Genomic DNA, 57,671 nt, shown 5'->3' with positions numbered 1-57,671 from the left:
CTTTTGGCGGTGAGGGTGTGCCGGCGGCGCCGGTGCAGCTGGGCGGGTGTGTGCATGCGGCGTGGGGCGGGGCGAACAAGTATGTCCGGGACTGTGTGAATGATGCTGATGACAAGAACGTCGAGGTGCCCAAGGCCAGTGCGTCGCCGTCGTATGTGTTCCGGGTGAACCGGGACCTGGTGGTGCTCAATGATGTGAACTCGGGCAATGTGTGGCTGGTGAACCAGAACATGCAGCTGGTCAACAACTGGGACGACGTCATCCCGCCGCAACAGACATCCGATGATGCGGACAAGGACTCGGCGGATGAGGTGCAGCAGACCGTCCTGCCCGACCGGACCAAACCGAACAACCCGCCGAATGCGAAACCGGATACCTTCGGCATCCGCGCAGGGAAAACCACCATTCTGCCCGTGCTGGACAACGACACCGACCCGGACGGCGACGTCCTCACCGTCCGTAACCCCGACGCCATCCGTTCCGGAATCCTCTCGCCCATCTACGGTTCAACCGGCTTCCAGGTCAACGTCCCTGCGGACAGAACCGGTTCGGAAAGCTTCAAATACACGGTCGACGACGGAAGGGGCCTCTCCGCGGCCACGGACGTCACCCTCAACATCGTTCCGCCCGGTGAAAACTCCGCCCCGCAGCAAAAGCCGAACCGGAACACCACGCTGGTGGTGCAGGCAGGCAAGGCTGTCACGCAGAACATCCTTACGGACTGGATCGACCCCGACGGCGACGACCTGTACGTTGTCCAGGCCGCCAGCAGCGACTCCCGCGACCAGGTGAAGGTCCGTCCCGACGGCCTGCTCAGCTTCCAGGACGGCGGAACGGAGCCGGGCCGCAAGATCCTGTCGGTGATGATGGGCGACGGCCGGGCCACCACCGAGGGCAAAATCACGGTCGACGTCCGGGCCCCCGGCGCGTTGCCGCCCCTAGCGAACGCCGATCACGTCGTCGCCGTTGCCGGCGTGGACACCGTGATAGCTCCGGTCAAGAACGACACCGACCCGCAGGGCGGCGCGCTGCGCCTCGCCCAGGTCGCGCCCGACGGCAACTCCACCGCAACCATCGGCGCTGACCAGCAGACGTTCACCTTCAATGCCATGGCGCAGGGGACGCATTACGTCACCTACATGGTGACCAACGGTCCGGCCAGCGCCCAGCAACTTGTCCGTGTCGACGTCGTGGCCGGCGGCGGGGACGGTGCACCGGTGGCTGTGCGCGACACCGCACTGCTGCCCAGCAGCGGCAGCGTCCTGGTCGATGTCCTCGGCAACGACTCCGACCCCTCCGGCGGGGTACTGGTGGTGCAGTCCGTGACCGCAGCGGACGGGCTGCCCGTGAGCGTGGCAGTGCTAGACCATTCGGTGGTCAGGATCACCGACAACAGGGCCGAGGGGCAGCTGAGCGTCAACTACTCGATTTCGAACGGGAAGACTTCAGCCACCGGCGAGATTGCCATCCTGCTGGTCCCCGCCCCGTCGAAACTGCAGGCCCCGCAGGCCAAGCCGGACGAGGCAGTGGTCCGGACGGCCGACGTGGTCACCATCCCCGTGCTGGACAATGACGCCAATCCCGACGGCGGAAAGCTCACGCTCGAAGCCGAAGTGGCGCAGGCACCCGACGCCGGGGCCGGCCGGATCTTCACGGCCGGCGACAGCCTGCGTTTCATTGCCGGTGACGTTGCCAGGACCGTCTACGCGATCTACAAGGTCACCAACGAGTCCGGGCAGTCCGACTCCCAACAGGTGACCATCCACATCCGGGCCCGCGACGATGAGCGGAACACTCGCCCGGAGCCGAAGAACCTCACTGCACGCGTTGTGGCCGGGATGGCTGTGCGGGTGCCGGTGCCGCTGGACGGCATCGACGCCGACGGCGACTCCGTGCAACTGATCGGCGTGGACAAGGCGCCCGAAATGGGGACCGCCATCGTCCGGGACGGTTATCTGGAGTTCACGGCCAGCGCCAACGCGGCCGGCACGGACACCTTCACCTACCGCGTCCGTGACCGGATCGGGGCCGAAAACACGGCAACCGTCATCGTCGGGGTCGCGCCGCCGGAAGCCAACAACCAGAAACCGATCGCGGTGGACGACTCGGTCGACGTCCGGCCCGGCCGCCAAATCGCCGTCGATGCCCTGGTCAACGACTCGGACCCGGACGGTGACCCCATAAGCCTGGCCTTAAACGGGTTCGAAGCACGTCCTGAACTCAAAGCCGAGGCCGCTGACGGCGGCAAGGTGATGCTGACCGTACCCGGGACCACCGGGAATGAAAGCGTCGGCTACAAGATCCAGGACACCAGGAAGACGCAGGCAAGCGCGGTGATCCGCGTCCGGGTGAGTCCCGACGCGGCGCTGAAGGCCCCCGCCGCCAAGGATGACGTTGTCACAGCTGCCGAGACGCTGGGCAAGGCTGCCGTCGATGTGCCGGTCCTGAAAAACGATTCCGACCCGGATGGAGTGGCCGCCGATCTCGCCATCAGCCTTCCCGACGGCAACCCCAACGCGCGCGTCGGCACGGACGGCAACGTCGTGGTGACCCTCGTCCCGGCCGACCAGTTGGTGCCCTATACGGTGACCGACGTCGACGGGCAAAGCGCGACGGCGGTCATCTGGGTCCCGGGACAAGGAGACCAGTACCCGAGCCTTGCCAGGACGGACACCGTGGAGGTCATGGCCGGCAAGGAAATCAGCCTGGACCTGAAGGAATTCGTCCGTGTCCGGGAAGGCCGGACGCCGCGGATCACCCAGGCGGACAGGGTCAAGGTTCAAGGCGCCGATACGCAGAACATCATCGCGGGCGAGGGCAATGCGCTGCGCTACGCGGCCCTGAAGGACTACGTAGGCCCGGGCTCCGTAACTTTCGAAGTGACGGACGGCTCCGGTCCGGATGATCCGCAGGGCCTGAAATCCACGCTTACCATCAGCACCCGGGTGATCCCGGATCCCAACGCCAACCACCCGCCAACGTTCAGCGGCACCGACTTCGATGTGCCCAAGGGCGAAACGGCAAGCCTGGACCTGGGGAACCTCGCCAAAGACGTCGACGACGGGGACAAGGACAAGCTCAAATTCGAGTTCGACGGGACCATGCCGGAGGGCTTCAACGCCAGTTTGGAAGGCGCGTACCTCAAAGTCTCTGCAGACTCCGCCCTCACACCCGGACGCAAGGGCGCGATTCCGTTGAAGGTGACGGACGGCCGCTCGGAGCCGGTCAAGGCGACTGTGACAGCCGCCGTCGTCGCGTCCAACCGTCCGCTGCCGGTAGCCAACGAAGACGTGGTCGAAAAGTCCAACGCAGGCAAGACCGAAACCATCAACGTGCTGGCCAACGACTCCAACCCGTTCAGCGACACCCCGCTGAAGATCGTTTCGGCAACCGTGGAAACCGGATCGGCTGCCGGAGCGCCGGCCGTTGCCAGGGACTCCATCAGTGTCACACCCGCCAACGGCTTCAAGGGCGTGATGGTAGTCCGCTATACGGTGCTCGATAAAACCGAGGATCCGAGCCGGCAGGCCAGCGGCCGGGTGCTTATCACCGTGCGGGACAACCCGGATGCTCCGTCCGCCCCCAGCGCCACCGACGTGCGCAGCCGGACAGCCGTCCTGAAGTGGGCTCCTCCTTCCGACAACGGAGCTCCCATCACCAAGTACACCGTCCGTTCGGCCGGCTTCACCCAGGACTGCCCGACCACCACCTGCACCCTCACCGGGCTGACGAACGACGTGAAGTACGTCTTCACCGTGACTGCCACCAATGAGGTGAACGAGTCGGCGCCCTCTCCGGCGTCGAACGAAATCAGGCCCGACGAAAAGCCGTCCCCGCCCGAGGCGCCCGCCGTCAAGGCCGGCGACCAGAACATGGCGATCACCTGGACCCCGGCAAAAACCGAAGGCTCCGCCGTCAAGAGCTACAACCTGGAGATCTCACCGCCGCCGGCCAGCGGCATCGCCGTGAAGAACGGCGCGACCGGCCTCAGCTACACGTGGCCCGGCCTGACCAACGGCGTACGGTACAAAGTCCGTGCCCAGGCCGTCAACGAACTGGGGCCGTCCGACTGGGGGATCTACTCCGCCGAGGACAACCCCGCCGGCATCCCGGCGGCCCCGGCGGCGCCGAAGACGGCGGTGGCCTCCGCCGTCGGCACCTCCAACCAGCTGAAGGTCAACTGGACCGAGCCCGATACCAACGGTGACGCGATCAAGAACTACTACGTCACCATGAGCGGCGGCGACGGAAACACCCAGACCCAGGTGGTGCCCGGGACGGTGCGGACAGCCAACTTCACAGCGAACAACTCAGAGGCGTCGTACACATTCACCGTTCAGGCGGAAAACAAGGCGGGCAAGGGGCCCGTCAGCCAGCCGTCAGCGCCCCGGCGCGCCACCGGCAAGCTGGACCAGGTCTCGGGTGTCAGCGCCGTGGCGGCCAATACCGGTGGAGCAGGTCGGCAGGTCACCATCAATTTCCGCGAACTTAGTGCCGCCGAACGCAACGGTTCGGCGTACAGCGAAGTCAGCTACACATACAACGCCAGCACAGGACAAAGCGGCCCCATCAAACCCGGGCAAACGGTCGGCGGATTCACCAACGGGGCGGCGACCACCGTCACGGTAATCGCGCACTCGACGGTGGCGCCGAGCTCCGACGGCAGCGCCGGGGCATCGGCCACGCCCTACGGTTCACCCGGCACGCCGTCGGCGTCCGGCACCAACGGCGGCATGAACCAGCGGTCGCTGACCTTGAATTGGAGTTCGCCGTCCACCGCTACCAACGATGTCGCCTCCACCCGGATCAGCATCGACGGGAATCCCAACTGGGAAACTGTTGCGCCGTCCGGAAGCCGTGTGATCAATACCGGCGGCTTCGAGGAAAGCCACAGCATCAGGGTCCAGACATTCAACTCACTGGGCCAGGGCGGCCCGGTCGCGGAAGCCAGTGCGAGGTCCGGCCAGCGGGGCGAATGGACCACCAGGCTCAGCTCTGCCGACCCGGACTTCGTCCGGTTATGCACCTATACCCTCGGCGGCGCGAACTACCGGCCGGCGCCCTACTTCGACTGCGACGGCGTCAACGCCCACCGGGAACCATGGGCCTATGTGGCAGACGCCGACCGTATGGTGGTGCGTTGCTACATCGTGCAGAGCGACTACTGGACCCCTAACCCCATTCGCACGTGGTACCGGCTGGAAGCGGGCTCAACACGCAACGTGGGCCGCTATGTGGTGGCGGGATCCACAACGCTTGGGGAACCAGGCAACGCGGGCGTGCCTCCGTGCTGAGACTCGTGACGGAAGGAGCCGCCGGTCAGCCGGGTGGGGACCGCTCCCCATCGCGGTTGCGCGGATGGTTGGGTAGGCTATCGCGGGAAACAGAGAGCCCGGTACCGGGCCTTTGGACAAGCTGCTCTGGGGGCGGCTGTGAGTTTTGAGGGATTTGAAAACTGGTGACAACTCTGTTCGGCAAGCTGGGTCTCAGGGAGCGCCGCAGGAAGTTGGTCTCGGGCACTGTTTTTGCGGTGGCTGGTGCTGCGTTGGTGGCTGGTGCGGTGATTTATCCGGGGTTCAAGACCACTGAGGTGGAGTTGAACGACGGTGGTGTGTGGGTGGTCAGTAAGTCCAGGAACGCGGTGGGCCGGCTGAATTATCCGTCGCGGGTGCTTGATGGTGCGGTGACTCCTGCCAGCACGACCTTCGATATCCTGCAGAATTCCGGGAACGTGTTTGTTGATGACGAGACGGGTTCGACGTTGAACCAGGTTTCGCCTGCGAGCATGCAGCTGGGCGGGGACAAGCAGTTGCCGGGTGCGGCGGAGGTGAGCTTTGGTTCGGAGGTTATTTCCGTCACGGATGCGGCCAAGGGCAAGGTGTGGGCGTTGTCGCCGTCGACGGTGAACGGGTTTGATGAGGAGGCCAGCGAGCCTGCCCTGGTCGGCTCGGAGGGGCTGGTTTCCGCGGTGGGTACGGACAACCGGATTTACAGTGCGGACCCGAAGTCGGGTCAGGTGACGGTGACGTCGGTTGATGCGAACGGTGAAGTGACGGCGTCGGAGTCCGGGACGTGGGACGGGTTGAGGGGTGCCGGGGATCTGCAGCTTGCTGTGGTGGGGGATAAGCCGGTGGTGTTGGATGCGGGGCGGGGGAAGTTGTTCCTGCCGGGCGGGCGTGAGCTGGCGTTGGCTGATGCGCAGGATGCGAGGCTGCAGCAGTCCGGTGCGGCGAGTGAGGCCGTCGCGGTGGCGACGCGGAAGGCGTTGTTGAAGCAGCCGTTGGACGGGTCAACGGCGAAGACGGTGACTTTTGGCGGGGAGGGTGTGCCGGCGGAGCCGGTGCAGCTGGGCGGGTGTGTGCATGCGGCGTGGGCCGGGGCGAACAAGTATGTCCGGGACTGTGTGAATGATGCTGATGACAAGAACGTCGAGGTGCCCAAGGCCAGTGCGTCGCCGTCGTATGTGTTCCGGGTGAACCGGGACCTGGTGGTGCTCAATGATGTGAACTCGGGCAATGTGTGGCTGGTGAACCAGAACATGCAGCTGGTCAACAACTGGGACGACGTCATCCCGCCCAAGAACCAGTCCAACGACCAGGACCAGGAGTCGGCGGACAACAACACGATCAACATCCTGCCGGACCGCACCAAGCCCAACCGGCCGCCGGAAACCAAGCCCGACGCCGTCGGCGTCCGGCCCGGGCGCACCACTGTCCTGAGCATCCTGGATAACGACTCCGATCCCGACGGCGATGTCCTCACGGCGTCCGTCGGCGGTTCCGGGCCTGCCGCGGGCACGCTGCAGAACATTTACGGCGGCACTGCCTTCCAGATCACCGTGCCGGCCGACGCCAAGCCGGGTTCCGAAACGTTCGGCTACAACGCCGCCGACGGCCGCGGGCTCTCCGCCGGCGGGCAGATCTCCCTGAACGTTGTTGGTCCGGACGAAAACAAACCGCCGGTCTTCAAGCGCGGCGACCCCACCGCCATGCTGGTGGAGCAGGGCAAAACCGTCAGCCAGAACATCCTCACGGACTGGACCGACCCCGACGGCGACGACCTGGTGCTCATGGATGCCAAGGCCGACAACGAGCAGGACCAGGTCAAGGTCCGCCGCGACGGGTTGCTCACGTACCAGGATTCCGGCGCCGCGCCGGGCAAGAAAACCGTGACCGTCTCGGTGTGGGACGGCCGCGACACCACTACTGGCCAGGTGGTGGTGAACGTCCAACCGCCGGGCGCCCTGGCGCCGGTGGTGAACGCCGACCACGTCACTGCCGTCGTCGGCCAGGACCTGGTGATCGCCCCGTTGAAGAACGACGTGGACCCCAACGGCGGCGCCCTGCGGCTCGCCCAGGTGGAAGCCTCCGGTCCGGCCGAGCTCGGCCCCGTCACCGACGGCGGGACCTTCACCTTCCGCAGCGAGACCGCCGGCCCCGTCTACCTCACCTACATCGCAAGCAACGGCCCGCAAAGCAGCCAGGGGCTCATCCGGGTGGATGTGGAATCCGGCAAAGACACGGGGGACCCGGTGGCGGTCCACGACGTTGCCCTCATGCCGACCGGCGGAAGCGTCCTCCTGGACCCGCTGGCAAACGACTCCGATCCCTCCGGGGGAGTGCTCGTCCTGCAGTCGGTGAAACTTCCGGAAAACGCTACGGCATCCGTCAGCGTGATCGACCACAGTGTCCTGCGGATCACCGACGTCTTTGGCACTAAGGAGCCCTTTACGTTCGAATACACGATGTCCAACGGCAGGAAATCCGCCACTGGCAGTGTCTCCGTGGTGCCGGTGCCGGCCCCCGCCGTCGTCGAAGCGCCCCAGCCCAAACCGGACGAAGTCAACGTCCGGGTAAACGACGTGGTGACCATTCCCGTCCTGGCCAACGACACCCACCCGCAGGGCGAAAAGCTGAGCCTGGATCCGGTGCTGCCGCAGGCAGTCGCAGATGCCGACGGCAAGAGCTTCGTCTCGGAGGACACCCTCCGCTTCATTGCCGGCCCGCAGCCCAAGACGGTCCGTGCCATCTACAACGCGGTGGACCCGCAGGGCCAGAAGAGCGCCGCTGCCGTCACCATCCATATCCTTCCGTTGGAAGGCGCCGAAAATTCCCGGCCCCAGCCGAAAAACCTGACGGCCAGGGTAGTGGCAGCGGGAACAGTGCGGATTCCGGTTGAACTCGAAGGCATCGATCCCGACGGCGACTCGGTCCAGTTGACCGGAATCGACAGTACCCCCGGCATGGGCACCGCCGTTGTCGGCAGCAACTTCATCGACTTCACTGCCGCCGGCGACGGCGCCGGCACGGACACCTTCCGGTACCAGGTGGTGGACCGGCAGGGCGCCGTCAATACCGGCACAGTCACCGTGGGCATCGCGCCCCGTGGCGACGCAAACCAGAAACCCACCCCGGTTGACGATGACGTGCAGGTCCGCCCGGGACGCCAGATCGCGGTGGATGCCACCGGCAATGACACCGACCCCGACGGCGACCCCATCGGCGTTCCCAGTGACGGCATCGAGGCACCGGCAGAGCTCCAGGCAACGGTGAGCAAGGCAAGCGGCCGCCTCATCCTGCAGGCACCAGTGCGGGAAGGTACGGTGAACGTCCGCTACACAGTCGCCGATGACCGTGGCGCCACAACGCAGGCCGCCATCCGGGTCAACGTCAAGGCAGACGTTCCGCTCCGGGCCCCCATTGCCCGGGACGACCGCGTGACGTCGGCCCAGACGCTGGGCAAGACCGCCGTCGACGTTCCCGTCCTCAAGAACGACGAGGACCCCGACGGCGTAGGGGAGAACCTCAAGATCGCCACGGACACCGCCACCGCCCGCCCGGGGACGGACGGGAACATGATCGTGGAGCTGACGGAGCAGCCCCAGCTCATCCCGTACAGCGTGGAGGACGTGGACGGCCAGAAATCGACGGCCATCATCTGGGTGCCCGGCCTCGGCCAGCAGGTTCCGACGCTTGCCAGGGACGAAGTGCTGGAAGTCACGGCCGGACAGTCGTTGACGGTTGACCTGAAGGAATGGGTGAAAGTCCGTGACGGGCGTTCACCCCGCCTCACCCAGACCGACCGGATCAAACTGATAGGTTCCGACGGCGGCGACCCCGTGGCCGGAAACGGCACCGCCATCAAATACACCGCAGGCCAGGACTACGTGGGACCGGGCTCCATCAGCTTCGAAGTCACCGACGGCTCCGGCCCGGATGACGCCCAGGGGCTGAAATCAACCCTCAGCATCCGGACCAAGGTGCTGCCGGACCCCAACCGGAACAACCCGCCCACCATCCTGGGGAGCTCCGTTGAGGTTCCTAAAGGCGAGTCGGCCGACACAGATCTGGGCCGGCTGACGTCGGACCCCGACCGGGACGACGTCGACAACATGAAGTATGAACTGGTGGGCGACAGCCCTGCCGGTTTCAGCGCCCGCATTGACGGCAGGACTTTGAAAACCTCGGTGGACGGCGCAACGGCCACCGGCACCTCGGGAGCCGTGCAGGTCAAAGCGAAGGACCCGCGGGGACTCGAAGCCACCGCGACCTTCCAGTTGGCCGTTACCGCGTCCAACCGGCCCAAGCCGGTAGCCAGCGACGATGTGGAGGACAACGCCGCCGCGGGCAAGACGGTGCCCCTCAACGTGCTCGCCAACGACTCCAACCCCTTCCCGGAAACGCCGCTGAAAATTATCTCGGCCGGCGTGGAAACCGGACTCGGAAATGCGGAAGTAGCCGGCGAGACCGTGAACGTGACCCCGGCCGAAGGCTTCACCGGCACCATGGTTGTTTCGTACACCGTAGAGGACAAGACGGGTGAAGCCTCGCGGAATGCCACGGCACGTATCCGTCTCACGGTTAAGGATGAACCGGCCGCTCCGGCCACGCCGCAGGCTCAGAGCGTCGGTGACCGGACTGCCCTGCTGAATTGGACTGCGCCGGCTGACCGGGGATCGCCCATCACCACGTACACGGTCTACGGCGAGGGCGGTTACAAGCAAGACTGCCCGGCCAACTCCTGCACCTTGAACAATCTGGTCAACAACACGAAGTACCACTTCCAGGTGACCGCCACCAACGAGTTTGGGGAATCGGATAAATCACCCGCCTCTGCTGAGGTCCGTCCCGACGTCAAACCGGACACCCCGGCAGCCCCGGCGCTCAAGTTCGGCGACAAGCAGCTGACCGTCACGTGGGCGGCACCGGCCAGCAAGGGCTCCGCGGTGAAGTCCTATGACCTGGAGATATCCCCGGCCCCCGCCGGGCAGAACGCCCAGATCCAGAACCTGACCTCGCTGAGCTACGTCTGGAAGGGGCTCCAGAACGGCGTTGCCTACAAAATCCGTGTCCTGGCCCGGAACGACGCCAAGGAACCGTCCGAGTGGAGCACATACTCTGCAGCCGAAACTCCTGCCGGTGTTCCGGTGACCCCGGCCGCACCAACGGCTTCGCAGGCAGGCTCGGTGGGAACGCAGAGCCAGCTCAAGGTCAATTGGGCGGCGCCGAACAACAACGGAGACGCCATCTCCGCGTACACGCTGACGACGCTGCGCGGCGGGGCCGCCGTGGCCACCCAGCAGGTGTCCGGCACCTCCCAAAACGTCACGGTGGACAACTCCGAGTCGGATTACACCTTCACCGTGTCTGCGACCAACAAGGCCGGCACATCCGGAACGAGTGCGCAGTCTGCGGCAGTGCGGGCCGCTGGCAAGCCGGACATGGTGGGGACGCCGTCCGCCAGCCTCGTCGATACCAACGGCGACGGCGGGAAGATCGATGTGAGGTTTCCTGTGCTGACCGCTGCCCAGCGCAACGGATCGACAGCGGGCGAGATTACCTACAAGTACCGGCTGACTTCGGGCAGCGGCAGCGGAAACATTCCTGCCGGCGGAGGGGTTGTTCCCGCACCCAATGGCAGCGACACAGCCGTTGTGGTCTGGGCCGTCTCCTCCCGCAGTTCAACCGCCGGCGATGCCAGCCCGGCCTCCAACGTCGTGAACCCGTACGGAATCGCTTTCGCCCCGACCGTGACGGGCAGTAACAGCAGCGGTGTCGGCGACAAGACTGTTTCCTGGACCTGGACCCAGCCAAGCGGAAACGGACGTCCCGCTTCGGGCTACCAATACAGCCTTGACAACGGGCCTTGGACCAACACCGACGCGCGGTCCTTCTCGAAGAGCGTGGGCTTCAGTGAGACCCATCGACTTGAAGTCCGCGCCATCAGCGCCAACCAGCCGGGACGCATCGGCAGCGACACATCCCGGAGCGGGGCAGAACCGCCACCTCCCGGACCGCGGCTGTGGAACGTCACCGTCAGGGTCAACAGCTGCCTCGAGGAGGCGAAAGGCAGCGGAGACCATTGGGCCGGCGGAAACTGCTCGTCCTACATGATGCCGCAGGGCTCCAACCTCGGCCTCGAATGCTACCGGGACGGCTGGGGATCAAACCGCTGGTTCTACATCTACGAAAAGGACGGCAGCCGTTGGACCAACCGGTACCGGTTCATCCGGGCCGACACCATCACTGGATCGACTGCCGGCATGGGCTCGTGCCCATCCAGCTACTGAAATCCCAATTAGACTAATCGCCGGACGAAGCGCGCCCTTCAACGGGATCGCCCGGCACGCCACGTGAAAAGGACCAATTATGACCATGACAACTGAGCAGGCCGCCTGGTTTGCAGGGACGTTCGAGAAGCTCGTCGCCAACGTAGGCCAGGCGGTGCTGGGCAAGTCCCATGTCATCCGCCTGGCCTTCACCGCCATGCTCGCCGAGGGGCACGTGCTCTTCGAGGATGCACCCGGCACGGGAAAAACCTCCCTCGCCCGCGCCATGGCGTCGACGGTGCGGGGGTCCAATAACCGCATCCAGTTCACCCCGGACCTCCTGCCCTCGGACGTCACCGGCGTGACCATCTACGACCAGAAGACCCAGAAATTCGAGTTCCACAAGGGACCCATCTTCAACAACATCGTGCTGGCGGATGAGATCAACCGGGCCTCGCCCAAGACGCAGTCCGCGCTCCTGGAAGTCATGGAGGAATCACGGGTCACCGTGGACGGCACCACGTACGAGGCCGGCCGTCCGTTCATGGTGATGGCCACCCAGAACCCGATCGAACAGGCGGGCACCTACCGCCTGCCGGAAGCACAGCTGGACCGGTTCCTGATCAAGACCTCCATCGGCTACCCGGACCATGCGTCCACGGTCCAGCTGCTGGGCGGCACCAACCTCAAGGACCGCTCCAAGGAACTCTCAGCGGTCATCACCACCCAGGCCGTGGCGGACATGGCCGACCTCGCCGCCACCACGCACGTGGATACTGCCGTACTCGAATACATTTCGCGCCTGTGCGAGGAAACCCGCAACGCCCCCGAGACCAGGCTTGGCGTCTCCGTCCGCGGCGCCCTGGCCATGGTTCGGGCCGCGAAGGTTTGGGCCGCCGGCCAGGGCCGCAACTTTGTCCTGCCGGATGATGTGAAGGACCTGGCCAGCGTGGTCTGGACCCACCGCCTGGTGATGGATCCGGAAGCGGAATTCTCCGGTGCCACCGCCGAGGCCGTACTGTCCCGGGTCCTGAGCGAAGTTGCTGCTCCGCAGCAGCGCGCCGGCGTCTAAGCGGCGCCCCATTCCGGAAATCCACCGCACGAACAAAGGCACAGATATGTCCAGCAGCACTCCGTTGACCCGGCTTGCTGAACGCCTGAAAAGGCCGTTTTCAGGTGGCGGAAAGGGCTCGGTGCTGCACCCTGCCGCCCTGTGGTCCGAAGCCGTGAGCACGGCCGGACTTGCCTTGGCACCCGCAGGGTCCGCAGTCCGCGGGCTCTGGCTGAAGTACGCGTGGCCGGTGCTGTCGGTGGTCAGCGTCCTGGGTTGGTCCGTCCTGGCTGCGTCCATCCTGCTGTGGAGCGTGGGTGCCCCGTACGGCTGGCAGGAAGCGAAGGCAGCCGCGGTGGCTGCCTTCGTCCTGTTCGTCCTCGCGATCGGATTCATCCTCGGCCGCTCCTCCTATGGTGTGATGCTGGACCTCGCCAGGACCAGGGTTGCCGTGGGGGACAGTGCGGTCGGAAGCATCGCGGTGTCCAACACTTCCACGCGTCCCCTCCTGCCCGCCGCCCTTGAGCTTCCCGTCGGAGCAGCAACTGCCGTCTTCCACCTGCCGCGGATGAAACCGCAGCAGGTCCACGAGGACCTCTTCACCATCCCCACCGCACGCCGCGCCGTCATCGTGGTGGGTCCCGTGCGGTCCGTCCGCGCCGATCCCTTGCACCTGCTGCGCCGGCAGGTGCTGTGGACTGAGCCGGAGGACCTCTACGTGCACCCGCGGACCGTTGCCTTGGCCGGGTCCGCCGCAGGCTTCATCCGTGACCTGGAAGGCATGCCCACCACCGAGCTGTCCAGCGCCGACGTTTCGTTCCACGCCCTGCGCGACTATGTGCCCGGCGACGACCGCCGCCACATCCACTGGAAGACCACCGCGCGGACCAACAAGCTCATGGTGCGGCAGTTCGAAGAGACCCGCCGCGCCCATCTGGCCATCTCGCTGTCCATCAACACGGACGAGTACGGCTCGGAGCAGGAATTCGAAATGGCTATCTCCGCCGCCGCCTCCATCGGGCGCCAGGCCATCCGCGAGCAGCGTGAACTCGACGTCCTCACCCAGAACGGTCCCCTCCGGTGCGAGACAGGCCGGAACATGCTTGATGACATGACCCGGATTGTGGGTGCACCGTTGCGGAAGACCGCCGTCGACCTTGCCCGGACGCTGGCCGACACCGTCCCGAACGCTTCGGTGGTCTTCTTCGTTGTGGGCAGCCGGGTCACCCCCGCCCAGCTTCGCTCGGCTGCAGCTTCCGTGGCTCCGGGCGTCCGCAGCCTTGCCGTCCGCCTCCAGACCGGGGCGGCACCCGCGCGCGCCAACATCGCGGACCTGACAGTCCTGACCCTGAGTGACCTGTCCGATCTCGCCGTCGTCCTCAGAAAGGCCGCTGCATGAGCTCCGCGCAAGCTTTCCGCCCGCGCCGGCAGCCCGCGTCTTCGCATCCGTCCGCCTTCGGGGACGGCCAGCCCGCTTGGCAATTCGCGCTCGACGCCGGTGCCCTGGTGGTGCTGCTGGGGCTGGGCGTCCTCGGGTTCAGCCGCAGCTTCGGCGGTGACCCCCATTATCTGATCGCCGGCTTCGGCGGCATCCTGCTCGGCCTCGGCATTGCCGCGGCCAACGCCCACCTTCGGCTCGGTGCGCTCATCACCGCCGCCGCGACGCTGGGCTGCTACCTGGTCCTGGGCACCCTGTTCGCCGTACCGGACGCCGCCATTGCCGGGTTTGTACCCACGCCCGAGTCCCTGCGTACCCTCCTGCTGGGTGTGGTCTTCGCCTGGAAGGACATGCTGACCGTCGGCGTGCCCGTGGGAACCGCAGGCGGGATGCTCATTGTCCCGTTCCTGAGCGCCCTCATTACCGCCCTGGCTGCAGGGCTGATGACGTGGCGGCTGAAAAGCCCCTACTGGCCGCTCCTGCCTGTCCTGGTGCTCTTCGTCACCGGCATCGCCTTCAGCACCAACGCAGGATTCCTCAACGTGGAGCGCGGGATCTCCCTGACAGTGGTGGGGGTGGCCTGGGCCACCTTCCGAAGGGACGCGCACCAGCGCATCGACACCCGCAAAATCTCCGTCAACCGCCCCGATGCCGGCGCCGCCACCGCCCGGCGCGCCAAGGTCCGCCGGCTTGCATCAGCGGCAGGAGTCATCGCTGCCTGTGTTGCAATCACGGCGGTGGCATCGCCGCTGGTGACCGCCAGCGATGACAGGACGGTCCTGCGAAACACGATTGTTCCGCCCTTCGATCCGAAGGACTACATCACGCCGCTGGCGAGCTTCCGCAACTTCGTCAAGGACAAGAAGGACGACAACCTGTTTGTGGTGAAGGGCCTTCCCCGCGACGGACGCGTCCGCCTGGCCGCACTGGACGCCTTCAACGGCACCAACTACAACATGGACCCGGACAGTTCGGGCAACTTCAGCAAGGTGGGGGATGCCAAGTCCCTCAACACGCTGGCCGAGTCTGACGGGATAGTTCCGAGTACCGAATACACCCTCGACATCACCATCGAGGACTACCAGGGGTACTTCCTGCCCGGTGGCCGCCGTACCACCGGAATCAGCTTCACCGGGGACTCTTCGGGAGCTGCATCCGGGCTCTACTTCAACTCCGGCACCGACACCGCAGTCACCACCAAGGGTCTCGGCAAAGGCGACGCATACAGTGTGCAGGTCTCCGATCCCGCCAAGCTCGAACACGGGCAGCTGACCCAGTACGACTTCGCCAAGATGGCGCTTCCGGACGCCACCGAGGTGCCGCCCGTGGTCGGATCGCAGGCAAACGACCTGTCCGCCGACGCTCCGACGGCCATCGACCGGGTCCGGCAGATCGAGGCACATTTCCAGAAGAAGGGGGCCTTCAGCAACGGCCTCATCGACGAAGGACAGCTGCCCAGCGTGTCAGGGCACGGCTCCGCACGCATCCGGAGCCTCCTGACGGCCAAGCAGATGCTCGGCGACGACGAACAGTACGCGGTGGCGATGTCGCTGATGCTCCGGCACCTGGGAATCCCGTCCCGGGTGGTGATGGGCTTCTACCCGGATCCCAAGAGCCCGGAAAACGGTGCCGGCGAAGTCAAGATCACGGGCAAGGACGTCCACGCCTGGGTGGAGGTGGCCTTCGACCGCGTCGGCTGGGTGTCCTTCGACCCCACTCCGCCCAAGGACAACGTCCCGATTCCGCCGGACCCCGAAAACAAGTCCAAGCCCAAGCCTCAGGTCCTGCAGCCACCGCCCCCGCCGCAGGAGCCGGCCGACCTGCCGCCGGATTCTTCCCCGGATGCCTTGGATGCGGACCAGAAGAAGAACAACCCGTGGCTGTTCTGGGGACCCATTCTCACCGCGATCGGAATTGCCCTGATCCCCGTCGGAATCCTGGCACTGCCGCTGCTGCTCATCGCCCTGCTCAAGAGCCGACGCCGGCAAGCGCGGTTCTCCGCCGGCCACCCGGCCCAGCGTGTCGGCGGCGGCTGGAACGAAGTGGTCAGCCTCGCCACGGACATGGGCGCCGCCGTGGACACCCGGGCCACACGCCGGGAGTCCGCCGTCGTCCTCGGTGAGGCATTCCCCGGGACCGCCGGCACCACCACCCTGCTGGCGCACCGCGCCGATGCCTCCATCTTCGGCGCCGGCCAGCCCAGCGAAGCGGAGGTCCGGGAGTATTGGACCATTGTGGACGGGTCGCTGAAGGAAATGACCGCCACTGTCGGTTTCTGGAAACGGCAGGCCGCCCGGTTCTCGCCGCGTTCACTCCTCTCTGACGGCAGGACCGCACTCACGCTCAGGGGACTCAAGCTTGTCAACACGGCAACTGCGGAGCCCGCAGGTAGGGTGGATAGCGGCCCGGACCCGGCACCGGCAGATCCTGCCGTATCCGGCCCGGACAACGAACAAACCGTGCTCAGGCGCACTTTGAGAGAGAACCGCAACGAACCATGACGCACGACGCCGAGCGCTGCCAGCGCTGCCAGCAGCTGATCCGTCCAGGAGCAACGTTTTGCCCGGCCTGCGGTGCGCCGCTAAGCAACAGGGCGGCCCACAATGTCCGGAACATCGACCACTCGCAACGGGAGTCGATGGAGCGGGCCGGACAATACGGCGGCCCGATTCCCGGTAGGATCCCCGTAGCGCAGGCCGCCGTGCCGGGTGTCCCCGGACACGGGGCCCCCGTGCAGGGGACGGTACCTGGCACCCCGGTGCAGGGGGTGCCGGTGCAAGGCGCGCAAGTACAAGGGGGAGGTACCGGAATGGGTGGCAAGCTGGACCTGGTTCCCGCGGCGGCCGGACGGCGCCTCGGCGCCGCCGTGCTCGACTGGGTGGGACCGGCCGCGGTGCTCGTGGTGATGTTCACCATCGGCTTCCTTAGCATCACCCGGACCCAGAGCGGCGGCTTCATCATCTACGACACGGGGACGCTTGTGCTGCTGGGCAGCATCGCCCTCGGCATCACCGTGGTGTACATGCTGGTGCTGCTCGGAATCGAGGCCCGCTCCGGAAACACCCTTGGCAACAGGCTCATGGGTATCCGCAGCACGGATCAGGACGGCTACGCGCCCGGCACCGGTGCACTTTTCCTGCGCGGTCTCATCACCGGGGCCGGCATCCTCCTGGCCGTGGTGGCGGCGGTCATTCTGGTAGTTTTCAAATGGTTCGCACTCGCCCTGTGGATCCTCGGGCCCCTGGTCCTGCTCGGTATCGCGTGGTCGTTCGTGGTGGTTGTGTCCAACTCCTGGGACAGGAACGGCAAACTCAAGGGCTGGCACGACGCCGCGGCCAAGACCCTGATGTTCGATATCAATGCCGGCCGCAACCCCGTGACCACCGGTGGAATCCGGGGCCCGTACAGCTTTGCGCCGCTGGACCTACCTCCTGTGCAGCAAGTTTCCTCACCGATTGCGGGGGCAGCCGGCAGGCAGGGCCAGGCGGTGCCCGCACCATCCACGGCACCGCAGCAATCGACGGCACCCCAGCAATCATTGGCATCGCAGCCCGGCGTCAACCAGCCTGTCGCCATTCCGCAGCCGCAGCTCTACCCGAACCAGTGGCAGCCCCCGGCAGTTCCCCAGCCATGGTCTGCGACCCCGGCACCGGCGGCGGCCCCTGCTGTGCCGGCGCCTGCCGCGCCTCAGCCCCGGCCCGAGCCCGGTCCGGTCCAGACCCGGCCTCTTCCTGACCCGGCCCCGGCCTCCCCGGCCCTCCACCCCGACGACGACTACGACCGGACCCAGATGCGCGGTGAGACCGTCCCCGCCCCGGTGGCCGTGCTCCGGATCAGGCTCGACGACGGCCGTGATTTCCAGCTTGACCGGTCGGTCCTCATCGGCCGGAACCCGAGCAGTCTTCCGGGCGAGAACGTCGCACAGCTCCTGGCTGTCGCCGACCCCGGCCGGTCCATCTCCAAGACCCACCTGCACCTGCTCGAAGACAACGGCGGTGTCTGGGTTACCGACCGCAACTCAACGAACGGCAGTGCCGTCACCACTCCGGACGGCATCCGGACTGACCTGCAGGCCGGGGAACCAGCCTATGTACGCCCAGGGTCCACCGTGCATTACGGTGACCGAACCTTCCACCTAGGACAGGCATGAACTCCCAGTCGCCAGCTTCCACTTCCCACACCGGCCGGGAGCCCGGACTCCAACTGAGCTGCGGATACGGAACGGACCGGGGCCTGCGCCGGGAACTCAACGAGGATTCCTTCATCGCCTCCGACCCCGTCTTCGCCGTCGCGGACGGCATGGGCGGCCACGAAGCGGGCGAGATCGCCAGCGGAATCTGCGTCCGGACGCTTGCCGGCATGCCGCAGCTGGCCACCGGCGAGCGGACGGCGACGGCCGCCGTCGTACAGCAGTACCTGGTCAGCGCCGATGAACGGATCCGCACCGCCACTGCATCCCGGGCCGGAACCACCCTTTCCGGAGTGGTGGTGGTGGAGCAGATGGGTGTTCCGTACTGGCTGGTCATGAACATCGGCGACTCCAGGACGTACCGGCTCAGCCAAGGTGAATTCACCCAGGTCAGCGTGGACCATTCGGAAGTCCAGGAACTGGTTGACGCCGGCGAGATCACCAAGGATGAGGCAGCGGTCCATCCCCGCAGGCACGTGGTGACCCGCGCACTGGGCACCGGCGACGAGACCGAGGCGGACTACTGGCTGCTACCCATTGAGGAGGGCGACCGGATCATGGTGTGTTCCGACGGGCTGAACGCCGAGCTGACGGATGAGCACATGTTCCGCATCCTCAGCACCGTCGGCCACCCGCAGGACGCCGTCGACGCCCTGATCCAGGCGGCATTGCGCAGCGGCGGACGCGACAACGTCACGGTGATCGTCGTGGATGCGAAGAATGTCATTAACGACGTCGGCACGGACACCGCTCCCCGTCCCGCCGTGGAGGTCGAAGACGAGGACACCCTGCCCCGGAGCCAAGTAGTGGACAGCACCGACGTGGTGGACAGCAGCGAGGTGGACACCGAGGAACTTCCAGAGGCTCCGGGGCTGGTGCAGCCTGCTGATGCGCCAGTCTCCGCGGAGAAGTCCGCCGGAACCGCCGATGCTGCCAGCGACGACGAGGACCGGCACGATGGCCGCAAGTAGCTACACGCCGGGAACCTGGTTCGGCGTCGTCCGGTCAGGAACCGTCGTGCTGCTGACGCCTGCCACGCCGCCCTCGCTGGTGCGGTCCCTGTGGGAGTTGCTCGGCGGCGAACCGGAGGTCCATGAAGTCCTGCACGCTGTCACCAGCGCCTCCTCCGGCTCGCTGGCGCAGATACCGTGGTTCGGCATCGTTGACTTCAGGGAATCCCTGCGGGTGTTCCTGCGCGGTGACATTGAGCTGACGGCCCACCTTGCCGCAGGCCCCGTGGAGCTGAACGGCAGCGACGTCACCACGTGGACCGAACGCAGGCTCAGCGAACCGGAGTGGTACACGGTTTCGGTTCCCGCCGGCGCGCCCGGCGGCCCAGGTACAGCCGAACTCCCGCCCGGGGCCGGGTTGCCGCTGGGGGAGGGCGTGGTGCTGCTGCAGAGCCTTACCGTCGGACGCGCAACCGGTGTCCTGGAACCGATGCCGGCGGTACTCCGGGAAGCTGCCGGGCAGGAACCCGTGCAGGAACCCGTGCGGGAACCCGATGCTGTTCCGGTAACCGAACAAGCACCAGAGCCGGCAACCGAACCTGCAACCAAACCTGTCCGTGAGGTGCGGACTGAATTTGGCGTGTCCGCTGAAACCGTCATGGAAGTCCACGACGACGAGCTCGAGTACACAGCCGACGGCACCGCCGGATTTCCTGAGGATGACGCTGCAGAGGAGCCGGATGCGGTTCCCGCGCCGGACGCTCCCGGGCCGGAGCAGGAGCTTGTCCCCGCCAATGAGCTGACAAGTAGTTACGACCACCTGTGGGACAAGACCGTGATGCGACGCATTGAGGACGCCGCAGTCCGGGACGAGCCTGAAGAGGAACAGCAGGCCGCGCCCCGGGAAGCGCCGGAGGTTAACGACGCCGGAGAGGGCAACCAACCGGCCGCAGCCGAGCCGGATCAGCCGCCCGCAGCGGCACCTTCCGGCGTTCCGGCAACGCCGTTCGTTCCGGCCCAGGCCGGTCCCTCCTCCAAGGGCGGATTGATCGATTCCGTCCCCTGGAACACCGGCGGCGACAAGCCCGCCCGTCCGTCCGGGCCGCCGTCGTTCGTTCCGGCGTCCTTCGTTCCTCCTGCGCCGGGTCCTCCCGCGCCGGTTCCTCCTGCGCCGGGTGATGTTTCCGGGCAGCGCAGTCAGTCATCGGCGCCTCCGGTGCTCGAAGGTGACCACGACGGCGAGACGATCATGAAAAGCGACCTCGCCGGGCTCAGCGCCGGGCGGCAGGTGCAAACCCCGGCCGGCGACCGCGACCCGGCCACCGGACCTATGGTCCTGGCCCGCGTCTGCCCACAGGGCCATGCGAACCCGCCGACCCATTCGCAGTGCGCCGGCTGCGGCCTGTCGCTGGCGTCCGATGCGGTGCAGGTGCGCCGGCCGCGGCTCGGACGCGTCCGCGTGTCCACCGGGGAGCTGATCGACCTGGACCAGTCACTGGTGATAGGCCGCCAGCCGTCGGTGTCCAGGGTCCAGGGCGGCGGCATGCCCAGGCTGGTCCAGGTCGCCAGCCCCAGCGGCGACATTTCCCGGTCCCATGTCGAGGTCCGCCTTGAAGGCTGGCACGTGATGCTCTGTGACCTCAAGGCCACCAACGGGACTGTCCTGGTCCGGGAGGGACAGCCGCCCCGGCGCCTGGCCCAGAACGAGATGGCCATCCTTCTTGACGGTGATATCGCTGAACTCGGCGACGACGTGTCGTTGCGGTTCGAGGAGATTCTATGAGTTCCAAGCGGCCTGTAGCACCGCCGCCGGTTATACCCGGGTTCACCTATGTCAGCCTGCTCGGATCGGGCGGGTTCTCCGACGTCTATCTGTACGAACAGGACAGGCCGCGGCGCAAGGTGGCCGTCAAAGTGCTCCTCTCCGACCTGAAGACCGAAGGGGCCCGGCGCCGCTTCGAATCCGAAGCGAACCTGATGGCACAGCTGTCTTCCCACCCCTACATCGTCACCATCTTTGAAGCCGAAGTGACCGAGGACGGCCATTCCTACCTGGCCATGGAGTACTGTTCGCGGCCCAGCCTGGACGTCCGCTACCGCCGGCAGCGTTTCAGCGTGGACGAAGTGCTGGCCGTAGGGATCCAGGTGGCGTCCGCCGTCGAGACCGCCCACCGCGCCGGCATTGCCCACCGGGACATCAAACCGGCCAACATCCTGGTGACTGACTACAACCGTCCGGCACTGACTGACTTTGGCATCTCCGGAACCCTTGGCAGCGACACCGACGAGGACGCCGGGATGTCCATTCCCTGGTCCCCGCCGGAGCAGTTCCGGGATGGCCCGGTGGATGGCGTGATGGTGGATGTCTGGGCCCTCGGCGCCACGTTGTACACCCTCCTGGCCGGGCGGTCGCCGTTCGTCCTGCCCGGGTCGGACAATTCCCAGCGCGAACTGATTGCCCGGATTACCAGCTCGCCGGTTCCCCGGTTGGGGCGCGCCGACGTCCCCGAATCGCTGGAACTGGCGCTCTCGACGGCGATGGCCAAGTCGGCCGCCTCACGGTACTCCTCAGCCCATGCCTTCGCGCTGGCACTGCAGCGGATCCAGGCTGAACTGAATCTGTCCGTCACCCCGTTCGAAGTCCTCGAGGACACCCACACCGAAGACAGCCACCCGGACGACGGCTTCGAGGAGACCCGGGTCCGGAGCATCGCCTCCGTGGATCCCGATCAGACCGGGCACGGCCCGACCTTCCCGGCCAGGACACGACCCTCGGCACCAGCCGGTTTTATCCAGTCCGGGTTTACCCACTCGGGTTCTACCCAGTCCGGACCTGCGCCGACCGGATTTACGACGGCGATGCCCGCCGCGCCGCCGTCGGGGCCGGTTCCCGGGCCGGTCGCCCCTGCGCCTGAACGGCAGTTCCCTGACCGGCAGTACGATGACTGGTCGCAGGGCACCATGCTGCGGGGGAGCGTTGCGGCGGAGCCGCAGCGCGGGGCCCCGGACGCGGACATCGCCGCCACGGTCAACAGGCCTCAGGCAGTACAGGAGGAAACGGCCGCGGCTCCTGTTGACCACAGCAAACGCAATCTTTGGCTGGCCGTGGCCGGCGGTGCCGTCCTGATCGTCGCCGTGATCCTGGGGCTGGTACTGGGTGCGTCCCGGCCGGAGCCGGTCGTGAAGCCGAGCGAGCAGGTTTCCAAGGCACCGGCCGACGCCCTGGATGCCGGCACAGTGCCCGACGTCAGCGACATCGTGGGAACCAAGGGACCGGACGGAAAGTTCCGGTTCACGTGGACCAACCCGCAGCCCAAACCCGGTGACACTTACAAATGGCGCGTCTTCGATAACGGCACGTTCCAAGCCACGGACAAGCCGGAGGCGGAACCGATCTTCCAGCCAGGCGACGTCTACTGCGTCCAGGTGATGATCGTCCGCAGCGACGGTTTGTCGTCGCCGCTGAACCTCGACGATTCCGTCGGCTGCTTCAACGAGAAATCCTGATGAGAATTGCCCTGAGGAGGCACAGAATATGGGGGATTTAGCAGTAGATTTCTGTGGCGAGTGGTATGAGCCGTCGGATGAGGACGTCTTCAGCATCGGACGCGAAGGCGACCTGGAAGTCGACGACAACCCTTACCTGCACCGGCGCTTCCTTCAGATCGCCCGGTACGACGGCATCTGGTGGCTCAGCAATGTGGGCAGCATGCTCTCCGCCACGGTTGCGGACGGCACCGGCGGAATGCAGGCCTGGCTTTCACCGGGAGCCCGGATACCCCTCGTCTTCAGCCACACCAACGTGATCTTCACGGCCGGCCCCACCACTTACGAGTTTGCCGTCCATCTCAAGACGCCGTCCTTCCGGCAGGAGGCCCTGGACGACGAAAGCGGCGGGGACACCACCATCGGACCCGTCGTATTCACCGATTCCCAGAAGGCGCTCATTGTTGCCCTGGCCGAGCCGATGCTGCGACGCGACGGCACGGGTTTCAGCGCCATCCCGTCGTCGGCTGCCGCCGCCAAGACCCTCGGCTGGGCGCTGACCCGGTTCAACAGAAAGCTGGACAACGTGTGCGACAAACTTGACCGCGTCGGCGTGGCGGGGCTGCGCGGCGGCGGCGGAAAGCTGGCCACCAACCGGCGCGCCCGTCTGGTTGAACACGCCGTGACCTCACACCTGGTGACAGCGGATGACCTGTACCTGATCGACAAAATGAGGGGAGTCGACGAAGGGTGAAAATCCGACTGACACTGCGCCGGGACCCGGCCGAAGCGAAGGACCTCGCAGTAACGGTTGACGGCCTGGCTACCGTTGCCGACATTGCCACTCAGCTGTGGGCGGCCGATCCTGAACGGCGGGGCACGCAGCTGCCGGAAAACCTGTCGCTGTGCATTGATGAGGCGTTCGTCGCCGGCGGAATGCGCGGCAACGTCCTCAACCGGGCCGACAACCTGCTGGAATCGGGGCTCAGGCCGGGGTCCATTGTGTCGTTGACACAGGTCAGCGAGCAGTTTGCCGCACCGGGGGCTAACCGCGGACCCGCCGCGGCGACCCTCCGTGTCCTGTCCGGTCCCGACGTCGGGCAGGAGTTTTCGCTGCCATCGGGCACGAGCTACATCGGCCGGGACCGGGACGTCGACATCAGGCTCTCGGACCCCATGACGTCGAAGCGGCACGCCCGCATCACGGTGGGCGAAACCGTGGAAATAGCGGACACCAACTCCGCCAACGGGCTGATCATGGACGGGTTGCCCGTTATCCGAGCCACGCTGAACTCCTCCGACACCGTGACCCTGGGCGACACCACCGTTGCCGTGGTGACGCTCGGCCACCACGGGGGCGCGCCGACGTCGCCGCTGGTGGACTTCAACCGCTCACCGCGGGTGGTGCCGCGGTTCGCCCCGCCCAAGCGGGTCCTTCCGGCCGGTCCCAAGCGCCAGGAGCACCAGCCGTTCCCGTACATCATGCTGGTCACGCCGCTCCTGATGGGCGCCGTACTGTTTGCCGTCACCGGCAATCTGCTCTCCGTCCTGTTCATGATGATGATGCCGCTGTTCATCATCGGGCACTACGTTGACCACAAAATGCAGGGCAAGCGGGAACGCAAGGAACAGCTCAAACAGTTCCGCGAGGCCATGGCCGCCTTCCGCGCGGACATCACCGAGCTGCAGAAGGTGGAGCGGTCCGTGCGGCTCCAGGAAGCTCCGTCCGTCAGTGACACCGTGGATTCCATCTACAAGCTGGGACCGCTGCTCTGGACGCACCGGCCCGAGCACAAGGGGTTCCTGGGCCTGCGCTTCGGGCTGGGGACGGCGCCGTCGCGCATCAGGTTCGAGGAGCCGGCCAACAACGAAACCGAAGCCGAGTACATGCAGGAAATCCAGGCCTGCCTCAAGCAGTTCCAGGACATCGAAGGCGTGCCCATCGTGTCCCAGCTCCGCACCGCCGGCGCCTTCGGGCTTGCCGGCGCCCGCGGCCTCGTGGATGATGTGGCGCGCGGCGTGGTGCTGCAGACCGTCGGGCTGCATTCCCCGGCCGAAGTCGTGGTCACGGCGATCACGTCCGCCCAGTCCCGGGAACGGTGGAACTGGCTCCAATGGCTGCCACACGTCGGCTCGGGTCACAGCCCGCTCAGCGGTGACCATCTCGCGGCCGGCCCGGCCGGCGGAACCTCGCTGCTGGCCAGGCTGGAAGACCTCATCGACCAGCGGGAAGCCGGCGCGCAGGGGCCCCGCCCGGTTCCGCGGCCCGGCATCGACAACGAGAACAGTGACGTCCCGGGACCCGTCCTGCCGGCCGTCCTGGTCATTGTCGAAGACGACGCTCCCGTTGACCGCGGCCGGCTGACACGACTCGTGGAACGCGGCCCCGATTCGGGGATCCACGTTATGTGGGTGGCCACCAGTGTCCAGTCCCTCCCCGCCGCGTGCCGCGACTTCATGGTGGTCGACGGCGACCATGGAACCACCACCGGGCAGGTCCGGCTGGGGCGCCACACCTACCCGGTCAGCTGCGAAAGTCTCGACGCCGAACTCGCCTCCCAGCTCGCCCGCATGCTGTCCCCGGTCATCGACGTGGGCAAGCCCGTGGACGATGACTCCGACCTGCCCCGGGCAGTGTCCTACGTGAGCCTCATCGGCAAGGACTTCATGGACAACCCCCACGCAGTGGCGGACCGCTGGAAGGAGAACAACTCGGTCCACTCCACGGCCGTTGCCAACCGCAAGGACAACGGCACACTCCGGGCACTGGTGGGATCCAAAGGCATCGAACCGCTGTACCTCGACCTGAAGAACGAGGGCCCGCACGCGCTGGTGGGCGGCACCACCGGCGCCGGCAAGTCCGAATTCCTGCAGTCCTGGGTCATGGGCATGGCAGCCGCCTACAGCCCCGACCGGGTGAGCTTCCTGTTCGTGGACTACAAGGGCGGCGCGGCCTTCGCGGACTGCCTGCACCTGCCCCACACCGTGGGCCTGGTGACCGACCTCTCGCAGCACCTGGTGCGCCGGGCACTGACATCGCTGCGGGCTGAACTCCACTACCGGGAACACCTGCTCAACCGGAAGAAGGCCAAGGACCTCCTGGGCCTCCAGCGCGAGGCGGACCCCGAGGCTCCGCCCTACCTGATCATCATCGTGGACGAATTCGCGGCCCTGGCCACGGAAGTTCCCGAGTTCGTGGACGGGGTGGTGGATGTGGCCGCCCGCGGCCGGTCCCTGGGACTCCACCTGATCCTGGCTACGCAGCGGCCGGCGGGCGTCATCAAGGAAAGCCTGCGCGCCAACACCAACCTGCGGGTGGCTCTCCGGATGGCCGACGAGGACGACGCCACCGACATCCTCGGCGTGCCCACCGCTGCGTATTTCGACCCCTCCATCCCGGGGCGCGGCGCCGCGAAGACCGGCCCCGGCCGCATCCAGGGCTTCCAGACCGGCTACGCCGGCGGCTGGACCACCGAAAAGCCGCAGGCCCCGCAGATCGACATCGTGGAGATGGCCTTCGGCTCGGGGCCCAGCTGGGCTGCACCGGCGCCGGAGAAACCGGTGCGGGAAGAACCTGCGGGCCCCAATGACATCGCCCGGATGACCGCCAACATCATCAAGGCCGCGGAGGTCTTGTCCATCGCCCCGCCACGGAAGCCGTGGCTCAACGAGCTGGCCAAGACCTACGACTTCTCCAAGCTCCCCAACCCCAGGACAGACGAACGCCTGCTCCTCGGTGTGGCCGACGACCCGGCGCACCAGGACCAGCCCACCGTGTTCTACGAGCCGGACAAAGACGGCAACATGGCCATCTACGGAACCGGCGGCTCGGGCAAGTCGGCCGCGCTGCGCGGCATTGCCATTGCCGCTGCCGTCACCCCGCGCGGGGGACCGGTCCACGTCTACGGGATCGACTGCGGGTCCTCGGGACTAAAGATGCTCGACGGACTGCCGCACGTGGGCGAGATCATCAACGGCGACGACGTCGAACGCGTCGGCAGGCTGCTGCGGTGGCTGCGCGACGTCGCCGATGACCGCGCCGCCCGCTTCGCCGATGTCCGGGCCTCCACCATCGTGGAGTACCGGAAGCTCGCCAACGACCCGGACGAGAAGCGGATCTTCATCCTGGTGGACGGCATGTCCGCCTTCCGCGAGGCCTACGAATACAGCCGCCTGTCCGCGCTGTGGGACATCTTCCTGCAACTGGCCACGGACGGCCGGCCGCTGGGCATCCACCTGGTGGTCACCGGCGACCGGCCCAACTCGGTGCCGGCCTCGCTGCTGGCATCGATCCAGCGGCGCCTGGTGCTGCGCCTCTCCTCCGAAGACGACTACATCTCGCTGGACGTGCCCAAGGACGTCCTGAGCCAGGCCTCACCTCCTGGCCGCGGCCTGCTGGTAGTACACGAGGTCCAGCTTGCCGTGCTGGGCGGCGATTCGAACCTGGCGCTGCAGGCCCGCGAGGTGAACAAGCTCAGTGAGGCCATGCTGCGCCAAGGCGTGCAGAAGGCGCCCCAGATCGAACGCCTGCCCGAGCAGGTCGACCTGGACATCCTCCCCGCAGGAAGCCCGGACCTGCCGGTCATCGGCGTGGACGATGAGACGCTGCAGCCTGCCGAAATCCTGGCCAAGGGTCCGCTGCTCGTTGCGGGCCCGCCGGGCGCCGGCCGCACGGTGGCCCTGGTCACCATGGCCTACGCCCTGCGCCGGTCCAACCCCGGCACCGAGCTCATCTACATCGGCTCCCGCCGGTCCGCCGTCGCCTCCCTGAAGGTATGGAACCGGACCCTTGTTGGCGCCGACGACGTCGAGGAAGCCATCGACGGGCTGGTGGACCACTCCGCGGAGAACCCCGGCAGGCTTGCCATCTTCATCGAGGGCCTCACCGAGTTCACGGACACCGGGGCCGAGTCCGGGATCGAGCGGCTTGTCACCACCTCCATCAAGGCCGACCAGTGGGTGGTGGGGGAGTCCGAGACCTCCACCTGGTCCTCCGCCTGGTCCCTGTCGCAGCCGTTCAAGTCCGGCCGTCGCGGCCTGCTGATCAACCCCGGGGACATCGAAGGCGACAGCCTCCTCAGCACGTCGCTCGGCAAGGTCAGCTCCGATTTCATTCCGGGCCGGGGTTACATCGTGGGCCGGGGCAAGGTCCGCAAGCTGCAGATCGCGCTGCCGCCGGAAAACCGCAGCCAGACTGAACCGGACCTGGGCCGCGTGGGGGCGGCACGATGAGCGTCGGGAGCCGGACAATGTCGGAGATCTAAGGCAGGATAGGTCTGTGAGCACAGGGAACACGGCAGCAGACACCGAAACGCAAGGCGCAAGCACTTCCGAGGCAAGCACTTCCGGGGAGAGCGATTCCCGGGAGAAAGTGCCCTCCGGGGCTGTGCGCGAGGAATACGAAAACCTGGTGGAAGAGGTCCGCAAACACCGCGTCGCGTACTACCAGGAAGACGCCCCGATCATTTCGGACGCGGAGTTCGACGAACTCTTCCGCCGGCTCGAAACGATCGAAGCCATGCACCCGGAGCTGGTGTCCAACGATTCGCCCACCCAGGAAGTGGGCGGCGAAGTGTCCGCCGCGTTTGCCGCCGTCGAACACCTCCAGCGGATGTACAGCCTTGAGGACGTCTTCTCGCTCGAGGAACTCGAGGCCTGGATCGCCAAGGCGGAAGCCAGCATCGCGAAAGTCGGCAACGGAGCGGCCGGGCCGGCGTGGCTCACCGAATTGAAGATTGACGGCCTGGCCGTGAGCCTGCTCTACCGCGACGGCAAACTGGTCCGGGCGGCCACCCGCGGGGACGGCTACACCGGCGAGGACATCACGCACAACGTCCTGACCATCAAGGAAATCCCGCAGCAGCTGACCGGCGGGAACTTCCCGGCCGAGATGGAGGTCCGCGGCGAAGTCTTCATTCCCTCCCAGGCCTTCGCCGAATTCAATGAAGCCCTGATCGAGGCCGGGAAGGCACCGCTGGCCAACCCGCGGAATGCCGCGGCCGGCTCGCTTCGGCAGAAGGACCCGGCGGAGACCGCCAAGCGCCCGCTGCGCATGTACGTGCACGGCATCGGTACCCGCGAAGGGCTGGACACGGTGAGCCAGTCGGACACGTATCGCCAGCTCGCGGAGTGGGGCCTGCCCACCAGCCCGTACTTTGAGGTCCTCGGCAGCCTGAAGGAAGTCCTCGATTTCATCAAGCGCTACGGCGACAAGCGGCACAGCCTCACGCATGAGATCGACGGCATTGTGGTCAAGGTGGACGACTTCGCCACCCAGCGGGCACTCGGGTACACCTCGAGGGTACCTCGCTGGGCCGTCGCCTATAAGTACCCGCCGGAGGAGGTCCACACCAAGCTCCTGGACATCGCCGTCAACGTGGGACGCACCGGCCGGGTCACCCCCTTCGGAGTGATGGAACCGGTCAAGGTTGCGGGCTCAACCGTGGAAATGGCCACCCTGCACAACCAGGAAGTCGTCAAGGCCAAGGGCGTAAAGATCGGCGACATCGTGGTGCTGCGCAAGGCGGGCGACGTCATCCCGGAGATCGTCGGGCCCGTACTTGCCCTTCGTGACCAGCAGGATCCGCCCGTGCGGGACTTTGTCATGCCCACGGACTGCCCATCTTGCGGAACACCGCTTGCCCCGGCAAAGGAGGGCGACGTCGACATCCGCTGCCCGAATGCGCGGTCCTGCCCGGCCCAGCTGCGTGAACGTGTCTTCCACGTGGCCGGCCGCGGCGCCTTCGACATCGAAGCGCTCGGCTGGGAAGCCGCAATCGCCCTGACCCAGCCGGCGGAGCCGGAAACGCCGCCGCTGACCAGCGAGGCCACGCTCTTCCGGCTCACGCGCGAAGACCTTGCCAATGTCCGGATCCGCCGGGAGAAGCGGTCAAAAGGCGTGCCCACCGGCGAATACGAACTCGTGCCGTACTTCTACAGTAAGGGCACGGCCAAGACGCCCTCCAAGCCGACGGCCACCACGGAAAAACTCTTCAGCGAACTGGAAAAGGCCAAGACCCAGCCGCTGTGGCGCGTCCTTGTGGCGCTGTCCATCCGGCATGTCGGGCCGCGGGCCTCGCGGGCCCTGGCCACAGCCTTCGGCTCGATGGACGCCATCCGCCGGGCCTCCGAGGAGGAACTCGCCCACGTCGACGGCGTGGGCCCGGTGATCGCGGCGGCGCTGACGGAATGGTTTGCCGAGGACTGGCACCGCGAAATCGTGGACACGTGGGCAGAGGACGGCGTGCGGATGGAGGATGAGCAGGACGCTTCCACACCGCGGACCCTGGAAGGGCTGTCCATCGTGGTCACGGGAAGCCTTGAAGGATTCAGCCGGGACGAAGCCAAGGAAGCCATCCTCATCCGCGGCGGCAAGGCGGCAGGTTCGGTTTCCAAGAACACCAGCTATGTCGTAGCGGGCGAGAATGCCGGGACCAAGCTGGACAAGGCCGAGCAGCTGGGCCTCCCGGTGCTGGACGAGGACGGATTCCGCGCGCTGCTGGCCCACGGCCCCGCAGCCTTTGCGGACGAAGCCGCCGGCAGCGGCGGCAAGCCTGGGCCGGACGAGCGCGAACCCGGCGACGCCGGACCGGGCGATCCCGAACCCGACGACGCCGAACTGCAGGAAGCCGGACTCCACGACGCCGAACTCCATGACGCCGGACACCACGGGGAAGAGTCAGCGAAATGAGCAGCACGACGGCTGAGCTGCTCGAGGTGGCCAAAGCGGCTGCCGCTGCCGGGGCCGCGGTTCTCGCGGCCCGGGACGCCGCCCAGCTGGACGTCAGCAACAAGGGCGCCGCAGGGGACTGGGTGACCGCTTTCGACGTCGCCGCTGAAAACGCCGTACGGGAGGTCATCACCCGGGCACGCCCGGAGGACACCGTCACCGGTGAGGAACACGGCACCGTCCGCGGCGGGAATCCCAGCGGCTACCGCTGGTCCATTGATCCGCTGGACGGCACCACCAACTTCATCCGCAACATCGTCTACTACGGCACCTCAGTGGCAGTGGCCGGTCCCGACGGCGCCTGGCTCGCCGGCGTCGTGAACGCCCCGGCCCTGGGCCGCGTCTACTACGCCTCGCGCGGAGGCGGCGCCTGGCTGGAGGAACGGGGCCAGCGGACCCAGCTCACCGGTCCCGTCGCCGGGCGGAAAGGCCAGATCCTGGCCACCGGGTTCAGCTACGATCCGGGGGTCCGCGCGGAGCAGGCCGAGGCCCTCGGCGGCTTTATGGACGGATTCGCCGATGTTCGGCGGCTCGGGTCCGCTGCCTTGGACCTGTGCCTCGTGGCGGACGGCACGCATGACGCCTTCGGGGAACGCGGACTCAACGAGCACGATTTTTCCGCCGGCGCCCTGATCGCCGAGGAGGCCGGCTGCTGGGTCCGCCGTCCCCGGCTGACCAGCCCCCTCGACGGCGGGCCCTCCGATGAGGAGCGCCTTGCCGCCTGGACCTGTGCCGGGACCCTGGAGCTGTCCGGGAAGTTTCCGCTGTAGGGATTTACGCCCCGGCGGCGGCCAGCCTGGCGGCGGTGTAGCGGTTGACCGGGCGTTCCAGCCCGTAGTGCCCGCGCAGGGTGCTGGCCGTGTACTCCCTCCGGAACAGGCCGCGCTGCGGCAGGACTGGCACCACGTGGTCCACGAAGGCCTCGAGCCCTGAGGGGAGCACGGCCGGCATGATGTTGAAGCCGTCGGCTGCGCCGTTTTCGAACCAGTGCTGGATGGCATCAGCCACCTGCTCGGGTGTGCCGGAAAAGGTGCGGTGCCCGCGGCCCCCGCCAAGGCGTCCGATCAGCTGCCGCACCGTGAGCTCTTCGCGGCGGGCAAGTTCCACAATCAGGGTGTACCGGCTCTTCGCACCCTGGACGGAGTCCTCGTCCGGGAGCTCTGCGGGCAGCTGCCGGTCCAGCGGAAGGTCCTCCGGGCTGACTCCCAGGGTCTTCGCCAGTTCGAGCCGCGCATATTCGGGCCGGATGAGCTCATCCAGTTCGCGTTCCAGCTTCTTGGCCTCGGCTTCCGTGCCGGCCAGCACCGGAACAATGCCGGGCAGGATCTTGATGCCCTCGGGGTTGCGTCCGGCCGCCGCGGTGCGGGCCTTCAGGTCGGTGTAGAAAGCCTGGGCGTCCTCGAGCGTCTGCTGTGCGGTGAACACAGCCTCGGCGTACTGCACCGCGAGGCCCTTGCCGTCTTTGGAGGATCCGGCCTGGACGATCAGCGGATAGCCCTGCGGCGACCGCGGCACGTTCAGCGGACCCCGCACGCGGAAATGCTTTCCCGCGTGGTCGATGGGCCGGACTTTGTCCGCGTCCGCCCACACGCCGGCCTCCTTGTCGGCAACAACGGCGTCGTCGTCCCAGCTGTCCCACAGCTTGCCGGCAACGTCCAGGAACTCAGCCGCCCGTTCGTACCGGGTGGCGTGCGCAGGCTGGTCATCGACGCCGAAGTTCCGTGCGGCGTCGGGCCCTGCGGTGGTCACGACGTTCCAGCCGGCACGGCCGCCGCTGACGAAATCGACCGAAGCGAAGCGGCGGGCAAGGTTGAACGGATCGTTGTAGGTGGTGGAGGCCGTGGCAATCAAGCCGATCTTCTCGGTGGCTGCGGCGATAGCGGTCAACAGGACCGTGGGTTCGAGCTTCCCGGCGGGCCGGCGCCCCACGTCGCCGAAAACCACGGGGGAGTCGGCGAAGAAGATGGAATCGAACGTTCCGCGCTCGGCAATCCGGGCCAGGTTGCGGTAGTGGCCAATGTCCGTGCTGGCAAAGGGGTTGCTTTCAGGCAGCCGCCAGGAGGCTTCGTGGTGGCCGGTGCTCATGAGGAAGGCATTGAGGTGCAGTGTGCGCTGGGCGGGGGCCATGGTGGTGGTCCTGTCTGTCGGGGCGGCGTCGGGTGGTGCAAATCAACCACAGGCTCCCCGCTGCCTGCCAGCGCTGCCGACCACTGGAGAAACGGCCGGAAATACAGGGCAATGCCCGGAATACGGGGAAATACGGGGCAACGCCCAGGACACGCAGCTCAACAGGAAGCAACGTGGACAGGACCGGCGGGCACTCCTCCCGGTAATAGTTCCCGGTGATAGTTCAGTCACGGAAACGGCCCTTTCGGGGACGGCCGGAGGGGCCAGCGACTACCATTGATAAGTGCATTCGCAGATCCTCATTCGGCCCGCCGTAGCGGCAGATTTCGACGCCGTGGCCCGCATTACGCGGGACGCCTACCTTGCCGCGGGCTACTTCGCGAGTGCCGACCACCCCTACATGCTGCAGATCCAGGACGTGGCCACCCGGGCCAGCCAGGCCACCATCTGGGTTGCCGAGCGGGCCGGACGCGTCGTGGCATCGGTGACGCTCGCCGTCGCCGGTGAACCGTTCGCCGACATCGCACTGGCCGACGAACTCGAATTCCGCATGCTGGTGGTGGATCCGGCGGTGCAGCGCAGCGGCGCCGGCAAGGCCCTGGTTGAGGCGATCATCGGCCACGCGAAGGCGCTCGACGGCATCAAGGCCGTGGCCCTGACAACAGGCGGCACCTGGGAAAGCGCCCACGGGCTGTACCGCAAGACCGGCTTCCAGCGTGTTCCCGAGCGGGACTGGTTTGTGCCGGATACTGACATAAAGCTGCTGGTTTACCGGCTCGACGTCTAGCCGCCCTAGAGTGGTGCCGACTCAAGGCATCATCGAAAGGCACACCATGCGCAAGACATTCGGTTCCGGCTCCAGCTGGGAGCAGACCCTCGGCTATTCCCGTGCAGTGCAGGTGGACAATACCCTGTACATCTCCGCCACTGCCGCCAGCGGGGACAACGGAATCGTGGGTGAGGACTTCTACACCCAGACCAAGTACATCCTGGAAAAGCTGGGCGCAGTCCTGGCCGACGCCGGGTTCGAATACGACGACGTGGTCCAGTCCAAGCTGTACCTGACGGACATCAGCAAGTGGGAAGACGCCGGCCGGGCCCACGGAGAAGTGTTCGGCGACATCCGCCCCACCCTGTCCCTGGTCCACGTGCTGCCGTTCCTCGACCCGAAGATGCTTGTGGAGATCGAACTCGTGGCCCAGAAGAGCGCCAGCTAGCAGAGCAGAGCGCCGGCCGACGGAGCGCGAACGGACACTTGGGGCCCCCGGCGTGAGGGCCTCAAGTGTCCGTTCGCGCCGGGGGATGGGCCTCAAGTGTCCGTTCGCGCTTAAGAAGCCGGCAGGCCGTAGCGGTGTTCCGGGCGGCCCGTCGTTCCGTAGCGGAGCTGGATGTCGACGGCGCCGTCGTCCGCCAGCGAGGACAGGTACCGCTGGGCGGTTGCGCGGGAAACGCCAACCCGCGCCGCCACTTCAGCCGCCGAATACTGTTCCCCGGGCTCCAGGGACTCGAGCACGGCCGCTTCCGTGGCGGAGCGCGGCTTGGCCGACACCGAGGCGTCGCCGGGGATCAAGGAGCGTTTCGCCCGCTCCACCGTGTCCTGGTCGAGCGCCCCGGGCTGGGCGAGGATCCGCCGGTACCGGGCATAGGACCGGAGCTGCTGGGACAGCGACTCGGCGGTGAACGGCTTCAACAGATAGCCCAGGGCGCCGCGGCGGAACGCCACCCGCAGCGAGACCGCGTCCGACGCCGCACTCAGGATCATCGTGTCCACGTCCAGCTGGCGGAGCAGGTCGAGTCCCGAGGCGTCCGGCAGGTACACGTCCAGCAGCACCAGGTCCGGACGCAGGCTGTGGATGGCCTGGAGCGCCAGCGCCGCCGAACCGGCCGGGGGCAGCGCCAAAAATCCCGCCACCGAGTCCACGTAGGCCGCGTGCAGTTTGGCCACGTGGAAGTCGTCGTCCACGATCAGCACCCTGTAATCCTCAGCCATCACTGTCCTTCCTGATGAGCCCGTCGTCGCTGACGGGCGCGCCGTTCTTAACAGACCCGTTCTTAACAGAATCGGCAGTGGTCCGCGGCAACGTTGCCATGAACACCGCCCCGGGCCCCCCGGGCGACCCGGGGTCCAGGACCCGGACGTCGCCGCCGCGGCGCCGGGCCAGCTGCCGCGACAGGGCCAGGCCCAGACCCTGCCCGCCGCCGGCACGGGCCGGCCGTGCCGCCGTCGTGAATCCCTCCGCGAAAACCGCCTCCGGCCCGCTTTCAGCCGTTTCGGCCGGGAGCCCGTCGCCGGAATCCGCGACGACGATGTGCAGCGTGCCGCCGTCGGGTCCCGGTTCGTCCAGCAGTTCCACTTCCACCCAGCGGTCCGCAGCAGAGCCGGCGACGGCGGCATTGACGGCGTTGTCGATGAGGTTTCCGAGCACTGTGGTGACGTCCTGCGGCTCGGTGACCTGGCCGCGCACCAGGGTTTCCGGACCGATCCGAAGCGCCACGCCGCGCTCGTCGGCCTCAACGCCCTTGGCTCCCACGAACGCCTGCAGGTACGGGTCCTGGAGCAGCTCGGCCTGGTCCACCGGGAACTTCAGCGGACCCGTGGCGGCGAGGCGGGCCAGGTAGTCACGCGCCTGTTGGTGCTGGCCGATGCTCATGAAGCCGGCAATGGTGTGCAGCTGGTTGGCGAATTCATGGCGCTGGGCCCGCAGGGCGGTCGACATGGTTCCCACGGCGTCCAGCTGGCGGGTCAGGTGCTGCAGCTCGGTGCGGTCGCGGAGCATCACCACCCAGCCCAGGTCCTCCTGCCGGTGAAGGGCCTTCCGGGCGCTGGCCACCAGCACCCGCGCGCCGGCAATGATTTCGACAGCGTCCGCCTCGGCCGCATCCGGCCGGGTCAGGGCCTTCAGCTGCCCCGGTACCGGAGCCTTCTCCCACGGCGTCCCGGCGAGGTCCGGCAGGCCAAGGAGCCGCTGGGCAGCGGCGTTGAACACGCTGATCCGGCCGTCCGCCGCGACGCCGATCACGCCGTCGTCCACGCCCTGGAGGACCGCCACCTGGTCGTGGACCAGCGTGCTGATTTCTTCCGGTTCCAGGCCCAGCGTCAGCCGCTGCAGCCGGCGTCGGAGCAGGAAGGAGGCCAGGATTCCGGCCACCAGCGAACCTGCCGCGGTCAGTGCGATGGGCACGATGTCCCGGGCCAGGCTCTGGACGATGCTCTCGGTGGAGTACCCCACGCTGACCTCGCCCACTATGGCCGCCGAATCGGGGGCGAACACGGGCACCTTGGCACCTGCAGAAGGGCCCAGCGTTCCGGTGTTCCGGGTGGTCACCTCCTTGCCCGACAAGGCCTCGGAGGGGTCGGTGCTGACCTTTTCACCGAGCCGCTCGGCGTCCGGGTGGGCCAGCCGGAGGCCTGTTTCATCCGTGATCACCACAAACAGTGCGCCGGTGCGGGTCCGCGCACCCTCGGCCACCGCCATCAGCGGGCCGGCAAGCAGCACGTCCCGCGGGGGAGTGCCTTCCTGCCGGCTGATGGCCTGGACCTCCCCGCGGACTGCGGGATCGGAGGCCACCGTGCGGGCGAGGGTGAGTGCCTGGTTTTCCGCTTCCCGGCCAAGCCGCTCGTAGGTCAGCCAGGCGTGGACTGCGCCGCTGAGCAGAACAACGAGCAAAACCACTCCGAGCTGGAGCAGCAGGGTCTGGGTGGAGAACCGCAGGGACTGCCTCGGTGCCGGACGCTTCATTGCCCTCCTGACGGGTCGTGGCCGCTATGACGGGCTTTCCCATGGTGTCGGCAGCGACGAACCAGGGGGAAATCAACCCGGTGAGCTAAATGAGCAAAATGCTCCCAATAAGCAGTATGCCAATCAATTGAGCCAAAGGCACTGCCGTGACCCGGGCCACTCTAACGTCTGTAGTGCGCATCACACCGTAGTGGTGCCATTGACTGACAAAGGAGCCGGCCGTGCTGGTATTACTTGGATTCGCCATGATCGCGGTATTCATGGTGCTGATCATGACGAAGAAGTTGACGCCCGTGCTGGCGCTGATCATTGTTCCCACCGTCTTCGGGCTGTTCGCCGGGGCGGGACTGGGCATCGGGGACATGGTCCTGGACTCCATGAAGTCCATGACCTCCACCGCAGCCCTGCTGATGTTCGCCATCATCTACTTCGGCCTGATGATCGACGTCGGGCTGTTCGACCCGCTGGTGCGGTTCATCCTCCGCAAGCTGGGCAACGACCCCGCCAAGGTGGTGCTCGGCACCGCCCTGCTGGCTGCCGCGGTGTCCCTCGACGGCGACGGTTCCACCACGTTCATCCTCACCACGGCGGCCATGCTGCCGATCTACCTCCGGCTGAAGATGAGCCCCGTGGTCCTCACCTGCGTGGCCGGCCTGGCCAACGGCACCATGAACATCGTGCCTTGGGGCGGCCCCACCGCCCGCGCCGCCAGCGCCCTGAAGATCGACGTCAACGAGGTCTTCGTTCCCATGATCCCGTCACTGATCGCCGGCCTCGCCGTCGTGCTGGTCTTCGCCTGGGTGCTCGGCCTGCAGGAGCGCAACCGCCTCCGCGCCACCCAGCCGGAGATCTGGGGAACGCCGTCTACGGCAGAGCCCTTTACCGCTGAAGCGTTCGACGGCGGCACTCCCGCCGGCAGCGGCCGCACCGGCCGCGGTGGTTCGGGCCGCGGTACCGCACCTGTTCCCGCAACGGGCGGCCCCGCCGTTGGCGGTGAAGGCTCCTCCGTCGCCGTGCTGGAACGCACCGAAACGCTGGTGGATGACAGCGACACCGCCATGGCCGACACGGCACTGGACCCCAACCGCGAGACGCTCCGTCCCAAGCTGCAGTGGTTCAACCTGGGCCTCACGGTCGCCGTCATGGGCATGCTCATCGCCGACCTCGTGCCCCTTCCCTACGTCTTTATGGTCGGCTCGGCCATCGCCCTGCTGGTGAACTTCCCCCACGTCAAGGACCAGGGCAAGCAGCTGGTGGCGCACGCCCCGTCGATCGTCGCCGTGGTGAGCATGGTCATGGCCGCTGCAGTCCTGACCGGCGTCCTGACCGGCACCGGCATGGTCGAGGCCATGTCTGCGTGGCTGGTGCAGATCATCCCGTCCAGCATGGGACCGCTCATGGCAGTCATCACCGGTGTCCTTAGCATCCCCATGACGTTCTTCATGAGCAACGACGCCTTCTACTTCGGTGTCCTGCCCGTCCTGAGCGAGACGGCCGCCCACTACGGGATCAGCTCCGCCGAGATGGCCCGTGCCTCCATCACCGGACAGCCGTTCCACATGCAGAGCCCGCTGGTTCCCGCCATCCTGCTGCTGGTGTCCCTAGCCAAGGTGGACCTGGGCGACCACCACAAGAAAGTGCTGTGGCGCAGCGCCGTCGTCGCGCTCGTCATGCTCGCAGTAGGAATGCTGACGGGAGCCATCGGCATCGGTTAGGGTAAAGCTGCCTGCGGCTCCTGCTCCTGGCAGCTCCGGCTGCCTGGAGCAAAGCTGCGGGTCGGTGCTGCCCGTCTGACGCCCGCTGGGGGTCGTCAGGCGGGCACACTGTTGCAACGTAGACTATTGGGGAAACCAAAACTACATTGCAGGGGAGATCCATGGCTGCGATCAACCGCGACGACGTCGCGCATCTCGCGCGTCTCGCGCACATCGAGATGAGTGCTGAAGAGCTGGACCGGATGGCCGGCGAACTGGCCGTCATCGTCGATTCAGTGAAGTCCGTAAGTGAAGCCGCCGGTGATGACGTCCCGGCCACGTCCCACCCGATTCCGCTGACCAACGTGTTCCGCGAAGACGTAGTGGGCCACACCTTCACGGCCGAGCAGTCCCTGAGCGGCGCCCCCGATGCATACGAAGGCCGCTTCAAGGTTCCGGCCATCCTGGACGAGGACTGATAAATGACTGAACTGAACAGCACCGACTCTGCCGCCCTCATCCGACTCTCCGCAGCCGAGCTCGCCCGGAAGCTCGCGGCCGGCGAGGTCACCTCCGTCGAGATCACGCAGGCTTACCTGGACCGCATTACCGCGGTGGACGGCGGCCCCCGCGGAGTGAACGCCTTCCTGCACGTCAACACCGAAGAGGCGCTCGCCGTCGCCGCCGAGGTGGACGCCATCCGCGCCGCCGGCGGCACCGCCGCAGCGGAACTCCACGAACTCGCCGGCGTCCCCATCGCCGTCAAGGACCTCATCGTCACCGTCGGCCAGCCGACGACGGCCGGCTCCAAGATCCTCGAAGGCTGGCACAGCCCGTACGACGCCACGGTCGTCAAGCGCCTGCGCGACGCCAAGATGCCGATCCTGGGCAAGACCAACCTGGACGAATTCGCCATGGGTTCCTCCACCGAGCACTCGGCCTACGGCCCCACCCGCAACCCGTGGGACCTTGAGCGGATCCCCGGCGGCTCCGGCGGCGGTTCGGCTGCCGCCGTCGCCGCCTTCGAAGCACCCCTTGCCCTGGGCACGGACACCGGCGGATCCATCCGCCAGCCGGGCGCCGTCACCGGCACCGTGGGCGTCAAGCCCACCTACGGCAGCGTTTCCCGCTACGGCGCCATCGCCATGGCCTCCTCGCTGGACCAGATCGGCCCGGTCTCCCGCACCGTGCTGGACTCGGCCCTCCTGCACCAGGTCATCGGCGGCCACGACCCCCACGACTCCACGTCCCTGCCGGACGCCTTGGAGGACCTCGTCGCGGCCGCGCGGCTGGGCAACGTTGACGGCATGAAGATCGGCATCATAAAAGAGCTCCACGGCGAGGGCTACCAGGCCGGCGTCGAGAACCGCTTCAACGAATCCCTGGAGCTGCTCAAGCAGGCCGGCGCGGAAATCGTTGAGGTGTCCTGCCCCAACTTCAAATACGCCCTGGGCGCCTACTACCTGATCATGCCGTCGGAGGCTTCCTCCAACCTGGCCAAGTTCGACGGCGTCCGCTACGGGCTGCGCGTGCTGCCCGAACAGGGCCCGCTCACGATCGAACGCGTCATGGGCGCCACCCGCGCCGCCGGCTTCGGCGACGAAGTGAAGCGCCGCATCATCCTGGGCACTTACGCGCTCAGCGCCGGATACTATGACGCCTACTACGGTTCGGCGCAGAAGGTCCGCACCCTGATCCAGCGTGACTTCGAAGCAGCGTTCGCCCGGGCCGACGTGCTGATTTCCCCCACGGCCCCCACTACCGCCTTCAAGCTGGGCGAGAAGCTGAACGACCCCCTGGCCATGTACCTGAACGACGTCGCCACCATCCCCGCCAACATGGCCGGCGTTCCGGGCCTGTCCCTGCCGGGCGGCCTGGCCGACGAGGACGGACTCCCGGTCGGCATCCAGCTCCTGGCCCCGGCCCGCCAGGATGCGCGCCTGTACCGCGTGGGCGCCGTGCTTGAGCAGCTGCTCGAGGCGCAGTGGGGCGGCCCGCTGCTGGACCGTGCTCCTTCGCTGACCGATTCTTTGCCGGCAGTTGCTGCGGCCGGTGCCCCGTCGAACCACGGAGGTTCACACTAATGATTGACGCAACCCTGAGCTTCGAAGAGGCCATGGAGAAGTACGATCCCGTTCTGGGGTTCGAGGTCCACGTGGAGCTCAACACCAAGACCAAGATGTTCTCCTCCGCCCCGAACGTCTTCGGCGACGAGCCGAACACGAACGTCAACGAGGTGGACCTTGGCATGCCGGGCGTCCTGCCCGTGGTGAACAGGACCGCGATCGAGTCCTCGATCAAGATCGGCCTCGCGCTGAACTGCAAGATCGCCGAGACCTGCCGCTTCGCCCGGAAGAACTACTTCTACCCGGACACCCCGAAGAACTTCCAGACCTCCCAGTACGACGAACCCATCGCGTACGACGGCCACCTGGACATCGAACTGTCGGACGGCACCGTGTTCCGCGTTGAAATCGAGCGCGCCCACATGGAAGAGGACGCCGGAAAGCTGACCCACATGGGCGGCGCCGCCGGACGCATCCAAGGCGCCGACTACTCGCTGGTGGACTACAACCGCTCCGGCGTTCCGCTCGTCGAAATCGTCACCAAGCCGATCCAGGGCGCCGGCAGCCGAGCCCCGGAACTGGCCAAGGCCTATGTGGCCGCGGTGCGTGAGATCGTGAAGAACCTCGGCGTCTCGGACGCGAAGATGGAACGCGGCAACGTGCGCTGCGACGCCAACGTTTCGCTGCGCCCGCACGGCCGCGAACGCTTCGGCATCCGCTCGGAAACGAAGAACGTGAACTCGCTGCGCGCCGTCGAACACGCCGTCCGCTACGAGATCCAGCGCCACGCCGCCGTCCTGGACTCCGGTGAGCCGGTCATCCAGGAAACGCGCCACTGGCACGAGGACACCCGCTCGACGACGTCGGGCCGCGCCAAGTCCGACGCCGACGACTACCGCTACTTCCCGGAGCCGGACCTCGTGCCGATCGTCGCGTCCCGCGAATGGGTCGAGGAACTGCGCGCCACCCTGCCCGAGCCGCCGGCCGAGCGCCGCAAGCGCCTGCAGGCCGACTGGGGCTACTCGGACCTCGAATTCCGCGACGTGGTCAACGCCGGCGTCATGGACGAGATCGAGGAAACCATCGCCGCCGGCGCCACGGCCACGGTGGCCCGCAAATGGTGGATGGGCGAGATCGTCGGCCGCGCCAAGAACGCCGACGTCGACCCCGGCCAGCTGGGCGTCAAGGCCGAAACCATCGTGGAACTGAACAAGATGGTCGAAGCCGGCAAGATCAACAACAAGATGGCCGCCGAAGTGCTCGATGGCGTCCTCACCGGCGAAGGCACCCCGGCCGAGATCGTGGAGAAGCGCGGCCTGGCCGTGGTCTCCGACGACGGCCCCCTCCTGGAAGCCATCGACGCCGCCCTCGCCGCCCAGCCCGGCGTCGCGGACAAGATCCGCGGCGGCAAGGTCCAGGCCATCGGCGCGATCGTCGGCGGAGTCATGAAGGCCACCCGCGGCCAGGCCGACGCCAACCGCGTCCGTGAGCTGATCCTGGAGAAACTCGGCGTCCAGGCCTGAGTCCGTGTTTTAACCCAACCGGGTCGCAGCAGGTGTCGTTCATGACGGCATCAACTGCGGCCCGGTTGCGTTTAACGGGAAACGAGTCCGGCCATGATGTCCTCCAAAGCCTCGCAGACCATCCGTACCGAGGTTCGCTTGAGGTTTTCCGGACGGGCCAGGATGTCGATGCGGCGGCGTGTGCTGATGCCCTGCAGCGGCCGCAGCACAATGTCCGGGTTGAGCACCGGCCGGGCCGTATGCCGCGGCAGCAGCCCGATCACGCTGCCGGTTGCCACCAGCCCCGCCACCGTGGAGTAGTCGTTGATGCGGTGGACAATATTCAGTTCCCTGCTGGACACGGCCGCAACGGCGGACAGCACATCCGCGGGGGAGTAGCCGGCATGGCTGGTCACCCACGGTTCGCCGACGACGTCGTGCGCCGTCAGTGTTTCCTTGCCCGCCAGGCGGTGCCCTGCGGACAGGGCCACGTCCAGCGGCTCATGGGCGAGCGGAATGACGGCCACGCGCTCCTCCGGCCAGCGCGGGCTGTGGTCCATGCGGTGGGCCAGCACCAGGTCGTAGCGTGCCGTCAGCGCGGGAAAGTCCTGCTGCGCCACGTCCTCGTCCGACAGCAGGACCCGCGGCTTGTCCGGCGAATCCAGCAGCCGCGCGAGCGGCGCGAACAGCGCCTGGCCGGCGCTGTGGAAGCCGCTGACCGTCACCGGAGCCACCGTGGAGCCGTGGTACACGCCGATGGCCATCCGGGCATCCGCCATCGCGCTGACGACGGCGGCCCCCGCGTCCGCCAGCGCCTGTCCCGCTTCGGTCAGCACCAGGTTCCGGCCCTCCTTCCGCGTGAGCGGCACCTCCACGCTCCGCTGCAGCGCGGCCAGTTGCTGTGAGACCGCCGAGGGCGTAACGACGAGTGTTTCGGCAACCGCTTTGACGCTGCCCAGGGCGCCCAGTTCGCGGAGCATTTCGAGCTGATGGACTTCCATGCCCTGATTCTATTGCTTAGATAAACCTAAATCGTCGATTGAGATAACCTCGGTTGTGCTTACGCTTCTTTGTGGTTCTAATGAAGGGAGACGGCCCGGCAACACCCTCGCCGGGTCCCCGAATACTTGGAGTGAGGAAGCCAATGAAGGCTCTGTACAAGGCCGGCGCACACGCCGGATTTGAACTGGTGGAGCGGCCCGAGCCGGAGACCGGCCCCGGCGACGTGAAGATCCGCGTGATGACCACTGGCATCTGCGGCACCGACCTGCACATCCAGTCCTGGGACGCCTGGGCGCAGGGCATCATTGCGGCACCGCTGATCGCCGGCCACGAATTCTATGGCGAAGTGGTGGAGATCGGCGAGGACGTCCGCGACGTCAAGGCGGGGGACCGGGTCTCCGGCGAAGGGCACGTCGTCTGCGGCATCTGCCGCAACTGCCGCGCCGGCCGCCGGCAGATGTGCATCCACACGGTCAGCGTCGGTGTCCAGCGCGACGGGGCGTTCGCCGAGTACGTCGTCATCCCCGAGACCAACGTCTGGGTTCACCAGGATCCTTCCGTGACTCCCGAACTCGGTGCCATCTTCGATCCGTTCGGCAACGCCGTCCACACCGCGCTGAGCTTCCCCCTGGTGGGGGAGGATGTGCTGATCACCGGAGCCGGCCCCATTGGACTCATGGCCATTGCCGTGGCCCGCCATGCCGGTGCCCGGAAGATCGCCATCACGGATGTCTCCGCCCCGCGGCTCGAGCTGGCCCGCCGGCTGGGCGTGGACCTCGCCATCGACGTTTCCAAGATGCGGGTCAGGGACGCGCAGCGTGAACTGGGGATGCGCGAAGGGTTCGACATCGGCATGGAAATGTCCGGCCACCCGACCGCGCTGCCGGAGATGATCGACAACATGAACCACGGCGGCCGGATCGCGATGCTGGGCCTGCCGAGCCAGTCCATCGACATCGACTGGGGCAAGGTGGTCACCCACATGCTCACCATGAAGGGCATCTACGGCCGTGAAATGTTCGAGACCTGGTACGCCATGAGCGCCATGCTGTCCTCCAACCCCGTGCTGCACGCCAACATCTCGGCCGTGGTGACGGATGTCCTGCCCGCCACGGACTGGGAAAAGGGCTTCGAGGTTGCCCGCGCCGGAGTGGGCGGCAAGGTTGTCCTCGACTGGGCCGTCTTCTAAGCCCCGCCATTCTTCGTTATCGTACAAAAATTCACCCCGCTGAGGAGCGCAACCCATGTATTCAGCCATCAAGGACCAGCTGCAGAACGAGCTGGACGAGATCCGCAGTGCCGGCCTGTTCAAGACCGAGCGCCACATCGACTCCCCGCAGGCCAGCCACATCACCGCCGGCCAGATCGGCGAGTCAGGCGCCACGGTGCTGAACTTCTGTGCCAACAACTACCTGGGCCTGGCCGACCACCCGGACATCATTGCCGCCGCCAAGAACGCCATGGACGAGCGCGGCTTCGGCATGGCCAGCGTCCGCTTCATCTGCGGCACCCAGGACCTGCACCTGGCGCTGGAGGAACGGGTCTCCAGGTTCCTCGGCACGGAGGACACCATCCTGTTCTCCAGCTGCTTCGACGCCAACGGCGGCGTCTTTGAATCCCTGTTCGGCCCGGACGACGCCATCATCTCCGACGCCTTGAACCACGCCTCCATCATCGACGGCATCCGCCTCTGCAAGGCCCAGCGGTTCCGCTACGCCAACCGAGACATGGCAGACCTTGAAGCGAAACTGATCGAAGCCACCACGCAGGCGCAGCCGGCCCGCCGCAAGATCATCGTCACGGACGGCGTCTTCTCGATGGACGGCTATCTGGCGCCGCTCGAAGCCATCTGCGACCTGGCCGACAAATACGACGCCCTGGTGATGGTGGATGACTCCCACGCCGTGGGCTTCATGGGAGCCACCGGTGCCGGAACCCCCGAGCACGCCGGAGTGGGCCACAGGGTGGACATCTACACCGGCACCTTCGGCAAGGCCCTGGGCGGGGCCTCCGGCGGGTACGTCTCCGGCCGTGCCGAAGTAGTGGCCATGCTTCGCCAGAAGGCCCGCCCCTACCTGTTCTCCAACTCGCTGGCACCGGCCATTGTCGCGGCAACGCTCAAGGCCCTGGACCTCGTGGAAAACTCGGCCGAGCTGCGCAGCCAACTGTTCGCCAACGCCGGGCTGTTCCGCAGCCGCATGGCCGAAGAAGGCTTCGACCTGCTCGACGGCGAACATGCGATCGTGCCGGTGATGTTCGGCGACGCCGTGATGGCGGCCAAGGTGGCGGACCGGATGCTCAGCCACGGGGTCTTCGTCACCGCGTTCAGCTACCCGGTGGTGCCCAAGGGAGCAGCCCGGATCAGGGTCCAGCTTTCCGCCGCGCACAGCGCCGACGACGTCGAAGCGTGCGTTCGGGCGTTCGTCGAGAGCCGCGATGCGGTGGCGGCCTAGCGACTGACGGGGCATCGGTTACTGACGGGGCGTCCTGCCGGATGCAAGGATGTAGTCATGTCAGCAAACTACGATGTGGTGATTGTGGGCGGCGGCATTGCCGGACTGTCCCTCGCCTCCGCCCTTGCCGGTAAATGCAGTGTGGCCCTCGTCGAGGCCGAACAGTCCCTGGCCTACCACACCTCGGCCCGTTCGGCGCGGCAGCTGATCCCGAGCTACGGCCCCGTCGTGGTGCAGGAACTGACCCTCCGCACCCTCGGGCTCATGGCGTCCAGGGACGCGGAACTGCCGGAGCCTGTCCTCTCGCCGCGGAGCTTCATGCTGATCGGCGACGAGGACGCAGTCCGCGAAGAAGCCAGTGCCCACATGCACCGGATCTCCCCTGCAGAGGCACTGGAGCTGTGCCCCGTGCTGGATCCCGGGTTCTTCACCGCCGCCGGCCTGGACACGGGCTCCTTCGCCTGCAACGCGCCCGTGCTGCTGGAGGACCACCGGCAGCGTGCGGAGGCGGGCGGCGTGGACATCATCACCGGGGCCAAGGTCCATTCCGCCCAGCGGCTCGGATCCGGCTGGGAGCTCGGCGCCGGCCAGGAAGCCTTTCAGGCCGGCGTGATGGTCAACGCGGCCGGGGCCTGGGCCGACGAGCTCGCCGTGATCAGCGGCGTGGAGAAGCTCGGGCTGCAGCCGTACCGCCGCACTGCGGCGATTGTCGACGTCGGGCATCCGCTACCGGAATCCTGCCCGATGGTGGCGGCGGCGGACGAATCCTTCTACTTCCGCAAGGAAGGAAACGACGTGCTGATTTCGCCGTCGGAATCCGTGCCGAGCGGCCCGGAAGACGCCAAGCCCTATCCGGGTGACGTCGAGGCGCTGGTGGCGCGGCTTAACGCCGTCACCACCATGGGGATTAGGAGCGTCAAGACGGCCTGGACCGGCCTTCGTACGGAAGCCGCCGACGGCGTTCCCGTGGTGGGGTTCGACGCCGAAGCCACCGGATTCTTCTGGCTCGCCGGGCAGGGCGGATACGGTTTCCAGACGTCCTCCGGCATCGCGGAACTTGCCGCAGAGCTGATCCTGGCCGGCCCGTCCGTGGGGCAGCGTGCCTGGAGCGACGAGGCCGGCCTGGATCCGGCATCCCGGACAGCGGCCGCACTGTCTGCCACGCGCTGGTCCATCAGGCACTGAAGAATTGACTCATGAGCACCCTCATCACCAATATCGCCGAACTCATGACCCAGGACGCGGAACACCGTGTCCTCAAAGACGCCGCAGTGGTGATCGAGGGGGAGCGCATCTCCTGGATCGGGCCGTCCTCGGCGGCCCCGGCAGCCGATGACGCCGTTGACGCGGGCGGACGGGCGCTGCTGCCCGGCTGGGTGGATTCCCATACCCACCTGATTTTCGCCGGCGACCGCACCGCGGAGTTCGAGGCCCGGATGGCGGGCGAGAGCTACAGTGCCGGGGGCATCGCCGTCACCACCGGTGCCACCCGGGACACCGGCGACTTCGACCTCACCCGGCTGGCCCTGGGCCGCGTGGCCGAGGCCGTCTCGCAGGGCACCACGTACCTGGAAACCAAGACCGGCTACGGCTTGGACCTGGAGAACGAAACGCGGAGCGCCCGCATTGCCTCCACCGTGGCCGACGAAGTGACGTACCTGGGCGCCCACCTGGTGCCCTCCGGCGTCGACGCCGAGGAGTACACGGATCTGGTGTGCGGACCGATGCTGGCGGCCGTCCGGCCGTATGTCGGCTGGGCGGACGTGTTCTGCGAGCAGGGGGCGTTCAACGAGGAACAGTCGCGCCGTGTCCTGCAGGCCTGCAAGGACGCCGGACTGGGACTTCGGGTCCACGGCAACCAGCTAGGCGAAGGCCCCGGGGTGCAGCTGGCTGTGGAGTTCGGCGCGGCCAGCGTGGACCACGTGAACTACCTGTCGGCCGTCGACGTGGAGGCCCTGGCCGGCAGCTGGGCGGGGTGGCAGGGTCCGGCCGCGGAGGCTGCGGGCGCCGGATCCAATCATCGGGGAACCGTGGCCACGTGCCTGCCGGCCTGCGACCTGTCCACCCGCCAGCCCCTGGCTCCCGGCCGTGAACTGCTCGACGCCGGCGTACCCATCGCACTTGCTTCCAACTGCAACCCGGGGACTTCCTACACAAGCTCGATGGCGTTCTGCGTCACCACGGCCGTGCTGCAGATGCGGCTGAGCGTCCATGAGGCGGTCCGGGCCGCGACGTACGGCGGCGCGCTCGCGCTGCGGCGGGAGGTGGGGAACGACGTCGACGGCGAACGGGCGGTGGGTTCGATCGCCGTCGGCCACCGGGCGGACCTGCACCTGCTCAACGCCCCCTCGGCCACCCACCTCGCATACAGGCCGGGGATTCCGCTGACCCACGCCGTCTGGCGGGCGGGCGTCCGCGCCCGCTAGAAGACCATCGGCGGTGCGTCCAGCACCGTCTCGTCCACGCGGCGGTCCACCCACTGGCTGAAGGGCTTGTCCAGCTCGTACTTGCCGACGTCGGTGCGCACCAGCGTCCGGACCTCTGCATTGTCCGGGTTGTTCAGGGACTCGAAATACTCCACCGACCAGTGGAACCAGCGCATGCAGAACAAGCGCATGGTGAGCCCGTGCGTGACGAAGAGGGCGTTGGGGGCGTAGTTCGGTCTGGACCAGTGCCGGTGGAGCGTCTCCATGAACGAGGAGATCCGGTCGTACACGTCCGAGCCGGATTCACCTTCACGGAACCGGTAGAAGAAATGGCCGTACGCGTTCCGAAGCTCCTTCTGGTCCTCGATGTCGCCGGCGATCTGGAAGTTCGCCCAGTCCTGTTCGCGGAGGCGCGGTTCTTCGATGACCCGCTCCACCAGCGATCCCAGGTTCAGCGCTTCGAGCGTCTGGTAGGCCCGCAGATAGGGCGAGACATAGACGCACACCTGCTGCCCGTCGAGGTCCCGGCGGATCTCCTTGCCCGCGGCCTTCGCCTGCTCCACACCGAGCTCCGTCAGCGGGATGCGGTAATCGGGCACCCTGTTGTAGATGGAGGTATCGGCATTGGCCGCGGACTGGCCGTGCCGGATCATAATGATTTTTCCGGGCGCACTCATAAATTCCAAGCATAAGCCCCGGCCGCGGCCGCCCCGCCGAGCCGCCCCCGCTTGGCGGCGGACAGGAAAGAACCAGAAAGTGCAGGCAAGATAGGAACATGCTGGTTCCCTCCCGCCGTCGTCTGCGGATCGAAGTCTGGATAGTCCTGGGTCTGTCACTGGGGCAGTCCGCGGTGTATTCGGTGGTGCAACTGCTGGACAAGCTGACGCGTGCACCCCTGGCCGAGGGCACCTCCACCCTCAACCGGTCCCAAAGCAGCCGCGAATACTTCGACCTGACCTACCAGCTGCTGGACATCATCTTCGCCCTGATGCCCGTGCTGCTGGTCATCTACTTCCTCACCGAGCACCGGCCGGCGGGGGAGCCCGGATCCTCGGCCTTCCGAAAACTGGGCTTCAACTTCGCACGGCCCGGCAAGGACTTCCTGCAGGGCCTGGGGCTCGCGGCGCTGATCGGCATCCCCTCCCTGGGGCTGTACGCCGCCGGCCGGGCGCTGGGCATCACCACGGCCATCATTCCGAGTGCGCTGGACGCCTACTGGTGGACCATCCCCGTGCTGGTTCTTTCCGCGGTGCGGCACGGGATCGTGGAGGAAGTCATCGTGGTGGGGTACCTGCTGGACCGGCTCGGCAAGTTCGGATGGAGCATGCCGCTGGCCATCTTCACCAGCTCCGTGCTCCGAGGCAGCTACCACCTCTACCAGGGCTTCGGCCCGTTCATCGGCAACGCCGTCATGGGCGCAGTCTTTGCCTGGGTCTACACCAAAACCCGCCGCGTTACGCCGCTGGTGATCGCCCACGCCCTGCTGGACATAGTGGCCTTTGTCGGCTTCAGTCTCTTTGGCAGGGCCATGGGGCTGGGCTGAGCTTAATCGGCCGAGCTTTACCGGGTGAGCTTAAAAGGATTCGGCCGCTATCGGTGGGTGACGACATTGGCACCCGCTGATAGCGGCCGAAGTAGTGAAGGCAGCACGCTGCGGTGGCAGCTTACTGCCGTGATCCATGGACGGACCACAGGGTGGAAGGGATCAGATGACGACTGCGCCGGAGGCGGTTTCGAACGTCACGGAGAGGATTCCGGGCGTCCCGTGCGGGGCGATCCAGTTCACTGCAACATCCTCCAGGGGCCGCTCCACCGGCTCGCCCAGCCACTCGGTGACCCGCTCCGCCGAACCGGCGATGGTGAGGCTGGACATCTTGACGTTGCTTGCATAGGCGTTGGACGGGTGAAGGCCGGGATCGCCTTCCCACTTGAGCATGTAAGGCACCTGCGGGTCTGCAATGAGGCCCAGGATGCCGATCTGCTTCCAGACGAGCTCGCGGCCGTCAGGGAATTTGCGGTTGCCGTTGACCGACGAGCGGCCAAGGCGTGCTTCGAACGGTGCCAGGTCGTCCACTTCGACGCACCAGCCCATCCAGCCGCCGCCTGCTGCGGAGCGGGCCCTGACGGCCTGTCCGAACGGCGCCTTGTCGGATGCCGGGTGGTCCAGGACCTCCACGACCTCCAGGTACTTGTGCCCGGCAAGCGGGATAATCATGTTGCGGGTCCCGAAACGGGGGTGCACTCCGCCCTTAACGGCTTCAACGCCGAGGGCGGACGCAATACGGTCGGTGGTGGCAGCCAAGCCATCTTGTTCACAGGCGTAAGAAACGTGATCCATGCGCATGGCATCATCTTGGCACTTTGTGATGGACCTCTCAGCTAAGGGTGGCCTAACCATGATGGGATAACCGACGGCACGGCCCTGAAGCCCTGTGGAATCGCCGGGTCGACGTCCTTCGTCATAAACCTGTTCGCTCGCAGTGTGCCGTTTCTACACTGGGTCCAGCCCCAGCCTCTACGGCGGCACGTACAACCTGCTGGCCACAGCCTGAAGAAGTTCGGCATCTCCGTCACCTTTGTGGAGGATCCGGACAACCTGCAGCAGTGGAAGGACGCCGTCCGGCCCGACACCAAGCTCTTCTTCGCCGAAGTGGTGTCGAACCCGCGCCAGGACGCGCTGGATCCGCGCTGCCAAAGGCGTCTGAGAGCCGACACCGGGCCGACAGTGGACGGGCCGCCGCGGGGGTTCCCGGGGCGGCCCCTCGCACCATGACTCCTGGCGCCCTCGACGCCGGGAGTCATATAGGTGTCACAATCTTCGCCTTTGCGCCGACGCATTTCGTAGACTCTCTACAGGTCATGAGTGCCAGCGACAGCCCCGGCTTGCTGGCCGGCAACCCTCCTTCCGCGGCGGGGTGCCCCGGGTGAAGACCTGGCCTGCCGGCCAGTTGGCGGCAGGCAAGCGCGAAGAAGAGGTCCTCAGATGACGATTGCCGTCACCCGCAGCGGTGTACCCGGAACAAATAGCCACAACTTGGCGACCAGTGGAGTGGAAACCACGGGCACCACCCCCGAAAGCAGGCTTCCCGGCGGCGCCGGTCCCGACGGCACCGTCAAGTTCGTGAGCATCGGCGCGCTTGATCTTGAAGCCGGCGGACACCTGCCGGACGTCACGCTGGCCTTTGAAACGTGGGGCACACTGAACGCGGACCGTTCCAACGCCGTGCTGGTGCAGCATGCCCTGACCGGCAGCACCCACGTGACGAGGGGAGCCAGCGACGAAGAGGGCTGGTGGGAGCAGCTTGCCGGCCCCGGCGCCCCGGTTGATACGGACAAGTACTTCGTGGTTTCCATCAACATCCTGGGCGGCTGCTACGGTTCCACCGGCCCCTCCACCCCCGCCCCGGACGGGCAGCCGTGGGGTTCCCGCTTCCCCCTGGTGACCCTGCGCGACACCACGGCGGCCGAGGCCCGGCTGGCAGACGCATTCGGCATCGGCAGCTGGTACGCGGTGCTGGGCGGATCGATGGGCGGAGCCCGCGCGCTGGAGTGGGCCGTGAGCTACCCGGACCGCGTCCGGCGCTGCGGCGTGTTCGCCTGCGGCGCCAGCAGCACTGCCGAGCAGATCGCCTTTGCCCAGGCACAGACCCTTGCCATCCGCCAGGACGTCAACTTCAACGGCGGCGACTACTACGGCGGCCCCGAGCCGGAGGCCGGCCTGGCCCTTGCCCGCAGGATTGCGCACATCACGTACCGTTCCGCGGATGAGCTGCACGACCGGTTCGGCCGCAGCGCGCAGGGCGGCGAAGCCCCGCTCGAGGCAGTCTCGCTGGGCGACCGCGGCCGGTACCAGGTGGAGAGCTACCTGGACCACCAGGGCACCAAGCTGGTCCGCCGTTTCGATGCCAACAGTTACATCGCCATCACCGAAGCGCTTATGAGCCATGATGTATGCCGGGGGCGCGGCCCGCTGCGGGAAGCGCTGGCGCAGGCCAAGGCCGAGTTCTTCATTGCCGCCGTCGATACTGACCGGCTGTATTTTCCTGCACAGTCCCGTGAACTTGCGGCGGCGCTTCCGGGCAACGTGCCGGTCCATGTCATCGAAGCGCCCATAGGCCACGACGGGTTCCTGACCGAGATCGGGCAGCTCAACACGCAGCTGCGGCAGAACTTCTTCGCCTAGCCCCGCCGGGCTCAATGTGCATTTATGCAGAGCGCTTCTGCAGAAAATGGCGTTGAGCCTGCGGCAAGGTGAGTCCATACTCTAGGGGACCGGCGCGTTGGTGGTGCACATCACACGCGGCCGCTACGGAATGGTCCACATGGTGTCGACGGAGACGCCGAAGGAGTTCACATGAGCACGCACAACTCCGCCGCAAGGCGCGCAGATGAGACTGACGTCAAGGCCTCAGGCCTCAGGAAAGTAGTAACGGCCTCGATGGCCGGCACCGTTGTTGAATGGTATGAGTTCTTCCTCTACGCCTCCGCGGCCACCCTGGTCTTCGGCAAAATGTTCTTCCCCAACTCCGGCACGGAGCTGGACGGGATCATTGCCGCCTTCGTCACGTACGCGGTGGGCTTCATTGCCCGCCCGATCGGCGGGGTGGTCTTCGGCCACTTCGGTGACAAGTTCGGACGGAAGCAGCTGCTGCAACTGAGCATCATCCTGGTGGGTGTCTCCACCTTCCTGATGGGCTGCCTGCCCACCTTTGCGCAGATCGGCTACTGGGCTCCGGCCCTGCTGGTGTTCCTGCGCTTCGCACAGGGCTTCGCCGTCGGCGGTGAGTGGGGCGGCGCCGTCCTGCTCGTGGCTGAGCACAGCCCCAGCAAGTCCCGCGGATTCTGGTCCAGCTGGCCACAGTCCGCCGTGCCCATGGGCAACCTCCTGGCCACCGGCGTGCTGTTCACGCTGTCCTCCACACTTTCCCAGGAAGCATTCCTCGGCTGGGGCTGGCGGGTGGCCTTCTGGCTGTCCGCGGTGATCGTGATCATCGGCTACTACATCCGGACCAAGGTCCAGGATGCGCCGATCTTCCTGGAGGCACGCAAGGAAGTCACGGTGGAAAGGAAGGGCTACGGCGTGGCCGAGGTCTTCCGCCGCTACCCGCGCGGCGTCTTCACCGCCATGGGCCTGCGTTTTGCTGAGAATATCCTCTACTACCTCGTGGTCACGTTCTCGATCACCTACCTGAAGGTCGTCGTCCAGACGGATACGTCCAGGATCCTGCTTCTGCTGCTGGTGGCTCACTTCATCCACTTCTGCGCAGTGCCGTTGGTGGGAAAGATGTCGGACGCCTTCGGCCGTCGCCCGGTGTACATGGCCGGCGCGATCCTCGGCGGCACCTGGGGCTTCTTCGCCTTCCCCATGATGGACACCGCCAACGACCTGGTCATCCTCGCTGCCATCACCATCGGCCTGCTCTTCCACGCGCTGATGTACGCCGGCCAGCCGTCCATCATGGCGGAGATGTTCCCCACCCGCATGCGGTATTCGGGGGTATCGCTGGGCTACCAGGTCACGTCGATCGTGGCAGGTTCCCTGGCTCCGATCATCGCCACCGCCCTGCTGAGCAACTTCAAGTCCTCGACTCCGGTGGCGCTGTACCTGCTCGGTGCCTGCATCGTCACGGCGGTCTCGGTGTACTTCCTCAAGGAGACCCGCGGAATTTCACTGCACGACGTCGACGCCGCGGACGCGCAGGGAACGGCGGATCTCCTCGCCGCAGGCAAGAAGTAAAGGTCACCCATGCAAGCCGCCGTCCTCTACTCCACTGTTCCGCCCGGAACCAGCTACGCCGACGCCCGCCCGCTGGTGGTCCAGGAACTGGACCGGCCCGAACCGCGCGCCGGCGAACTCGGGATCGCGATCACGTACTCCAGCCTGTGCCATTCGGACCTTTCGGTGGTGGACGGCTCCCGGGTGCGGCCGCTGCCCATGGCGCTGGGGCACGAGGCAGTGGGGCGGGTGGTGGCTGTCGGCGAAGGTATCCGCGACGTCTCCGCCGGAGACCATGTGGTGCTGGTCTTCGTGCCCAGCTGCGGTGACTGCCGGGCGTGCCGTTCGGGCCGCCCGGCCCTGTGCCACCGCGCGGCCGAGGTCAACGGCTCCGGCGACCTGCTGCACGGGGACGCACTGCTGCGGACGCCGTCGGGGGAGCGGATCAACCACCATCTGGGGGTGTCGGCCTTTGCGGACTACGCAGTGGTGGCACGGGAATCGGTGGTGGTGATTGACGACGACGTCCCGGACACTGTTGCTGCCATGTTCGGCTGCGCGGTGCTCACCGGAATGGGCGCTGTCCTGAACACGGCGGCGGTCACAGCCGGCCAGTCAGTCGCCGTCTTCGGGCTGGGCGCGGTCGGGCTTTCCGCCGTGATGGCGGCATCCTTGGCCGGTGCTTCTGCTGTGATTGCCATCGACCCCAACGAAGGCAAACACCAGCTCGCCAGGGACTGCGGCGCTACCGCTGTGGGAACTCCCGACGACGCTGCCCGGCTGGTGGCTGACGCCACCGGCGACGGCGTGGACGCCGCCGTCGAAGCTGTGGGATCCGCCGGGGTGATCGCCTCCTGCCTGGACCTGGTTACGCGCGGCGGCGCCGTCGTCTCCGTCGGGCTGCCAAAACCCTCGGCGGAACTGACGGTGCGGGCCCTGCAGTTCGCGGGCGCGGGGAAACGGCTCCTCGGTTCCTACATGGGGGACGCTGTGCCGGAACGGGACATTCCGCGCTACCTTGAGCACTGGCGGGCCGGGCGCCTCCCGGTGGAACTGCTGCATTCGGATACCCGGCCGCTGGCTGAAATCAATGAGGGCCTTGATGCCCTGGCCGCCGGCACGGTGGTACGTCGGCTGTTCCAGGGGTAAGCGCCGCGTTCGATAGGAGTACGTCAGGCTGCCAGGATTTCCCGGCGGCCCGCCACCTCCGCCTTGAGCGCATCAATCACTGCCTGGACCTGCGCAGAGCGCAGCGACTCCGGGCGGGCCACGGCCCAGATGGGGAGCTGGCGCTGGAACAGCTCAGGCAGCACAGGAACGAAGTCCGGGTCATCGGCCACCATGAAGTTGGGCAGCAGCCCGATGCCTCCGCCGCGGCGGACAGCCTCCACCTGGGCGAACACGCTGGTGGCCTGGAAGCTGGATTTCGGGGCGGGCAGCTGCGAGGAGCGGTGCCCCAGCTCCGCCACCTGCAGGGCGGACTCGACGTAGGAAACAAAGCCGTGCTCCCGGATCTCGTCCAGAGTGGCCGGCAGTCCGCGGACCGTGACGTACTGCGGACCCGCGTAGAGCCGCAGGAAGTAGTTGGTGAGGAAGATGGTCTGCGCGTTGGCGACTTCCGTCCTGCCCACCACCACTTCCAGGTCCACACCGGAGCGGTTCTGGCTGACCTTCCGGGTGGCGCTGAGCATCTCCACGTTCAGCAGGGGATTGTCCTGCTGCAGGCGGACCAGCGCCGGAGCCACGAACTCCGCCCCGAATCCGTCCGACGTGCTGATCCGGACCAGGCCGGAGAGAGAATCCCCGCCGTTGCGGATGGCTCCGGTCAGCGAGCCTAATGTTGCCTCGATCGCCTCGGCGGCGGCCACGGCCTGGCTGCCGAGTTCAGTCAGTTCCCAGCCGTGCGGACTGCGCTCCAGAGTGCGGCCGCCCAGCTGCTTGTCCAGCGCCAGGACCCGGCGGGAAATGGTGGTGTGCGTAGTGCCCAGGGTCTCGGCCACGGCGTTGAACCTGCCCAGCCTGGCCACGGTCAGCAGGATGAGCAGGTCATCCGGGCTCGGAAGCCGGTTCAGGTCCAAAGTGTCACCTTCATGATGCAGCCTCTCAGGTTGTGTGCATCATTGCACATGCCCTCTGTGATTTTTCCCCTTGATTGCACTCTAACAGGGTGTGATGGTGGACACGGAACTTCCAGCGTCTTCCGCTGGTCAACGAAGCAAAGGAGCTTACGCCATGGCAGTAGTCAGTTGGATCGGTCTGGGGAACATGGGCGGGTCCATGTCAGCAAACCTGGCACGGGCGGGTCACGAGGTACGCGGATTCGACCTCAATCCAGAGGCGGTGGCAGCCGCCGAAGCGGGCGGGGTCAAGCCCGTGGCCAGCATCGCCGAAGCGGTGGACCGGGCCGACGTCGTCTTCACGATGCTCCCCAAGGGCGAGCACGCCCGGGCCGTCTATCTGGGCGAGGACGGCGTCCTGGCACACGCGGACACGCGCACGCTCCTGGTGGATTCTTCCACGATAGACATTGCCTCCGCCCAGGCACTGCACGACGCCGCCGCTGCCGCCGGCTTCCGTTTCGTGGACGCTCCGGTCTCGGGCGGCATGAGCGGCGCCAAGGCCGGAACCCTGACGTTCATGATCGGTGGCGAGGCGGGCGCTGTGGCTGACGCCACCGAATTCATCCGGCCCATGGCCTCCAACATCATTCCCACCGGCGGCGCCACCACCGGACAGGCAGCGAAAATCTGCAACAACCTGATGCTCTTCATCAACCTGGCCTCCACCGCAGAAGGCGCCGTGCTGGCGGACCGCCTGGGCCTGGACAAGCAGGTGTTCTGGGACATCGCCTCCGTGTCCTCGGGAGACAGCTGGGCGCTGCGGACGTGGTACCCGGTGGCCGGCGTCGTTCCCACCGCTGCCTCCAACAACGATTTCGCCCCGACCTTCACCACCGAGCTCGCCAACAAGGACATCGGCCTGGCCATCAGTGCGGCGCGGGACACGGGCACGCCGCTCGAAATCGGCGAGCACGTGCAGGCCCTCTTCCAGCGGCTCATCGACTCCGGCCAGTCCGGCAAGGACTGCTCAATGATCATCAAACTCGTCGACGGCTCACTCGAAACCTCCAACTAGCCGCCCCAGGCTCCCCAGAAAAAGGACTTTCCATGGAACGCATTCCCCATTTCATCAACGGCGCCCGGGTCAGCGACGCCGACCGTTTCGGCCCCGTCTTCAACCCCGCCACCGGCGCGCAGGAGAAGGAAGTTGCCCTCGCCTCGGCGGCCCGCGTGGAAGAAGCCATCGCCGCCGCCCAGGCCGCCCTGCCCGGCTGGCGGGCCACCAGCCTCGCCAAACGCACCAACATCTTCTTCCGCGTCCGGGAACTGCTGACGCAGCGCAAGTCCGAGCTGGCCGCCATCCTGACCAGCGAGCACGGCAAGGTGCTCTCCGACGCCGAGGGCGAGATCTCCCGCGGGCTGGAAAACATCGAGTTCGCCACCGGGCTGTCCCACATGCTCAAGGGAGAACGTTCAGAGCAGGTCTCCAGCGGGGTGGACGTGCACTCGGTGCGCCAGCCGGTGGGCGTGGTCGCCTGCATCACCCCGTTCAACTTCCCCGCCATGGTGCCGCTGTGGATGATCGGCAGCGCGCTGGCCTGCGGCAACACGGTGCTCCTCAAGCCCAGCGAAAAGGACCCGTCCTCGGCCGTCTTCATCGCGGAGGTCTTTGCCGAGGCCGGCCTGCCGCCGGGTGTCCTGAACGTGGTCCACGGCGACAAGGAAGCGGTGGACGTCCTCCTGGAGCATCCGGGCGTGAAGGCCGTCAGTTTCGTGGGCTCCACCCCGATCGCTCAGTCCATCTACAAGCGGGCGGCCGACCACGGCAAACGCGTCCAGGCGCTGGGCGGTGCCAAGAACCACATGGTTGTCCTGCCGGACGCGGATCTGGACATGGCCGCGGACGCCGCCGTTTCGGCCGCCTATGGCTCAGCGGGCGAGCGGTGCATGGCCGTGTCCGTCCTGGTGGCGGTGGGCAACATCGCGGACGACCTGGTGAAGGCCATCTCAACCCGGATGGCAGACCTCAAGATCGGCCCGGGCACGGATCCCGCTTCACAGATGGGGCCCCTCATCACCAAGGAACACCGGGACAGGGTGGCCTCCTACGTGGCCGGGGCGGCAGACGAAGGCGCGACGGTTGTGGTGGACGGGCGCCAGCAGGACTTCGACTCGGACGGCTTCTTCATCGGCGTCAGCCTGCTGGACCACGTGAAGCCGGGCATGAAGGTGTACGACGACGAAATCTTCGGCCCCGTGCTGTCGGTGGTCCGCGCGGACAGCTACCGCGATGCCGTCCAGCTGGTGAACGAGAACGAGTTCGGCAACGGCGTCGCCATCTTCACGCGCGACGGCGGCGCGGCGCGCCAGTTCGAGTTCGACGTCGAGGCCGGCATGGTGGGGGTCAATGTCCCCATCCCCGTTCCGGTGGGGACGTTCTCCTTCGGCGGCTGGAAGAATTCGCTGTTCGGCGACACCCACATGTACGGTCCGG

At 66.8% G+C, this 57,671-nt stretch carries 36 protein-coding genes, 1 pseudogene and 1 riboswitch (2 of these 38 cut by a window edge); of the genes and pseudogenes, 30 read left to right on the top strand and 7 right to left on the bottom strand.

Annotated features, from left to right (window positions below; translation table 11 throughout):
- The 13 genes from J7I92_RS09180 to J7I92_RS09120 all read left to right on the top strand — a co-directional run.
- Positions 1-5,294, top strand: partial view of an Ig-like domain-containing protein gene (locus tag J7I92_RS09180; protein WP_214839668.1) — the 3' portion only. It extends 868 nt beyond the left edge of the window; the window shows 5,294 of its 6,162 coding nt (coding positions 869-6,162); the start codon falls outside the window, past its left edge; it ends in the stop codon at positions 5,292-5,294.
- Between the two features lie 164 nt (positions 5,295-5,458).
- A complete protein-coding gene (locus J7I92_RS09175) occupies positions 5,459-11,569 on the top strand; it encodes an Ig-like domain-containing protein (RefSeq protein WP_311380222.1) in 6,111 nt (2,036 codons plus the stop codon).
- A 79-nt stretch (positions 11,570-11,648) separates the two neighbouring features.
- Positions 11,649-12,620 carry a MoxR family ATPase gene (locus J7I92_RS09170; protein ID WP_214839666.1) on the top strand — a complete coding sequence of 324 codons (972 nt, stop codon included), beginning with the start codon at positions 11,649-11,651 and terminating at the stop codon, positions 12,618-12,620.
- A 46-nt stretch (positions 12,621-12,666) separates the two neighbouring features.
- Complete coding sequence (locus J7I92_RS09165) at positions 12,667-13,998, top strand: DUF58 domain-containing protein (protein WP_214839664.1); 1,332 nt, start codon at positions 12,667-12,669, stop codon at positions 13,996-13,998.
- Positions 13,995-16,538: a transglutaminase domain-containing protein gene (locus J7I92_RS09160; protein WP_214839662.1), complete on the top strand. Its 2,544-nt coding sequence runs from the start codon at positions 13,995-13,997 to the stop codon at positions 16,536-16,538. Before J7I92_RS09165 ends, J7I92_RS09160 begins: the two co-directional genes overlap by 4 nt.
- Positions 16,535-18,187, top strand: a complete 1,653-nt coding sequence (locus J7I92_RS09155) for an RDD family protein (protein WP_214839660.1) — start codon at positions 16,535-16,537, stop codon at positions 18,185-18,187. The genes J7I92_RS09160 and J7I92_RS09155 overlap by 4 nt, the downstream gene beginning before the upstream one ends.
- Positions 18,184-19,197 carry a PP2C family serine/threonine-protein phosphatase gene (locus tag J7I92_RS09150; protein ID WP_214839658.1) on the top strand — a complete coding sequence of 338 codons (1,014 nt, stop codon included), beginning with the start codon at positions 18,184-18,186 and terminating at the stop codon, positions 19,195-19,197. The genes J7I92_RS09155 and J7I92_RS09150 overlap by 4 nt, the downstream gene beginning before the upstream one ends.
- Positions 19,184-20,959, top strand: coding sequence for an FHA domain-containing protein (locus tag J7I92_RS09145; RefSeq protein ID WP_214839656.1), 1,776 nt, complete (start codon positions 19,184-19,186; stop codon positions 20,957-20,959). Before J7I92_RS09150 ends, J7I92_RS09145 begins: the two co-directional genes overlap by 14 nt.
- Positions 20,956-22,683: a serine/threonine-protein kinase gene (locus J7I92_RS09140; RefSeq protein ID WP_214839654.1), complete on the top strand. Its 1,728-nt coding sequence runs from the start codon at positions 20,956-20,958 to the stop codon at positions 22,681-22,683. Before J7I92_RS09145 ends, J7I92_RS09140 begins: the two co-directional genes overlap by 4 nt.
- A gap of 28 nt (positions 22,684-22,711) precedes the next feature.
- On the top strand, positions 22,712-23,416 hold the full coding sequence (locus tag J7I92_RS09135) for a hypothetical protein (protein ID WP_214839653.1): 705 nt from the start codon (positions 22,712-22,714) through the stop codon (positions 23,414-23,416).
- Positions 23,413-27,894 (top strand): FtsK/SpoIIIE domain-containing protein, encoded by a 4,482-nt coding sequence (locus J7I92_RS09130; protein WP_214839651.1) that lies wholly within the window; start codon positions 23,413-23,415, stop codon positions 27,892-27,894. Before J7I92_RS09135 ends, J7I92_RS09130 begins: the two co-directional genes overlap by 4 nt.
- A gap of 46 nt (positions 27,895-27,940) precedes the next feature.
- Entirely contained in the window at positions 27,941-30,352 is a 2,412-nt protein-coding gene (gene ligA / locus J7I92_RS09125) for an NAD-dependent DNA ligase LigA (RefSeq protein WP_396020365.1), read from the top strand.
- On the top strand, positions 30,349-31,161 hold the full coding sequence (locus J7I92_RS09120) for an inositol monophosphatase family protein (protein WP_214839649.1): 813 nt from the start codon (positions 30,349-30,351) through the stop codon (positions 31,159-31,161). The genes ligA and J7I92_RS09120 overlap by 4 nt, the downstream gene beginning before the upstream one ends.
- Before the next feature lie 4 nt (positions 31,162-31,165).
- Here the strand turns inward: J7I92_RS09120 and J7I92_RS09115 are convergent, their stop codons facing one another.
- Positions 31,166-32,518 (bottom strand): LLM class flavin-dependent oxidoreductase, encoded by a 1,353-nt coding sequence (locus J7I92_RS09115; protein ID WP_214839647.1) that lies wholly within the window; start codon positions 32,516-32,518, stop codon positions 31,166-31,168.
- A 283-nt stretch (positions 32,519-32,801) separates the two neighbouring features.
- Between J7I92_RS09115 and J7I92_RS09110 the strand changes: the two genes are divergently transcribed.
- Both J7I92_RS09110 and J7I92_RS09105 read left to right on the top strand, forming a co-directional pair.
- On the top strand, positions 32,802-33,305 hold the full coding sequence (locus J7I92_RS09110; RefSeq protein WP_214839645.1) for a GNAT family N-acetyltransferase: 504 nt from the start codon (positions 32,802-32,804) through the stop codon (positions 33,303-33,305).
- Positions 33,306-33,351: 46 nt separating this feature from the next.
- On the top strand, positions 33,352-33,735 hold the full coding sequence (locus J7I92_RS09105; protein WP_214839643.1) for a RidA family protein: 384 nt from the start codon (positions 33,352-33,354) through the stop codon (positions 33,733-33,735).
- A gap of 110 nt (positions 33,736-33,845) precedes the next feature.
- Here J7I92_RS09105 and J7I92_RS09100 read toward each other — a convergent pair whose 3' ends face one another.
- Positions 33,846-34,508 (bottom strand): response regulator, encoded by a 663-nt coding sequence (locus J7I92_RS09100; protein ID WP_214839641.1) that lies wholly within the window; start codon positions 34,506-34,508, stop codon positions 33,846-33,848.
- Complete coding sequence (locus J7I92_RS09095; protein ID WP_251039669.1) at positions 34,501-36,258, bottom strand: ATP-binding protein; 1,758 nt, start codon at positions 36,256-36,258, stop codon at positions 34,501-34,503. The genes J7I92_RS09100 and J7I92_RS09095 overlap by 8 nt, the downstream gene beginning before the upstream one ends.
- 221 nt (positions 36,259-36,479) lie before the next feature.
- Here J7I92_RS09095 and J7I92_RS09090 point away from each other — a divergent pair, with 221 nt between their 5' ends.
- The 4 genes from J7I92_RS09090 to gatB all read left to right on the top strand — a co-directional run bounded on the left by J7I92_RS09090 (position 36,480) and on the right by gatB (position 41,541).
- Positions 36,480-37,973 carry a CitMHS family transporter gene (locus tag J7I92_RS09090; RefSeq protein ID WP_214839639.1) on the top strand — a complete coding sequence of 498 codons (1,494 nt, stop codon included), beginning with the start codon at positions 36,480-36,482 and terminating at the stop codon, positions 37,971-37,973.
- A gap of 161 nt (positions 37,974-38,134) precedes the next feature.
- Positions 38,135-38,431 (top strand): Asp-tRNA(Asn)/Glu-tRNA(Gln) amidotransferase subunit GatC, encoded by a 297-nt coding sequence (gene gatC / locus J7I92_RS09085; protein WP_028272567.1) that lies wholly within the window; start codon positions 38,135-38,137, stop codon positions 38,429-38,431.
- 3 nt (positions 38,432-38,434) lie between these two features.
- Positions 38,435-40,036 carry an Asp-tRNA(Asn)/Glu-tRNA(Gln) amidotransferase subunit GatA gene (gene gatA, locus J7I92_RS09080; protein ID WP_214839637.1) on the top strand — a complete coding sequence of 534 codons (1,602 nt, stop codon included), beginning with the start codon at positions 38,435-38,437 and terminating at the stop codon, positions 40,034-40,036.
- A complete protein-coding gene (gatB, locus tag J7I92_RS09075; protein WP_214839635.1) occupies positions 40,036-41,541 on the top strand; it encodes an Asp-tRNA(Asn)/Glu-tRNA(Gln) amidotransferase subunit GatB in 1,506 nt (501 codons plus the stop codon). The genes gatA and gatB overlap by 1 nt, the downstream gene beginning before the upstream one ends.
- 71 nt (positions 41,542-41,612) lie before the next feature.
- Here the strand turns inward: gatB and J7I92_RS09070 are convergent, their stop codons facing one another.
- Positions 41,613-42,521, bottom strand: a complete 909-nt coding sequence (locus J7I92_RS09070; RefSeq protein WP_214839634.1) for a LysR family transcriptional regulator — start codon at positions 42,519-42,521, stop codon at positions 41,613-41,615.
- 143 nt (positions 42,522-42,664) lie between these two features.
- Between J7I92_RS09070 and tdh the strand changes: the two genes are divergently transcribed.
- The 4 genes from tdh to J7I92_RS09050 are packed head-to-tail and all read left to right on the top strand — an operon-like array spanning position 42,665 to position 47,401.
- Complete coding sequence (gene tdh / locus J7I92_RS09065) at positions 42,665-43,711, top strand: L-threonine 3-dehydrogenase (protein ID WP_214839632.1); 1,047 nt, start codon at positions 42,665-42,667, stop codon at positions 43,709-43,711.
- Positions 43,712-43,766: 55 nt separating this feature from the next.
- On the top strand, positions 43,767-44,975 hold the full coding sequence (locus J7I92_RS09060; RefSeq protein WP_214839630.1) for a glycine C-acetyltransferase: 1,209 nt from the start codon (positions 43,767-43,769) through the stop codon (positions 44,973-44,975).
- Positions 44,976-45,032: 57 nt separating this feature from the next.
- Positions 45,033-46,160, top strand: a complete 1,128-nt coding sequence (locus J7I92_RS09055) for an FAD-binding oxidoreductase (RefSeq protein ID WP_214839628.1) — start codon at positions 45,033-45,035, stop codon at positions 46,158-46,160.
- 11 nt (positions 46,161-46,171) lie between these two features.
- Positions 46,172-47,401 carry an amidohydrolase family protein gene (locus J7I92_RS09050; protein WP_214839627.1) on the top strand — a complete coding sequence of 410 codons (1,230 nt, stop codon included), beginning with the start codon at positions 46,172-46,174 and terminating at the stop codon, positions 47,399-47,401.
- Here the strand turns inward: J7I92_RS09050 and J7I92_RS09045 are convergent.
- Complete coding sequence (locus tag J7I92_RS09045) at positions 47,398-48,078, bottom strand: histidine phosphatase family protein (protein ID WP_251039668.1); 681 nt, start codon at positions 48,076-48,078, stop codon at positions 47,398-47,400. The two genes, J7I92_RS09050 and J7I92_RS09045, sit on opposite strands and share 4 nt — an antisense overlap.
- 98 nt (positions 48,079-48,176) lie before the next feature.
- On the opposite strand from J7I92_RS09045, the gene J7I92_RS09040 reads away from it, so the two are divergent.
- Positions 48,177-48,944 carry a CPBP family intramembrane glutamic endopeptidase gene (locus J7I92_RS09040; protein ID WP_214839626.1) on the top strand — a complete coding sequence of 256 codons (768 nt, stop codon included), beginning with the start codon at positions 48,177-48,179 and terminating at the stop codon, positions 48,942-48,944.
- Between the two features lie 162 nt (positions 48,945-49,106).
- Here the strand turns inward: J7I92_RS09040 and J7I92_RS09035 are convergent, their stop codons facing one another.
- Entirely contained in the window at positions 49,107-49,745 is a 639-nt protein-coding gene (locus J7I92_RS09035) for a VOC family protein (RefSeq protein ID WP_214839625.1), read from the bottom strand.
- A 157-nt stretch (positions 49,746-49,902) separates the two neighbouring features.
- Between J7I92_RS09035 and J7I92_RS09030 the strand changes: the two are divergent.
- The 4 genes and pseudogenes from J7I92_RS09030 to J7I92_RS09015 form a co-directional block, all read left to right on the top strand.
- Positions 49,903-50,084: pseudogene (locus J7I92_RS09030) on the top strand (PLP-dependent transferase); the annotation flags it as partial.
- Positions 50,085-50,256: 172 nt separating this feature from the next.
- Positions 50,257-50,372: riboswitch (SAM riboswitch) on the top strand.
- A gap of 12 nt (positions 50,373-50,384) precedes the next feature.
- On the top strand, positions 50,385-51,584 hold the full coding sequence (locus tag J7I92_RS09025; protein ID WP_214839624.1) for a homoserine O-acetyltransferase: 1,200 nt from the start codon (positions 50,385-50,387) through the stop codon (positions 51,582-51,584).
- Between the two features lie 171 nt (positions 51,585-51,755).
- Entirely contained in the window at positions 51,756-53,138 is a 1,383-nt protein-coding gene (locus tag J7I92_RS09020) for an MFS transporter (RefSeq protein ID WP_214839623.1), read from the top strand.
- A 9-nt stretch (positions 53,139-53,147) separates the two neighbouring features.
- Positions 53,148-54,266 carry a zinc-dependent alcohol dehydrogenase family protein gene (locus J7I92_RS09015; RefSeq protein WP_214839621.1) on the top strand — a complete coding sequence of 373 codons (1,119 nt, stop codon included), beginning with the start codon at positions 53,148-53,150 and terminating at the stop codon, positions 54,264-54,266.
- A 23-nt stretch (positions 54,267-54,289) separates the two neighbouring features.
- Here the strand turns inward: J7I92_RS09015 and J7I92_RS09010 are convergent, their stop codons facing one another.
- Entirely contained in the window at positions 54,290-55,189 is a 900-nt protein-coding gene (locus J7I92_RS09010; RefSeq protein WP_214840151.1) for a LysR family transcriptional regulator, read from the bottom strand.
- Positions 55,190-55,349: 160 nt separating this feature from the next.
- Between J7I92_RS09010 and mmsB the strand changes: the two genes are divergently transcribed.
- Both mmsB and J7I92_RS09000 read left to right on the top strand, forming a co-directional pair.
- Complete coding sequence (mmsB, locus tag J7I92_RS09005) at positions 55,350-56,252, top strand: 3-hydroxyisobutyrate dehydrogenase (protein WP_214839619.1); 903 nt, start codon at positions 55,350-55,352, stop codon at positions 56,250-56,252.
- A gap of 32 nt (positions 56,253-56,284) precedes the next feature.
- Positions 56,285-57,671, top strand: partial view of a CoA-acylating methylmalonate-semialdehyde dehydrogenase gene (locus J7I92_RS09000; RefSeq protein ID WP_214839617.1) — the 5' portion only. 98 nt of this gene lie beyond the right edge of the window; 1,387 of the gene's 1,485 nt are visible here — the first part of the coding sequence; its start codon is at positions 56,285-56,287; its stop codon lies off the right edge, out of view.

It is taken from the genome of Arthrobacter sp. ISL-72 (genome assembly GCF_018613755.1).
Lineage (GTDB): Bacteria > Actinomycetota > Actinomycetes > Actinomycetales > Micrococcaceae > Arthrobacter.
The sequence above is the reverse complement of the archived record's forward strand: the minus strand, read 5'-3'. Positions and strand labels throughout refer to the sequence as shown.

Bases quoted from the DNA above. Each gene is read 5' to 3' on its own strand.
- J7I92_RS09170 (WP_214839666.1), top strand. From the start codon at position 11,649: ATGACCATGACAACTGAGCAGGCCGCCTGGTTTGCAGGGACGTTCGAG.
- J7I92_RS09165 (WP_214839664.1), top strand. From the start codon at position 12,667: ATGTCCAGCAGCACTCCGTTGACCCGGCTTGCTGAACGCCTGAAAAGG.
- J7I92_RS09160 (WP_214839662.1), top strand. From the start codon at position 13,995: ATGAGCTCCGCGCAAGCTTTCCGCCCGCGCCGGCAGCCCGCGTCTTCG.
- J7I92_RS09155 (WP_214839660.1), top strand. From the start codon at position 16,535: ATGACGCACGACGCCGAGCGCTGCCAGCGCTGCCAGCAGCTGATCCGT.
- J7I92_RS09150 (WP_214839658.1), top strand. From the start codon at position 18,184: ATGAACTCCCAGTCGCCAGCTTCCACTTCCCACACCGGCCGGGAGCCC.
- J7I92_RS09145 (WP_214839656.1), top strand. From the start codon at position 19,184: ATGGCCGCAAGTAGCTACACGCCGGGAACCTGGTTCGGCGTCGTCCGG.
- J7I92_RS09140 (WP_214839654.1), top strand. From the start codon at position 20,956: ATGAGTTCCAAGCGGCCTGTAGCACCGCCGCCGGTTATACCCGGGTTC.
- J7I92_RS09135 (WP_214839653.1), top strand. From the start codon at position 22,712: ATGGGGGATTTAGCAGTAGATTTCTGTGGCGAGTGGTATGAGCCGTCG.
- J7I92_RS09120 (WP_214839649.1), top strand. From the start codon at position 30,349: ATGAGCAGCACGACGGCTGAGCTGCTCGAGGTGGCCAAAGCGGCTGCC.
- J7I92_RS09115 (WP_214839647.1), bottom strand. From the start codon at position 32,518: ATGGCCCCCGCCCAGCGCACACTGCACCTCAATGCCTTCCTCATGAGC.
- J7I92_RS09105 (WP_214839643.1), top strand. From the start codon at position 33,352: ATGCGCAAGACATTCGGTTCCGGCTCCAGCTGGGAGCAGACCCTCGGC.
- J7I92_RS09100 (WP_214839641.1), bottom strand. From the start codon at position 34,508: ATGGCTGAGGATTACAGGGTGCTGATCGTGGACGACGACTTCCACGTG.
- J7I92_RS09095 (WP_251039669.1), bottom strand. From the start codon at position 36,258: ATGAAGCGTCCGGCACCGAGGCAGTCCCTGCGGTTCTCCACCCAGACC.
- gatC (WP_028272567.1), top strand. From the start codon at position 38,135: ATGGCTGCGATCAACCGCGACGACGTCGCGCATCTCGCGCGTCTCGCG.
- gatA (WP_214839637.1), top strand. From the start codon at position 38,435: ATGACTGAACTGAACAGCACCGACTCTGCCGCCCTCATCCGACTCTCC.
- gatB (WP_214839635.1), top strand. From the start codon at position 40,036: ATGATTGACGCAACCCTGAGCTTCGAAGAGGCCATGGAGAAGTACGAT.
- J7I92_RS09070 (WP_214839634.1), bottom strand. From the start codon at position 42,521: ATGGAAGTCCATCAGCTCGAAATGCTCCGCGAACTGGGCGCCCTGGGC.
- tdh (WP_214839632.1), top strand. From the start codon at position 42,665: ATGAAGGCTCTGTACAAGGCCGGCGCACACGCCGGATTTGAACTGGTG.
- J7I92_RS09060 (WP_214839630.1), top strand. From the start codon at position 43,767: ATGTATTCAGCCATCAAGGACCAGCTGCAGAACGAGCTGGACGAGATC.
- J7I92_RS09055 (WP_214839628.1), top strand. From the start codon at position 45,033: ATGTCAGCAAACTACGATGTGGTGATTGTGGGCGGCGGCATTGCCGGA.
- J7I92_RS09050 (WP_214839627.1), top strand. From the start codon at position 46,172: ATGAGCACCCTCATCACCAATATCGCCGAACTCATGACCCAGGACGCG.
- J7I92_RS09045 (WP_251039668.1), bottom strand. From the start codon at position 48,078: ATGAGTGCGCCCGGAAAAATCATTATGATCCGGCACGGCCAGTCCGCG.
- J7I92_RS09040 (WP_214839626.1), top strand. From the start codon at position 48,177: ATGCTGGTTCCCTCCCGCCGTCGTCTGCGGATCGAAGTCTGGATAGTC.
- J7I92_RS09035 (WP_214839625.1), bottom strand. From the start codon at position 49,745: ATGCGCATGGATCACGTTTCTTACGCCTGTGAACAAGATGGCTTGGCT.
- J7I92_RS09025 (WP_214839624.1), top strand. From the start codon at position 50,385: ATGACGATTGCCGTCACCCGCAGCGGTGTACCCGGAACAAATAGCCAC.
- J7I92_RS09020 (WP_214839623.1), top strand. From the start codon at position 51,756: ATGAGCACGCACAACTCCGCCGCAAGGCGCGCAGATGAGACTGACGTC.
- J7I92_RS09015 (WP_214839621.1), top strand. From the start codon at position 53,148: ATGCAAGCCGCCGTCCTCTACTCCACTGTTCCGCCCGGAACCAGCTAC.
- mmsB (WP_214839619.1), top strand. From the start codon at position 55,350: ATGGCAGTAGTCAGTTGGATCGGTCTGGGGAACATGGGCGGGTCCATG.